At 61.9% G+C, this 56221-nt stretch carries 54 protein-coding genes (2 of these 54 running past the window's edge); 27 read left to right on the forward strand and 27 right to left on the reverse strand.

The window, feature by feature from the left end; genetic code table 11:
- The 4 genes from MLD24_RS02885 to MLD24_RS02900 form a co-directional block, all read right to left on the reverse strand.
- Nucleotides 1-1711, reverse strand: the 5' portion of a protein-coding gene (locus tag MLD24_RS02885) for a TonB-dependent receptor (protein WP_248163703.1). It extends 401 nt beyond the left edge of the window; only the first 1711 of its 2112 coding nucleotides appear in the window; its start codon is at nucleotides 1709-1711; its stop codon lies beyond the left edge, outside the window.
- Nucleotides 1712-1962: 251 nt separating this feature from the next.
- Nucleotides 1963-2364, reverse strand: a complete 402-nt coding sequence (locus MLD24_RS02890; RefSeq protein ID WP_248163708.1) for a hypothetical protein — start codon at nucleotides 2362-2364, stop codon at nucleotides 1963-1965.
- A gap of 182 nt (nucleotides 2365-2546) precedes the next feature.
- On the reverse strand, nucleotides 2547-3572 hold the full coding sequence (locus tag MLD24_RS02895) for a branched-chain amino acid aminotransferase (protein ID WP_248163711.1): 1026 nt from the start codon (nucleotides 3570-3572) through the stop codon (nucleotides 2547-2549).
- 120 nt (nucleotides 3573-3692) lie between these two features.
- A complete protein-coding gene (locus MLD24_RS02900) occupies nucleotides 3693-4175 on the reverse strand; it encodes a winged helix-turn-helix transcriptional regulator (RefSeq protein WP_248163714.1) in 483 nt (160 codons plus the stop codon).
- A gap of 117 nt (nucleotides 4176-4292) precedes the next feature.
- Between MLD24_RS02900 and MLD24_RS02905 the strand changes: the two genes are divergently transcribed.
- A complete protein-coding gene (locus tag MLD24_RS02905; protein ID WP_248163718.1) occupies nucleotides 4293-5072 on the forward strand; it encodes an HD domain-containing protein in 780 nt (259 codons plus the stop codon).
- On the opposite strand, the gene MLD24_RS02910 is transcribed toward MLD24_RS02905, so the two are convergent.
- Both MLD24_RS02910 and tmpA read right to left on the reverse strand, forming a co-directional pair.
- Nucleotides 5069-5638, reverse strand: coding sequence for an HD domain-containing protein (locus tag MLD24_RS02910; protein ID WP_248163722.1), 570 nt, complete (start codon nucleotides 5636-5638; stop codon nucleotides 5069-5071). The two genes, MLD24_RS02905 and MLD24_RS02910, sit on opposite strands and share 4 nt — an antisense overlap.
- A complete protein-coding gene (gene tmpA, locus MLD24_RS02915) occupies nucleotides 5635-6786 on the reverse strand; it encodes a 2-trimethylaminoethylphosphonate dioxygenase (RefSeq protein ID WP_248163904.1) in 1152 nt (383 codons plus the stop codon). The genes MLD24_RS02910 and tmpA overlap by 4 nt, the downstream gene beginning before the upstream one ends.
- Nucleotides 6787-6971: 185 nt before the next feature.
- Between tmpA and MLD24_RS02920 the strand changes: the two genes are divergently transcribed.
- The gene (locus tag MLD24_RS02920; RefSeq protein WP_248163725.1) at nucleotides 6972-7862 is read left to right on the forward strand and encodes a LysR substrate-binding domain-containing protein; all 891 of its coding nucleotides are present in this window, start codon (nucleotides 6972-6974) and stop codon (nucleotides 7860-7862) included.
- Between the two features lie 41 nt (nucleotides 7863-7903).
- On the opposite strand, the gene MLD24_RS02925 is transcribed toward MLD24_RS02920, so the two are convergent.
- The 6 genes from MLD24_RS02925 to MLD24_RS02950 all read right to left on the reverse strand — a co-directional run bounded on the left by MLD24_RS02925 (nucleotide 7904) and on the right by MLD24_RS02950 (nucleotide 12856).
- On the reverse strand, nucleotides 7904-8083 hold the full coding sequence (locus MLD24_RS02925) for a hypothetical protein (RefSeq protein ID WP_227174986.1): 180 nt from the start codon (nucleotides 8081-8083) through the stop codon (nucleotides 7904-7906).
- A gap of 137 nt (nucleotides 8084-8220) precedes the next feature.
- Nucleotides 8221-9138 carry a PEP-CTERM sorting domain-containing protein gene (locus MLD24_RS02930; RefSeq protein ID WP_248163729.1) on the reverse strand — a complete coding sequence of 306 codons (918 nt, stop codon included), beginning with the start codon at nucleotides 9136-9138 and terminating at the stop codon, nucleotides 8221-8223.
- Nucleotides 9139-9296: 158 nt separating this feature from the next.
- The gene (locus MLD24_RS02935) at nucleotides 9297-9485 is read right to left on the reverse strand and encodes a hypothetical protein (protein WP_248163731.1); all 189 of its coding nucleotides are present in this window, start codon (nucleotides 9483-9485) and stop codon (nucleotides 9297-9299) included.
- A gap of 168 nt (nucleotides 9486-9653) precedes the next feature.
- Nucleotides 9654-10124, reverse strand: coding sequence for a DUF4870 domain-containing protein (locus MLD24_RS02940; RefSeq protein WP_248163734.1), 471 nt, complete (start codon nucleotides 10122-10124; stop codon nucleotides 9654-9656).
- A 121-nt stretch (nucleotides 10125-10245) separates the two neighbouring features.
- Nucleotides 10246-11124 carry a diacylglycerol/lipid kinase family protein gene (locus MLD24_RS02945; RefSeq protein WP_227174968.1) on the reverse strand — a complete coding sequence of 293 codons (879 nt, stop codon included), beginning with the start codon at nucleotides 11122-11124 and terminating at the stop codon, nucleotides 10246-10248.
- Nucleotides 11125-11323: 199 nt separating this feature from the next.
- The gene (locus MLD24_RS02950) at nucleotides 11324-12856 is read right to left on the reverse strand and encodes a hypothetical protein (protein ID WP_248163736.1); all 1533 of its coding nucleotides are present in this window, start codon (nucleotides 12854-12856) and stop codon (nucleotides 11324-11326) included.
- Nucleotides 12857-13175: 319 nt separating this feature from the next.
- Between MLD24_RS02950 and MLD24_RS21640 the strand changes: the two genes are divergently transcribed.
- Both MLD24_RS21640 and nfsA read left to right on the forward strand, forming a co-directional pair.
- Nucleotides 13176-13571, forward strand: a complete 396-nt coding sequence (locus MLD24_RS21640; RefSeq protein WP_248163740.1) for a helix-turn-helix transcriptional regulator — start codon at nucleotides 13176-13178, stop codon at nucleotides 13569-13571.
- Nucleotides 13572-13688: 117 nt separating this feature from the next.
- A complete protein-coding gene (gene nfsA, locus MLD24_RS02960; RefSeq protein WP_248163743.1) occupies nucleotides 13689-14426 on the forward strand; it encodes an oxygen-insensitive NADPH nitroreductase in 738 nt (245 codons plus the stop codon).
- 17 nt (nucleotides 14427-14443) lie between these two features.
- Here nfsA and MLD24_RS02965 read toward each other — a convergent pair whose 3' ends face one another.
- Nucleotides 14444-15325 (reverse strand): LysR family transcriptional regulator, encoded by an 882-nt coding sequence (locus MLD24_RS02965; protein ID WP_248163759.1) that lies wholly within the window; start codon nucleotides 15323-15325, stop codon nucleotides 14444-14446.
- Nucleotides 15326-15439: 114 nt separating this feature from the next.
- Between MLD24_RS02965 and MLD24_RS02970 the strand changes: the two genes are divergently transcribed.
- From MLD24_RS02970 to MLD24_RS02980, 3 genes are all read left to right on the forward strand, one after another.
- Nucleotides 15440-16099 (forward strand): DsbA family protein, encoded by a 660-nt coding sequence (locus MLD24_RS02970; RefSeq protein WP_248163762.1) that lies wholly within the window; start codon nucleotides 15440-15442, stop codon nucleotides 16097-16099.
- Nucleotides 16100-16138: 39 nt separating this feature from the next.
- Nucleotides 16139-16996, forward strand: a complete 858-nt coding sequence (locus tag MLD24_RS02975; protein WP_248163765.1) for a Vmh family MBL fold metallo-hydrolase — start codon at nucleotides 16139-16141, stop codon at nucleotides 16994-16996.
- Between the two features lie 203 nt (nucleotides 16997-17199).
- On the forward strand, nucleotides 17200-17676 hold the full coding sequence (locus tag MLD24_RS02980) for a hypothetical protein (protein WP_227174948.1): 477 nt from the start codon (nucleotides 17200-17202) through the stop codon (nucleotides 17674-17676).
- Here the strand turns inward: MLD24_RS02980 and MLD24_RS02985 are convergent.
- Nucleotides 17673-18251, reverse strand: coding sequence for a peroxidase-related enzyme (locus tag MLD24_RS02985; RefSeq protein WP_227174946.1), 579 nt, complete (start codon nucleotides 18249-18251; stop codon nucleotides 17673-17675). The two genes, MLD24_RS02980 and MLD24_RS02985, sit on opposite strands and share 4 nt — an antisense overlap.
- Before the next feature lie 241 nt (nucleotides 18252-18492).
- Between MLD24_RS02985 and MLD24_RS02990 the strand changes: the two genes are divergently transcribed.
- The 3 genes from MLD24_RS02990 to MLD24_RS03000 all read left to right on the forward strand — a co-directional run bounded on the left by MLD24_RS02990 (nucleotide 18493) and on the right by MLD24_RS03000 (nucleotide 21861).
- Nucleotides 18493-19062, forward strand: a complete 570-nt coding sequence (locus MLD24_RS02990) for an outer membrane beta-barrel protein (protein WP_248163779.1) — start codon at nucleotides 18493-18495, stop codon at nucleotides 19060-19062.
- Between the two features lie 296 nt (nucleotides 19063-19358).
- A complete protein-coding gene (locus MLD24_RS02995; RefSeq protein ID WP_248163782.1) occupies nucleotides 19359-20951 on the forward strand; it encodes an ABC-F family ATP-binding cassette domain-containing protein in 1593 nt (530 codons plus the stop codon).
- Between the two features lie 91 nt (nucleotides 20952-21042).
- On the forward strand, nucleotides 21043-21861 hold the full coding sequence (locus MLD24_RS03000; protein ID WP_248163786.1) for an ATP-grasp domain-containing protein: 819 nt from the start codon (nucleotides 21043-21045) through the stop codon (nucleotides 21859-21861).
- 6 nt (nucleotides 21862-21867) lie between these two features.
- On the opposite strand, the gene MLD24_RS03005 is transcribed toward MLD24_RS03000, so the two are convergent.
- Nucleotides 21868-22752: a DMT family transporter gene (locus tag MLD24_RS03005; protein WP_248163790.1), complete on the reverse strand. Its 885-nt coding sequence runs from the start codon at nucleotides 22750-22752 to the stop codon at nucleotides 21868-21870.
- Nucleotides 22753-22925: 173 nt separating this feature from the next.
- Between MLD24_RS03005 and MLD24_RS03010 the strand changes: the two genes are divergently transcribed.
- From MLD24_RS03010 to folM, 5 genes are all read left to right on the forward strand, one after another.
- Entirely contained in the window at nucleotides 22926-23447 is a 522-nt protein-coding gene (locus tag MLD24_RS03010; RefSeq protein ID WP_248163793.1) for an RNA polymerase sigma factor, read from the forward strand.
- Complete coding sequence (locus MLD24_RS03015; RefSeq protein WP_248163796.1) at nucleotides 23444-24418, forward strand: FecR family protein; 975 nt, start codon at nucleotides 23444-23446, stop codon at nucleotides 24416-24418. The genes MLD24_RS03010 and MLD24_RS03015 overlap by 4 nt, the downstream gene beginning before the upstream one ends.
- Nucleotides 24418-26784, forward strand: coding sequence for a TonB-dependent receptor (locus tag MLD24_RS03020; RefSeq protein WP_248163800.1), 2367 nt, complete (start codon nucleotides 24418-24420; stop codon nucleotides 26782-26784). Before MLD24_RS03015 ends, MLD24_RS03020 begins: the two co-directional genes overlap by 1 nt.
- Before the next feature lie 149 nt (nucleotides 26785-26933).
- Nucleotides 26934-28895, forward strand: coding sequence for a TonB-dependent receptor domain-containing protein (locus tag MLD24_RS03025; RefSeq protein ID WP_248163803.1), 1962 nt, complete (start codon nucleotides 26934-26936; stop codon nucleotides 28893-28895).
- A gap of 84 nt (nucleotides 28896-28979) precedes the next feature.
- Nucleotides 28980-29687, forward strand: coding sequence for a dihydromonapterin reductase (gene folM / locus MLD24_RS03030; RefSeq protein WP_248163806.1), 708 nt, complete (start codon nucleotides 28980-28982; stop codon nucleotides 29685-29687).
- Nucleotides 29688-29710: 23 nt separating this feature from the next.
- On the opposite strand, the gene fabG is transcribed toward folM, so the two are convergent.
- Nucleotides 29711-30469, reverse strand: coding sequence for a 3-oxoacyl-ACP reductase FabG (gene fabG, locus MLD24_RS03035; RefSeq protein WP_248163811.1), 759 nt, complete (start codon nucleotides 30467-30469; stop codon nucleotides 29711-29713).
- 271 nt (nucleotides 30470-30740) lie between these two features.
- On the opposite strand from fabG, the gene MLD24_RS03040 reads away from it, so the two are divergent.
- The 3 genes from MLD24_RS03040 to MLD24_RS03050 all read left to right on the forward strand — a co-directional run bounded on the left by MLD24_RS03040 (nucleotide 30741) and on the right by MLD24_RS03050 (nucleotide 33173).
- On the forward strand, nucleotides 30741-31448 hold the full coding sequence (locus MLD24_RS03040) for a spondin domain-containing protein (RefSeq protein WP_248163815.1): 708 nt from the start codon (nucleotides 30741-30743) through the stop codon (nucleotides 31446-31448).
- A 12-nt stretch (nucleotides 31449-31460) separates the two neighbouring features.
- Nucleotides 31461-32231 carry a spondin domain-containing protein gene (locus MLD24_RS03045; RefSeq protein WP_248163819.1) on the forward strand — a complete coding sequence of 257 codons (771 nt, stop codon included), beginning with the start codon at nucleotides 31461-31463 and terminating at the stop codon, nucleotides 32229-32231.
- A 228-nt stretch (nucleotides 32232-32459) separates the two neighbouring features.
- Entirely contained in the window at nucleotides 32460-33173 is a 714-nt protein-coding gene (locus tag MLD24_RS03050) for a lytic transglycosylase domain-containing protein (protein ID WP_425562329.1), read from the forward strand.
- A 12-nt stretch (nucleotides 33174-33185) separates the two neighbouring features.
- On the opposite strand, the gene MLD24_RS03055 is transcribed toward MLD24_RS03050, so the two are convergent.
- Together MLD24_RS03055 and MLD24_RS03060 are read right to left on the reverse strand one after the other, a co-directional pair.
- On the reverse strand, nucleotides 33186-33794 hold the full coding sequence (locus MLD24_RS03055) for a tRNA-uridine aminocarboxypropyltransferase (RefSeq protein ID WP_248163823.1): 609 nt from the start codon (nucleotides 33792-33794) through the stop codon (nucleotides 33186-33188).
- Nucleotides 33795-33815: 21 nt separating this feature from the next.
- The gene (locus tag MLD24_RS03060; protein ID WP_248163826.1) at nucleotides 33816-34580 is read right to left on the reverse strand and encodes a substrate-binding periplasmic protein; all 765 of its coding nucleotides are present in this window, start codon (nucleotides 34578-34580) and stop codon (nucleotides 33816-33818) included.
- Between the two features lie 404 nt (nucleotides 34581-34984).
- Between MLD24_RS03060 and MLD24_RS03065 the strand changes: the two genes are divergently transcribed.
- Nucleotides 34985-36034, forward strand: coding sequence for a cytochrome-c peroxidase (locus MLD24_RS03065; RefSeq protein WP_248163829.1), 1050 nt, complete (start codon nucleotides 34985-34987; stop codon nucleotides 36032-36034).
- 70 nt (nucleotides 36035-36104) lie between these two features.
- On the opposite strand, the gene MLD24_RS03070 is transcribed toward MLD24_RS03065, so the two are convergent.
- Both MLD24_RS03070 and MLD24_RS03075 read right to left on the reverse strand, forming a co-directional pair.
- On the reverse strand, nucleotides 36105-37124 hold the full coding sequence (locus MLD24_RS03070) for a sensor domain-containing diguanylate cyclase (protein ID WP_248163832.1): 1020 nt from the start codon (nucleotides 37122-37124) through the stop codon (nucleotides 36105-36107).
- A gap of 160 nt (nucleotides 37125-37284) precedes the next feature.
- Complete coding sequence (locus MLD24_RS03075) at nucleotides 37285-38148, reverse strand: LysR substrate-binding domain-containing protein (protein ID WP_227174898.1); 864 nt, start codon at nucleotides 38146-38148, stop codon at nucleotides 37285-37287.
- 66 nt (nucleotides 38149-38214) lie between these two features.
- Between MLD24_RS03075 and MLD24_RS03080 the strand changes: the two genes are divergently transcribed.
- The 3 genes from MLD24_RS03080 (at nucleotide 38215) to MLD24_RS03090 (ending at nucleotide 41839) form a co-directional block, all read left to right on the forward strand.
- Complete coding sequence (locus MLD24_RS03080; RefSeq protein WP_248163835.1) at nucleotides 38215-39459, forward strand: YbfB/YjiJ family MFS transporter; 1245 nt, start codon at nucleotides 38215-38217, stop codon at nucleotides 39457-39459.
- 11 nt (nucleotides 39460-39470) lie between these two features.
- Nucleotides 39471-40514 carry an NAD(P)H-dependent flavin oxidoreductase gene (locus tag MLD24_RS03085; protein ID WP_248163837.1) on the forward strand — a complete coding sequence of 348 codons (1044 nt, stop codon included), beginning with the start codon at nucleotides 39471-39473 and terminating at the stop codon, nucleotides 40512-40514.
- Between the two features lie 98 nt (nucleotides 40515-40612).
- Nucleotides 40613-41839 carry a cache domain-containing protein gene (locus MLD24_RS03090; RefSeq protein ID WP_248163842.1) on the forward strand — a complete coding sequence of 409 codons (1227 nt, stop codon included), beginning with the start codon at nucleotides 40613-40615 and terminating at the stop codon, nucleotides 41837-41839.
- Nucleotides 41840-41861: 22 nt separating this feature from the next.
- On the opposite strand, the gene MLD24_RS03095 is transcribed toward MLD24_RS03090, so the two are convergent.
- The 5 genes from MLD24_RS03095 to putA form a co-directional block, all read right to left on the reverse strand.
- A complete protein-coding gene (locus tag MLD24_RS03095; RefSeq protein WP_248163845.1) occupies nucleotides 41862-42335 on the reverse strand; it encodes a VOC family protein in 474 nt (157 codons plus the stop codon).
- A 181-nt stretch (nucleotides 42336-42516) separates the two neighbouring features.
- Nucleotides 42517-42810 carry a hypothetical protein gene (locus tag MLD24_RS03100; RefSeq protein ID WP_248163850.1) on the reverse strand — a complete coding sequence of 98 codons (294 nt, stop codon included), beginning with the start codon at nucleotides 42808-42810 and terminating at the stop codon, nucleotides 42517-42519.
- 142 nt (nucleotides 42811-42952) lie between these two features.
- Nucleotides 42953-45124: a TonB-dependent alcaligin siderophore receptor FauA gene (gene fauA, locus MLD24_RS03105; protein WP_248163853.1), complete on the reverse strand. Its 2172-nt coding sequence runs from the start codon at nucleotides 45122-45124 to the stop codon at nucleotides 42953-42955.
- A 200-nt stretch (nucleotides 45125-45324) separates the two neighbouring features.
- Nucleotides 45325-46248, reverse strand: coding sequence for a helix-turn-helix transcriptional regulator (locus MLD24_RS03110; protein ID WP_248163856.1), 924 nt, complete (start codon nucleotides 46246-46248; stop codon nucleotides 45325-45327).
- 224 nt (nucleotides 46249-46472) lie between these two features.
- A complete protein-coding gene (putA, locus tag MLD24_RS03115; RefSeq protein ID WP_248163861.1) occupies nucleotides 46473-50096 on the reverse strand; it encodes a bifunctional proline dehydrogenase/L-glutamate gamma-semialdehyde dehydrogenase PutA in 3624 nt (1207 codons plus the stop codon).
- 186 nt (nucleotides 50097-50282) lie between these two features.
- On the opposite strand from putA, the gene MLD24_RS03120 reads away from it, so the two are divergent.
- Nucleotides 50283-50735, forward strand: a complete 453-nt coding sequence (locus MLD24_RS03120; protein ID WP_227174869.1) for a winged helix-turn-helix transcriptional regulator — start codon at nucleotides 50283-50285, stop codon at nucleotides 50733-50735.
- A 94-nt stretch (nucleotides 50736-50829) separates the two neighbouring features.
- Here MLD24_RS03120 and efpL read toward each other — a convergent pair whose 3' ends face one another.
- On the reverse strand, nucleotides 50830-51396 hold the full coding sequence (efpL, locus tag MLD24_RS03125) for an elongation factor P-like protein EfpL (RefSeq protein ID WP_227174867.1): 567 nt from the start codon (nucleotides 51394-51396) through the stop codon (nucleotides 50830-50832).
- A gap of 198 nt (nucleotides 51397-51594) precedes the next feature.
- Between efpL and MLD24_RS03130 the strand changes: the two genes are divergently transcribed.
- Both MLD24_RS03130 and MLD24_RS03135 read left to right on the forward strand, forming a co-directional pair.
- Entirely contained in the window at nucleotides 51595-52101 is a 507-nt protein-coding gene (locus MLD24_RS03130) for an endonuclease V (RefSeq protein ID WP_248163864.1), read from the forward strand.
- 640 nt (nucleotides 52102-52741) lie between these two features.
- Nucleotides 52742-52891 carry a hypothetical protein gene (locus MLD24_RS03135; protein ID WP_248163868.1) on the forward strand — a complete coding sequence of 50 codons (150 nt, stop codon included), beginning with the start codon at nucleotides 52742-52744 and terminating at the stop codon, nucleotides 52889-52891.
- 30 nt (nucleotides 52892-52921) lie between these two features.
- On the opposite strand, the gene MLD24_RS03140 is transcribed toward MLD24_RS03135, so the two are convergent.
- Nucleotides 52922-53902, reverse strand: a complete 981-nt coding sequence (locus MLD24_RS03140) for a GlxA family transcriptional regulator (protein WP_248163871.1) — start codon at nucleotides 53900-53902, stop codon at nucleotides 52922-52924.
- Between the two features lie 155 nt (nucleotides 53903-54057).
- Between MLD24_RS03140 and MLD24_RS03145 the strand changes: the two genes are divergently transcribed.
- Both MLD24_RS03145 and MLD24_RS03150 read left to right on the forward strand, forming a co-directional pair.
- Entirely contained in the window at nucleotides 54058-55860 is a 1803-nt protein-coding gene (locus MLD24_RS03145) for an acyl-CoA dehydrogenase (protein ID WP_248163874.1), read from the forward strand.
- On the forward strand, nucleotides 55860-56221 hold the 5' end (the start) of the coding sequence (locus MLD24_RS03150) for a crotonase/enoyl-CoA hydratase family protein (protein WP_227174849.1). 418 nt of this gene lie beyond the right edge of the window; the window shows 362 of its 780 coding nt (coding positions 1-362); the start codon lies at nucleotides 55860-55862; the stop codon falls past the right edge of the window. The genes MLD24_RS03145 and MLD24_RS03150 overlap by 1 nt, the downstream gene beginning before the upstream one ends.

Here is a 56221-nt window from a genome sequence, read left to right on the forward strand (position 1 = left end):
TCAGCTCAATACCCCGGGAACGCTCCTGGCCCCGCTCCGCCCAGCGGAACGGGTCGTTGTCCGGGTCAGGACGGTAACGGATGTTGCGGTGTTCGATCTGGTACAGCGACACCGTGGAAGTGAGTCGTTGATCCAGCCAGTCACTTTTCAGGCCGATCTCGTACTGGCGGTTTTCCTCAGGATCGGTGTTGAAGGTGTCGCTGTCGGCGGTGGCACTGATGCCGAGGTAACCCTGGCCGCCATAGGGCGAGAAACTCTGGCTGTAGGAAGCGTAGGCGGTATGGTCCCGGGCGAGGTCCCAGACCACACCGGCGCTGGGGCTGAATACGGTGTCGTCATAGCGGTTGCTGACATCATCAATGTTGGTGGTCTGGAACTCGTAGTCATCGATGCGGGCGCCCAACATCACCTTCAGCGCCGGAGTCAGCCCGATCAGATCCTGCACGAACAGCGATTGGGTCTCGGTCTCATGGACGTTGTCGAAGCGGATCGGTGCATTGGCCCGGTCCGGGCGCGGCCAACTGGACGGATCACGGGGATCAATGTTCACCAGGCCGCTGACGAAGCCAACCTTGGGCACCCGCTCCTCACGACTGTCCTCCAGGCCCAGGGTAATCTTGTGACTCAACGGACCTGTCGTCACCTCACCGGTCAGGCGCAGGGTGTTGGTCAGCGTCTTGTTGTCGGTTTCCTGCCAGGCGTAGTTGCGGGACAGCAGGCCGTCATCTTCGCTGTAGCGGCCAGCGTAATGGTGATCAAAGTTCTGCTCGGCCTGGCGGTAGCCGATCAGCCAGCTGATTTCCCAGTCATCGGCAAACTGGTAACCGAGGCTGGAACGGACAAAATGCAGGGTATCCTCAACGTAATCCCCGGGGTGGGCGAAGCCGGTGTGGTAGTCGATCCCCATGAGATCGTAGTCCGACTTGCTCGGCCCACGGTCCGGTACTCGCCAGGCGTTGTCATAGGTGTATTGGGCTTCCCACGTCAGGCGACCATCGTCGGAGGCCACCAAAACGCTGGGTGACAGCATCTCATTCTCGCTTTCGATGCCGGAGCGGAAGGCGTTGGCCCGGCCAATCTCACCGGTAAGCCGAACCGCCACGTTGTCGTTCACCACCTCGTTCACATCCAGCGTTGCGCTGCGATCGGCCCAGGAACCGTAGTTGACACCCACGACCCGTGTGGGCGTGAAGTTGGCGGACTTGCTCACCAGGTTGATCACCCCGCCACCGGTGCTGCGCCCGTAGAGTACCGACGCCGGCCCCTTGAGAATCTCGACCCGCTCGATGTTGGCGGTGCTCCGTCGCACCTGGCCACTGGAGCGGATTCCGTCCCGGTAGATGTCGTTGGCGTCTGCCTTGAAGCCCCGCAGAAAGATGTTCTCCCCGCGCATGTCGTAGCTGGCATCCACACCGGCGTTGCCCTCAAGGATCGAGCTGAGGTCATTGGTGCCGTAGTTCTTGTTCTTCTGGATGTTGATGACATCGATGGTCTGGGGTACCTCGCGAATCGTCAGATTGTTGCGGGTGACGTTCGCCTCTTCGTAGCCAACGTACCCCTTGGTCTGACTCAGTTCCGACGTCGCCTCCACCAGCAGCGTCGGCAGAGTGGCGGTGTATCCCGGGCTGTCAGCCACAGCAGAGACCGGCTGGGCCAGCCCGGCAACGAACAGAGATAGAGTAATCGTAGGGTGAGCGGGTTTGACACGCATGGTTGCGGGATACCTCGTTGATCCGGTCATCGAATGGCCATGAGGCAGCCCTGGTCCGACCGCCTCAAATTTCGGGCGGCAAACCTACCACAATTTAATAATAATACAAATGCGAATTGTTGTTATTTGATGATTGAGCAAAGCCTGCTCTGCCATCCTGGCGCTGGCCATGGGAATCCGAGAGTCGGTAACTGACCGACCAGTAAAGGAAAAGCGCCCCGCTGACCTACTGCGTCGTTCTGGGAAGATGGTCAGGCCGCCGGGAATCTGGCCTCTGCCTGAACTTCGTTCATCTTGCGCAGGACCAAAGGCACAAACAGCGCGAAGCGAGCGTTGAACTCCTGCTGGGTCAGCGCCATTTCCAGATTGTTAACCATCGTCACCCAGCAGAACGCCAGGTTGTCTTCCAGATCGTCACCGTTGGCGTCAATCTCGAAATCCAGCGCCTTGAGCAGATTCAGATGATCCCCGCGGGACAGGTAATCGGTGGTGCGCAGAAGTGCCAGTGCCTTCAGGAAGAAGGGCCTGGTTTTCATGAGGTTAGTGGCGAGGTAAGACTCCTCGGGCGCCATGCCCTGAAGGGTCTCGAATACATCGGCCATGCAGTTCTGGATGTCGGCGTCGATGGCTTCAGGCAGGTTTTCAATTTGCATGGATAACATCCCCTGTTACTGCGGATATCCGCTGTTCAGATACCAATACCACCCAGGGAATCGGCGCCGGCATCTTAACACGATCAGCTGTCACGCCTTATACGAAGAAGTGACGATCGTGGCTCAGACACCGGAACCTGAGAGGGTCGCTGATCAGCACGTGACCAGCGCCCCGGAAGCCATCAGGACAACCAGCCGAAGCGGTCTTCCACTCGACCGAACTGCAGGTCGGTCAGGGCCTGGCGAAGCTTCTGGGTGTGCGGACCCATGCTGCCGTCGCCAACCACCAGGCGCTCACCACGGCACAGCAGGTAACCAACACCGGACAACACCGCGGCAGTGCCGGACAGGAACGCCTCACCATCCTTGATCCAGTCCTGGATATCGTCAACGGTAAAGTCCTCTTCGCGAACCTCGTAGCCCAGGTCTTTTGCCACGGTGATCACCGAATCCCGGGTAACACCGTCAAGGAACGAGGGCGCCAGCGGTTTGGTCAGCAGGCAGTTGTCCTTGAGCAGGAAGAAGTTGGATGCGCCGGTTTCCTGAACGTCACCGCCAGGGCAGAACAGCACCTGATCCGCGCCTTCGTTCTCCCGCGCTTCAATCACTTGCCGCAGGGCAGCAGCGTAGTTGCCACCGGTCTTGGTCTGGCCGGTACCGGGTGCGCAGCGCATGGCTTCCTCTTCCACCTTAATGGTCAGCGCCTTGGCGCCACCGGTGAAATAGTCACCCACCGGCGAGCCCAGCACGTACAGCAGGGCATCACGGGACGGTGCGCCGGCGGCACCAATGTTCGCCTCGGTGCCGATTAGCGTTGGCCGCAGATACAGCGCCTTGGGCGGCTCCGGCATTTCGGCGTCACACTCCGCCAGCATCTCACGGACCATGCTTTCCACCACCTGTTCACCGGGGAACGGCAGGTACAGCTGCTTGGCGCTGCGGCCGAAGCGGGCCATGTGACGATCCAGCCGGAACACACGGGTGTGACCATCCGGCGTACGGTAGGCTTTCATACCCTCGAAACAGGTACTGGCGTAATGCAGGACGTGAGCAGCAGGATGCAGGGAAATCGGCGCCACCGGCACAACCCTGGCCGGCTGCCAGACACCGTCAATGCATTCGGCCACCGCCATCTTCGAAATAAACTCTGTTCCAAAGGCCCCGGTCTGCCGTGGTGCCTGTGCCTTGTTGGGGGACGAATCCGCCATTCTCTGCTCCTCCCGATACGCAACCTGATGTCTTGATAAGCCCACCATTATGACCCTTCATGGCCCGGAAAAACAGATACAGAGGCTGTTGGTTAAGGCAGTACACCTTCATCAAACAGATCAACTCTGGCCGTTTTCTGCTCGCAAAAGGTCTGCGGAGGTCAGCTGAAAGAACCGCTCCGGCGGGCGATAACACTCCGGCAACTGATCACTGCCCCACTGCGCCAGGGCCTGCATCACCGGCAGCAGCGCCGCGCCCCGGGAAGTGAAGTGGTACTCGTAGCGACGCGGTCGCTCCTGGTAGAGCACTTTGCGGATTAGACCATGGTCGGAGAGCTTGCGTAGCCGGCTGGCCAGGATGTTGGTGGGAATCGCTTCCGCCACCTCACTGAACTGGCCGTAGCGATGCCGACCCAGCGCCATCTCCCGCAGGATTACCAGACTCCAGCGATCCCCCACCAACTCCAGGCCCCGGGCCAGTGGGCAGTACTGGCCTGCTGACCGGGTGTCATCCGGCACCGATGAGCGATCGACAGGTTCGGCCAGATCGGCGCGTTGAGTGGTCGCAGAGTTCGGGTCAGGAGAGGAGCTGGGAGAGGTCATGGTTGCAGTTTAGAGGCACCAATAGTCACTTGCAATACGCAAGTCATCTAGCGACACTAAAGAAACTTTCAAAATGAAAGTGACCTGTTCCGACAAAGCAAGTACTAGGAGACAACCATGCTCGGCCCTACCCCAGGCTCACACCACTGGAGCGAACGCACCAACGGTGCCATGACCACCCGCGAGAAGGCACACGTTATCTGGCAACTGATCCGCACTCAGGTCGACGAGCAGGCCAGCCGGCTGTGCTATCGCCTCAACCTGTCTCCAGCCCGTCGGCGCAAGGTTTCACTGGAGGCTATCCGACGCCCGGACACCGGATTTTCCCGCGAGTGCGAGGAATTGGCAGCCAGCCGCTATTCCCCCGCGCTGCTGGCGCATTGTTACCGCACCTGGCTGATGGGCGCGGTAGTGGGCCAGGCGCTGGCGATCGAGGCCGACCCGGAACAGCTCTACATCGCCTGTCTGCTGCACGACCTGGGCCTGACCGCCCCCAACCTCGACTGCGCCTGCGACACCGGTTTCCAGATCCTTGGTGCCCGGGAAGCCTGGCGACTGGCCAAGGGACAGCAATGGAGTGATGACGACGCCAGCCGGCTGTACGAGGCCATCAGCTACCACCTCAACCCCTGGCTCAGCGCCCGCCACCACTCAGCCGAGGCACTGCTGCTCAAGTACGGCGCCCACATGGACGTCGCTGGCGCCTACCGGCACCTGGTGCCAGAGCCTCTGCATCAGCAGATCCACCACCGCCACCCCCGCCACGGGTTCCGTGAGGAGATCGTCACGTCCATCGATCAGACTCCGCACCGCCCGGGCAGCCACGCCCACTTCCTACGCCGCTGCGGCTTCAGCAAGCTGGCCGCCAATAACCCCCTGGACCAGCGACTGCGTTAAGACGTCACCAATGATGCCAGCAACGGCCGAAAATGGCTGAACGGCGGATACGCCCGCTCAGGGTCCTTACCCTCATCATCCCAGTGGCGCACCCGCACACAGGCCTCCAGATAGGGATTGGTTCGGAACGCCGCTACTTCGGCCTCGTTCATCGGCCCGCCCTGCAGCTCCAGGGTATACACCGATGCATCCGACAGCCGCTGGAAGTAAGCCGGGTCCACCGCGCACAGGTAGCGTTTGGTGGCAACATGCTGGCGAATGGGCTCAACCACCTCGGGGGGGAAGAAGCGGGCCAGGAAGTTGGCGCCAGCTTCCTCGTGGTAGTTGTTGGTGCCTTCCATCAGAACATCGTCCGGTATCTCATTGGTGTAATGTCCGAGATCGTGCAACAAGGCCGCGGCCACCATCGCGGCCGGCGCACCGTCGCGTTCGGCGCAAGCCGCGGCCTGGAGCATGTGCTGGGCCATCGACACCGCCTCGCCCAGGTACGACTCCGCGCCCCGACGCAAGAAGATGCCTTCAATGAAATCCACAATGGTGTCCCGGGTTGGCAATGGCTGAGTCATATCGCTCTCCCCATGGCGGCTGGCCGGGTTTCCCGTTGCAACACGGCCAGGGTGCTGTAGAGACCATCCAGGTCGGCATAGGCGCCCTGGAGATGGCGCTCGCCGCCGGCCTGATAGCCGGTGCGGGCGTGCATGATTCGGGTATTGTCGAACACCATCAGATCGCCCGGGTTGAGCCGGAACGTCAGTTTCAGCTCTGGCCGCTCGAGAATGCGGGCATAGTGTCGGTAAGCCCGATAGAACGGCTTGATAACCGCCGGGGGCAGCATGATCGTATCGATGGAGCGGTTGTTGTAACGCACCTTGGTGATCCGCCCGCGATCGTCCAGCTCGATCATCGGCACCCGCGAGCGCAGATCCGTCGAGGCATCCTGAAAACGGTAGTTGAGATAGTGACCGGTCAGCAGTTCGAAATCCTCCGGTGCCTCTTCCCTCAGAATGGCGGCGGCGCGAAAGCCATCCACCAGAATCGAGTCGCCGCCTTCGGTGGAACTCGCCAGGCAATGCAGCAACTGCACGGTCGGCACCGGATCACGATAGGGATTATCGGCATGACAGCCCAGCCCCAGGTTGCTGAACGCTAGGTTGTTGGGGTCCACCACCGAGCGCACGTCGAATAACTCGCCGTAGTTGGTCTCACGGACGAAACCGAAACTGCGGATGACGTCCAACACCGCCCCACTCTCACAGGGCACGTTGCCGAGCAGCGCAAAGCCCAGCGTCTGCACCGACTGCAGGCAGTCCCGACGGACTTCCCGTGAATGGCCATACTCGTCATAGTCTGTCTTGGCCACGCCACCGCTGAAGCAGCTGGCCTGCCATAGGGTCTTGGCAGATTCGGACCGGTCATCCCAGGGTTCGTTCAGGGTGTAGCAGTGACGTCGCAACCACTGCGCCTCAAAGATAGAGCGGTGGCCATCCGGCTCAAAGACCACCTCCAACCGATCCTCAGACAGGCGATTGACCTGCCCGATCGACAACGACTCCGAAAAGTCGCTGACATTGACCAGACGCTGACCGTTGGCCGGGTGGCGGCTCGCCGACATCTGGCAATGGTCCCGCAACCACAAAGCATAGAACCCACTTTGCTGGCCGTCCGCCCACTCGATCACCAGCTCGTCCGGCACAAACCGGACTTCTTTCAACATACTCACAGCGTTCTCCTCAACGTGTCTTCCGGGGGCTGCTCAGCTCAAGAAGCTGAAAGCCAACTATCAGGAAAACTTATTCACAGAAGATGTCACTTCTGTGAAATCACCGCAGAGTTGTTGATAAAAGGCTAGCAAACGGATAGACATACCAGACAAGCTGAAACAGTGAGTTAGATTTTCTTATGGAAAGAGGCACCTTGCCCTCACTGAACGCCCTCCGGGCCTTCGAAGCCGCCGCCCGTTATGAGAGCCTCACCCAGGCTGCCCGGGAACTGGGTGTCAGCCAGGCCGCTGTCAGCCAGCAGGTCAGGCTGCTGGAAGACCACCTGGGGCAACCGCTGTTCCTGCGCCACCCCCGCCGTCTTGAGCTTACCGACACCGGCCGGGCCTATCTGCCCATCCTCAGCACAGCGCTTACAACTCTGCGGGAAGGAACCCAGGCGCTGTTCGGTGACGACGCCCAACGCCCACTGACGGTTCGGGTTGCCGGTAGCTTTGCCCGTCAGTGGCTGGTGCCCAGGCTGCCCGAACTCTACCGCAAGCAGCCCAGCCTACGACTGCGCCTGCTGGCCATCACCTGGCCCTCACAACACACCCTGGAAGGCGCTGACCTGGAGATCGCCAATGGCTATGGCGACTGGCAGGGACTGGAGGTGGAACGCCTGACCCGGGAACACTGGTTGGTGGTGGCCGCCCCCGGATTCCCGATCCGGCATGGCGCGGCCGATCTGAAAACACGGCTGCACAGCCTGCCCCGGATTGCGGTGCAGGGCTATCGCGAGACCTGGCAGCAGTGGCAGCAACAGGCGAACATCGCCGGCACCCTGCCCGAACCGATCATGGAAACCGACACCACCAGCCTCGCCATTGAAGCTGCCAAGGCCGGTCTCGGTCTGCTGCTGGTGCGGTCACTGCTGGTGGAGCAGGCCCTGGCGGATGGGTCGCTGGTGCAGGCCAGCCCGGTCACGCTGGCCAGCGATGGCGGTCATTACCTGGTTCGGGAAGCCGGACGCCTCGTCCGCCCCGGAGAAGCGGCATTCTGCCAATGGCTCAGGCAGGAGCTGGGTGGGTAAAAGAACAGACGGGCGCCATTGCAAGGCGAATGGATAGCGAGCTAGGAGCCCAGATAGTGATGCAGCAACTGAATCACCAACAGCAACGCCAGGGCGGGAAAGAAGAATCGACGGTAACGGGCCAACTGCTGACCATTGTCTCTGGGGGCGTAGCGTTCAATCAGGGGTACGATTACGACCAGTACCACAAACAGGACTGCAAGAATCGTCAATAACACCATGGCACCGGGCTTCCTTGTATGGCCGAACTACATTGCCCTGCCAGTGTAAGGGAGGCACAGAAGCCGCGACAACCGCCGGCACCCCTCCCGGCGAAATGCCGGGCAGCCACAAGACTGCCCGGCCGGTGATATTCCAATCAGGCCTGGGTTCTGCGACGACGCAGATACAGACCGGTCAGACCAAGTCCGAACAACGCCAGGGAGCCAGGTTCTGGCACCGGGTCACCCGGATCGTTGGGGTCCTGGTTGGTGATCTCTTCCACCTTGATGTCCACGAAAGACTGGGTGAAGGAGTCGGCGTCCAGGCCACCACTGCGCAGGATATTGAGGTTCCAGGCGGCCCCGCCGGTGGCGGTGGCCAGATCCACGTAGTCCGTTTTGGTGGTGCCAAATCCGCTGCCAATGGTGCCTTGGCCGGCGCATTCGGTGTAGCCACCGCTGCCATCGGCCTCGTAACCATTACTGTCGCTGTCGATACCGATGGCGCCGGTGGTGCTGGGCGAACAGCCGAAGTTGTTGTTGACCACTACGTTCAACAGAGCGCCCAAGCCGCCCATATCAGACAACAACCCGTTAGCGGTGAGGGTATCGCCAAAGGGAGCGTCCCGGTCCTCATCCGTCACCAGCACAAAGTTGACCGCGCTGTCGGAGCGGAAGCTGAGATTGTTGATGGCCCAGTCGATGGCGCTCCAGCCATCTTCAAAACCACCACTGGCTACCAGGGAGCTGGTAGCGGTCGCAAACTGGGCTGCGGAACCCCAGTTCTGGATACCGCCGGTGCCGGCGTCCATGTCATGGGGGTGAGGTGCCTGGCCAGTGCCATGCAATGATGAACCAAAGCCCACCAGGGAATACTGGTTGGCCTGGGAACCACCGACACCTTTAGCCTGCAAGCCACTTTCGAGGCTGGAGATCATGTTGCCGAGCCAGGTATGCTCGCCGGCCATGGAACCGGATTCGTCCACCAGAAAAACCACGTCGGCGCTGATGGGCGCCGCAAGGGAGGATGTACTGGCCAACGCCAGAGCAGCTCCCAGTGCAAGAGTGTGTTTCATTCGTCTATCTCCTTTATGGGTCTTATTACTGCTGCCTGCACTTAAGCTTTAGCAAGAACCCGACCAGAAGCATTTTTCTCAATAATTACTGCTAGATAGACGATTTAAAACACGACACTCTGTTAGCTGCGTAAACAATGCCGACATATCCTTCAGGATCAGCGACGGCGGCGTGATTGCGCCAGACAACGCAACACGATCCGCTCCGCCGCCAGCCGCTCGCAGGCGGCTATGGCCAGATCCCGCTCCAGCCGCAATCGCCGCAACTGGTGATGCACTTGCCCTGGGTGCGCCACGTCCGTTTTCCGCACACCACTCGCCCGCGCTATTGATTCGCCTGTTGCCATAACCCCTGCCCTCCTGATCGCCAGTGATACCAACGCTCGATGCGTCGTAACTGCAAACAGGCTACAGGCGGATTCGGGCCAGCCAGAGGCACAGTGGTGATGAATTGTGGCGAGAATCGGGGGAGAGAGGCAGCCACCGAGCGTTTCGGTGGCTGCGAACAGCAGGGCTTACTTGATCAGGTGGAGAATGTAGGGCATACGGAAAGTTTCGCCCTTGGTGGTGGCAACCAATCCAAGTATGCAAACCACGATGTGCAGAATACCGATGATCGGGAACAGCAAGACACCGATTACGACAAAACTCAGAACAATAGCCACCATGGATGCGATGAATGAGGTAATCGACCAATTCAGCGCTTCCTTGGCATGATCCAGTACATAGGGATCGTCTTTCTTGACGATGTACAGCACCAGGCAGGGAATGAAGCCAAAGAAAAAGGTACCAATCCAGTTCAACAGCGCCAGGTTGCGGGAATCCTGACTGGGTTCCGACAGCCCGGTACCGGCAGCAGACTCCGTCTGGGCCTGGTTTTGTGCTTGGGCTTGAGCCTGAGGCTCTGGCTGTGCAGCGGGGGCGGCCTGCGGCTTGGGCTCCGGCTGCTCAGGGGACGACGGTGATTGCGGCGAGGGGTCAGACATATCTACTCCTTTTGATGGGGACCATATCCTTTGCGGCCATGGCATTACGCCTTTGCCCTGACCAGGCACTGGCCAGGCGAGGCAGGCCCCTACTATACGGCAGACCCGCGGGCTTGAAAATTCAGTTTCGTACGGTGCTGACCACGGTCGACGCAATAACCTTAAGACACCCTGGCCGGCAGGTGACTGTAAGGGGTGTCTTGCCTACCACCTCACCATCCGCGGTCACGGTCTTGGGCTTACGGGTACCAATCCGGCATTGCCGCCCCTTCAGGTGAAGCAGTGTGCTGGTGCGACGCGGCGCCTGCCGGTTCAACCGTACCATCACAAAGGTCAGCAGCAGCTGTAACAGGGGCCGGGGCCTCACCGCAATCACGTCCAGCAAGCCATCGTCGGCGGCCGCCTGGGGGATTTCATTGCCACCGCCATAGAAGGCACCGCTGGCCACCGCGACAGACAGCCAGCGGCCACTCACCTGCCCCCGATCACATTCAATGGTGGCACGGAAGCCCCGCTTTGCACCGAGCTGACGAATCAGCTCCACACCGTAGCTGAATCGCCCGAGCAGTCGCTTGCGGCTGCCGTTTCCGCGCCGCACTGGCAGGGTGCCCAGACCGACATGCGCCACATTGAGAAAAATCTGTTCACCGAAAACCGCCACATCCACAGCCCGGGACTCACCCCTGGCAATGAGTCTGCATAGGGCATCCGGATCATCCGGCAATGCCAGATTGCGGGCAAAATCGTTGGCCGTGCCCGATGGCAGGACCGCCAGGGTCGCCCCGGTGTCCGTGCAGACGCGGGCACCAAGGTTCGCCGAGCCATCACCACCGGCCACCATCACCACATCGCCTGGCCCCGCCTCCTGTTGCCAGGCCGGGTCGTCAAACTCACAGCACCGCGGCTGCTCAATCCCCGCGGCCACCAACGCCGATACCCAGAAGTCACGCCCCCGCCCGCCATCACCGGCTTGGCCGTTGGCCACCAACCAATAGGTCATTGCACGGTCTCCCCCGATATCCTGTCCGACTACAGAGCCTCCCAGCATAGGAGCATTGAAGACCGGCGGCGATTACGGTTGCGCAAGGCGGGAAGGAATCGTGGCGAGCAGATCCGTCAACACGGAACAATCGGGAACGTTCAAGCCTGGGGCTGTCCGATGTCCGGACAGCCCCGGCAATAAGGGGGCGGGCCGTCAGTCAGGGATGAATGCCCAACTGGAAGCTCCCCTGCAGTTGATCGCCCGTGGCGGTGCTCAGGTTGTAGCTGCCACTGACGGTATACAGGCCAACACTCCTGATGGTGACGCTGCCACCGGTGACCACGATGTTCGAGCCGACGCCGAAGGCATCGGATTCGGCGTACGCCACGACGTAGCGGCCATCGGTACCGGGATCAACAGAGTCCAGCACTGAGTAGGTGCCGGCCTGCTTGCTACCGCCGTAGAAGTTGAACATTAGCTCGATATCATCGTTGCCATAGGGCGCAACCACCTCGGTTGACCAGTAGGTCTGGGTGCCGTTGCCATACGGCAGGTCACCGCCACCGGGGAACTGGTCGCCAAAGTCATCGGGGAAACCGGAGGTGGTCACCTCCACATCGGTGATCATCCCGCAGACTTCGCCGGTACTGGCAAGATCCGGAAACTGGGCAGAAGACATCGACAGCTGCCCCTGGTGCCAGGTCGTCTGACTGGAAATCTTGTCAAACTCGGCCGCCCAGAGAATGTTGCCGTCACAGGTCAGGGTCATACCAAGACCACCACTGTCGAGCCGGTAATACTGGAACTGCTCATCCTGGCAGAACGGATTGTCATCGTCCGACGGGTCGAACTCGTCCTCATCCACCGGCTCGGCCACGTCCTCGCCGCAGCTGCGCACCAGCAACTGGCCACCCTCGGACAGGAACATGGTTTCGGTGACGAAAGAGCCGGCGGTCTCGGAGGTAATCTCATTGCCTAGCAACGTGAACGAGGTAGCCGCATCCATCACCACCAGAGTCCGCCAGATTCCCGAGCCAACACTCTGCATATAGGACTCCACCTGCGCCAGGGTCAGGTTCTCACCATCAATGACCCCGGGCTCCAGCCGCCCCTCAAGCTCGAAGCTCGCCAGGGTTTCACGGAAGTGCGCCAACGCCTGTTCCCGGGCAACCATACCGCGGGCGCCCGAGTTGGTTGCAGCGGTCAGTTCATCCAGCGCGGCCGTCACCGCCGCGTCAGCTTCAAAGGCGGCCTCGGACTGGCTGAAATCAATACTGCGGCCCTCCGCCTGGCCACGAACTGACGCGGTAATCTGGATACCATTATCGGGATTGCCATCATCATCGATGGTCTGGATAAAGCGGACCATGTTCACCACCGTCGGGTGGCTGTCATCCACCGCATCGGCGACCAGGTCGATGGGGCTGACGATGTCATCCCCGGTCGCCTGGCCCAACTCAATGCCACCGATGTAGAAACGGACAGTCTGGCCGACCACATACTCGAAGCGGCCCTCGGCGTCAGTCACACCACTGCTGTCGCCGGCGGTGTATTGCAAGCCGGCCACCGGAGCGTCGATGAACACCCCCTGCTGGGTAGTGCCGCCCCCATCACCACCGCCATTGTCGCCGCCGTTGCCGTCGCCACCGCCGTCATTACCGGAACCACCACCGCTGCTGCCACCGCCGCAGGCGGCCAGCATCAGGCTCAGACAAAGGGCCCCCAGAGGCCCACTCATTCGAAGAACCATCGTCTCCCCTCCTTTGAATACCAAACCTCAACCCCGGCAGGCACGCACAAACCCGCAGCCTGCACCGCCCACGGGAGCACCAGAGTGATAACGCTTGAACATTCACCAGGCCCCTTTGAGGTTAGGCCAGTCTGTCGCCGTTGACGCCTACGAATATGCGTAGTGATGAATTGTCATAGGTAGTGATAGTAGTGATGGGTAGTGATGGATAGCCATGGGTCGCCATCCGCGGCTTTTCAGGCCATCCCCAACACCAACGCCTGGCGCGGTGATTGCTTCAGCATTGCACTGAGCCTGGCTTCGAAAGGAAACGACGGACGTGCACTTCGACGAGTTTTTTCGACGCAGCAACGCCGCCTCCAGCGTCGATGAACTGCTGGCCCTGTACCGCCATGCCCTGGTAACACTGGCCAGCGACCCAGCGGGCGGGGACCCGCGGTTACCGGACAGAACCGACCGTCTGACCCGTCAGTTCCAGGCCCGCTACGCCCGTCTGGCGATACCTCATACTGAGAATCAGCCGCTCAGCGTAAAAGAACTCGACGTACTGCGCTGGTGCGCCCAGGGCTTCACCCGCCAGGAAGCCGCCGACCACATGCGCCTGTCCACTCATACCATCGACTTCCACCTGCGTAATGCCATGCGCAAGCTGCAGGCACGAAACTGCACCGCAGCGGTGGTGCGGGCGCTGGAACTGGGTGTGTTGCAGCTTTAGGGCGGCAGAGGCACCAGAACCGGGAACCACCATCCCGGTTTCGTCAGCGCTGCGGACACGGCAGAATAGACACACAGCCGGCTGTCCGGCGCCCCTATCCCGCAACAGAGAGTCCGCATGAACCCGATCATCGACCAGCTCAGTCGTCATCGCTCCATCCGCAAGTTCCAGCCACGGGCCATTCCACGGCAATCCCTGGAGGCGTTCGTCCGCGCCGGACAGTGCGCGGCGACCTCAAGCCATGTCCAGGCCTACAGCATCATCCACGTGGTGAACCCTGAAAACCGCGCCAGGCTGGCAGAGCTCGCCGGTGGTCAGCCCTACATTGCTGAATGCTCGGATTTCCTGGTGTTCTGCGCCGACATGAAACGCCCCACTGAAGCCGCCGAGCGCGCCGGTGCCGACGTGGTCCGGGGCATGACGGAACAGCTGTTGGTGGCCAGCATCGATACCGCCCTGATGGCACAGAACGTCGCCATTGCCGCCGAATCGGAAGGCGTGGGCATCTGCTACATCGGCGGCATCCGCAACAATCCGGCGGAGGTCAGCGAGCTGCTGCGCCTGCCGGAGCATGTCTATCCGGTGTTCGGCATGTGTCTGGGCTACCCGGACCAGGACCCGGAAGTGAAACCGCGGCTGCCACTGCCCGCCATCCTCAAGGAAGACTACTACCAGGATGCCCGGGACGCCGAGCTGGTGGCGGAATTCGACGCCACCATGCACCGCTATTACCAGGTTCGCACCGGTGGCAACAAGGACAGCAACTGGTCCGAACAGCTCAAGCCGCTGTTCACCAGCAAGCTGCGTCCCCACATGCAGTCCTTCCTGCGGGACCGGGGGTTCGGCAAGCAGTAAGGCGCCTCTGGCAGACGTCACCCCGCCGGCAACGCCGCCTTCAGCGACTCAAGAAACAACGACAACGCCAGGGGTTGGTGCCGGCGGCTACGATAAAGCCCGAAGACGCCCAGCGGTTCCGGCTCCAGTTGCTCGAGCACCGGCACCAACTCACCGGCAATCAGACTCTGTCGCACCTCCAGCTCCGGCAGCAGGGCGATCCCCATGCCGGCGCGGGCCGCATTCGTCAGTAGGGACGACTCGTTGGCGCTGAAGTTGCCGGCCACGTCCAGTGCCAGTCTTTCGCCATCAGCCTGCCGAAAATGCCACAGCCCGCGACTGAAATGGCTGTAGTGCAGGCAGTTGTGCAGCGCCAGCTGTTCCGGCGCCGCAGGCCGACCATGCCGGGCGAGGTAGTCCGGACTGGCGCAAAGCACCGACTCGCAGGCGCCCAGTCGGCGGGCAATGACGTTCGGATCAAGGTCATTGGTGATCCGAATCGCCAGATCAATACGCTCCTCCACCAGATTGACCGCCTGGTTACTGACATGCAGATCGACGGCCATCGCCGGGTAGCGGGCCAGAAACGGCGATAGCCAGGGCATCACCATGTGTTCGGCGGTGAAGCGGGCACAGGCCACCCGTAACCGCCCCGCCGGCGTCTCCGCTTCCTGCTGATCGGCAATCCGCTCGGCCACCTCCACCAGCTCCCGGCTCTGCTCCAGCACCCGCTCCCCTGCTGCCGTCAGCGACAGCTTGCGAGTCGAGCGATGCAACAGCCGGGTACCCGCCCAGTGTTCCATCTGTTCCAGATAACGGCTGACCATCGGCCGTGACATATCCAGTACCCGCGCCGCGGCGCTGAGACTGCCCTGTTCACAGATACGATTGAAAACGATCGCGGCCTTGACCCTGTCCATTCACTCACCTGCTCGATTTTTGCAACAAACCATCAACGACAATGGGGATTCTGTTTCCTGATACGAAACCTAGAATAACGCTCCATCAGAGACATCACGACCGGAGCACACCCCATGTCCCACACACCACCACGGTTCCACTGGATACTCGACCCTCTCTGCGGCTGGAGCTATGCCGCCGCGCCGCTGCTGGAGACCGCGCTGGAACGCTTCCCGGGCCAGCATGCGCTGCATTTCGGTGGTCTGTTCCACGGCCCCAGCCGGCGACCGGTGGATGACACCTGGCGTGACCAGGTGCTGGTCCACGACGATCGGATCGCCAGCCTCAGCGGCCAACCCTTTGGCGACGGCTACCGTCACCAGCTGCTGCGCGACCCAACCCTGGTGCTGGACTCCACCCCGGCCATCCGGCGGGTGCTGGCGATCCAGCAGAGCGTCGGGGCAGATACCGCGGCCCGGGCTTTCAATGCGCTCCAGCGGGGCTACTACGGCCATGGCCGCAACATAACCCGCGAAGAGGTCCTGAATGAGCTGCTGGCCGCTGACCAGCTCTGGCCAGAGGCCGCCGAACAGGTCTGGACAAACCAATCCGGGGCGGACCTTCAGCACCACCTGTCCGCCACCCGCCAGCGCCTCGCCGAGCTTGGCGGTCAGGGCTACCCCACCCTGGCCCTGGCACTCGAAGGACAGCCCTGGCACCGCATTCGACTGCCGAACTTCTACGGCGACAAGCCTGGGTGGCAGCGTTTTCTGAACGAACTGCCCAACCTGTAAGCCCCATGATTTGAATAACCAAACACAAAGGTACTTATGATGACCAATACAAAACTCCTACTTGCCACCACCGCCCTGCTCGCCAGCACCAGCACCCTGGCTGCCGACCTGGACCTGACCGTCTACAACCCGGGCGAGGCAGGCATTTTCCCCGTCACCTCCACGCTGATCACCGGACCGACCGAGGCGATGCTGGTGGATGCCCAGTTCAGCACCACCGAGGGCGACGAACTGGTGGACCTGATTCGCGCCAGTGGCAAAACCCTGACCACCATCTACATCAGCGGTGGTGATCCGGACTTCTATTTCGGGCTGGAGCCACTGGTGGCAGCTTTTCCGGACGCCGACGTCATCGCCAGCCCGGCGGTGGTTGCCCACATCAACGCCACCAAGGCCGGCAAGATCGAGTACTGGGGGCCCAAGCTGGGAGAAGGCGCCCCGGAACAGGTGATGGTGCCGAATGTCAGCGAGCGTACCGAGTTTCTGGTGGACGGCGAGCCGGTGGAGGTTCATCACATCAACACCCACCAGGCCCACCTCTGGTTGCCGGGCGAGGAAACCATCCTTGGTGGCGTGGCGGTGTATGCCGGTACCCACGTCTGGACCGCAGACAGCCAGAGTCGTGAAGCCCGTGACCAGTGGCAGGCTGTCCTCAATGAAATGATCGAGCGCCAGCCCCGGCAGGTCATTCCCGGCCACTACCTGGGCCAGCGGCCTGACGGCGCGGACGCGGTGGTGTTCACCCGCGACTACTTGCAGAACTTTGAGCAGGCTCTCACCGATAACGACAGCGGCGATGCCGTCATCAAGGAGCTGAAGGCCCGTTACCCGGACCTGCCGGGAGAGGATTCCCTCACCATCAGCGCCAAGGTCAACACCGGCGAAATGGACTGGTAAACCAGCGCCTGTCGCACACGCACAGCAGGCCGGTCACCAGCCGGTACCGGTGCGGGATGCCATGCAGCCGTGAACCGACGGCTGGATGGGCCGAACAATGTCCAGGATGGACGGGGCGTTGCGCAACCGTAAGCTGCATCCACCCGCCGGATTCCCTAGCATGCCGACCTATTGATTGCTGAAATCGCCGGGAGGTACAGACAATGACGGTTATGGGCATCCGGCTGTCGGTGCGTGAAGTCTTTGCCAGGCTGTTCTCGCTGATGTTCTTTGCGCTGTCCGCAGGCATCGTGATCTCAACCACGGTGACGGTCATCAGCAACCTGGGCAGCGGCCAGGACACCATGCCAATGCTGATACAGGTGATCAACAGCAGCATTATCGCCCTCGCCGTCTACGAACTGGCGATGGTCATTCGCTCCGAATACAGCGGGCCGTCCGGCGCCCACGATGTGGTCACCATGCTGCGACGCACCCTGCCCCGGTTTATCGGCACCGCCTGTGTGGCGATGTCACTGGAGGGACTGATCATGATCATCAAGTACAGTCAGATGGACATGGCGGGCAACCTCTACTATCCGGTGGCGATCATCATCAGCACCGCGTTCCTGCTGGCTGCCCTGGGGGTGTTCCTGAAGATGACGCCGGACCCGGAGGCCCGGCCTGACGGCGCCGGTTAACGACCCATGGCGTAAAACTCGTCGTTGGCACGCATGTTGGCAACGTTTGCCATCCGGTTGGAGAGGCCAAAGAAAGCGGCAATCGCGGCTATGTCCCAGACGTCCTCTTCATCAAAGCCGTGAACCTTGAGCGCCTCGATGTCGGCTTCGGCCACGGCATGGGCCTGCTGGCTGACCTTGAGGGCGAAGTCCAGCATGGCTTTCTGGCGTTCGCTGATGTCGGCCTTGCGGTAGTTCACCGCGACCTGGTCAGCGATCAGCGGGTTCTTTTCGCGAATACGCAGGATGGCACCATGGGCCACCACACAATACTGACACTGGTTGGCATTGCTGGTGGCCACCACGATCATTTCCCGCTCCCCCTGAGTGAGGTTGCCGGGCTTGTCCATCAGGGCATCGTGGTAGGCGAAGAAAGCCCGGAACTCGTCCGGACGGCGGGCCAGCACCAGGAAGACGTTGGGCACGAAGCCGGCTTTTTCCTGTACCGCCAGGATGCGGTCGCGGATGTCCTGCGGCAGGTCTTCCAGGGTAGGCGTGTCGAAACGGCTGATCGGGGGCATGGACGTCTGAACCATACAGATCTCCTTGAATCGTCGGCAATCGGGAATCGTCCGCTGATTGCTGACGCTTTGTTGTTTTTGGGAGATTCACTGTAATGGCAACCGCCGCAGAACACGAGCGTTGAAGCCTCGCTGGCGACTCATGCATTGGTCGTATGCGCACGGGAATCCGGTTGCGAACTGAACGGTTGCAATTTGCACTCAAAAGAATACGGTCACGAATGCACCACAACAATCCTGCAGGGAGATAAAGGACATGACGAAACAAGGTATCACCGGAGTTGTGCTCGCCTCAGTGCTCGCTTCCACCGCGGCCCATGCGGAACTGGGCTACACCTATGCCGAGGGTGGCCTCGCCATGCTCGATACCGACACCGACGACACTCTGTTCGGGGTGGACGGTCGCGGGTCGTATCAGATCAACCGCAACATCTTTGCCTATGGCGGCCTGAGATTTCTGTCCGATGACCTCGACTACACCAACTGGTACCTCGGCGGCGCCTATCGTCACGCCCTGGATGCCCGCACCGATGTCTGGGGCGGCGCCAATCTGGAATACCAGGAAGTGGAGGCGGACAACTGCCGAGGCTTCAGCGGCTGCTCCAAAGACGATGTGGCACCGGCCATCCGTGGCGGTATTCGCCATCAGCTGGACGACCGCATCGAGGTGGGAGCCAGTGCCCGCTATGTCTCCGGCGACCTGGATTACTTCGGTCTCACCGGACAGGGGCGCTACAAGATCCAGCGCAATCTGAGCGCAACCGCCGAACTGGACATCCAGGATGGCGAGCTGGGATTGTTTGGCGGCGTCACGCTGTTCTTCTGATCGCCCCGCCGTTGCAGTTGCCTACCATCCAGGGTGGCCCGGAGCCGATCAGAGCGACTCCGGGCCACCCTTGCGCCAGTTACGCCATCCGCCTTAAACTGGTCACCTCTTTCCTGACTGGAGTATGCACGCCAATGAAGTAAGTCCTGCCATCAACCGATTTCTGAAAATCCAGCCCCATGGCTGGCGGTTTGATAGGACAGGCGGCGTGCCTCTTCGCAACAATTCCCGAGTATCCCGTGCCGGTGTGGCCGCCTGTTCCCGATGGACCTGTTTCCAAAGGAAGAACAACGCCCATGCCCACCTCATCCCCCGTAGTCGACCTGATCGGCCTGTCCCACGGCTTTGCCGATCAACAACTGTTTTCACCCCTCACCTTTACCCTGGCATCCGGCCTGACCGGCCTGGTAGCGGACAACGGCGTCGGTAAATCGGTGCTGCTCAGGCTGCTGGCCGGGGCGCTGACTCCCTCCGAGGGCCAAATCCGCTGGCACCGGGATTGGCACTGGGTAGATCAGCAGGCCGCAGTGGCAGGCCCCAGGGTTGCCGAGGCGCTGGGTGTCGGCCCGCTTTTCGACAGCTGGCAACGGCTGGAACACGGCGAAGGCGATGCCGAGGACCTCACCACCCTCGCAGACCGCTGGCACCTGCCGGCGCAGTGGCAGCAGCAACTGGCCTTCGCTGGCCTGACCTGCCCATTGGACACCCCCGTAGCGACCTTAAGCGGCGGCCAGAGGACCCGTCTCGCCCTGTGCGCCGCCTTCGCCCGGCCACAGGCTTTCCTGCTGCTGGATGAACCCACCAACCATCTCGACCAGGACGGCCGGCTTTGGCTGCTCAAGACGCTGAGGCGCCATCCCGGTGGCGCTCTCATTGCCAGTCACAACCGTGCCCTGCTGCGGCAGGTCGACCAGATTCTGGCGCTGACGCCCCGGGGCCTGCAAGTGTATGGCGGCGGCTACGACGACTACCGGGCAGAGCAGGAGCGTCAGCAACAGGCGCTGAGCCAGCGGCTGGAGCAGCTGTCCCGCGAACGACGGCAACGCCAGCAGCGACAGCAGGCAGCCCTGGAAGCCGCCAGTCGTCGCAGCCGCCAGGGCCGCCGGTTACGACGGGACGGATCGCAAAGCAAACTGCTGCTGGACGCCAGCAAACAGCGGGCCGAGAACAGCATCTCCGGCCTCAAGGACAGCCACCGGCGCCAGCAGTCGGTGCTTACCGAATCGATTCGCGACGCCCGGGCCCAACAGCAGATCAAACCCAACCAGCATCTGGCCCTGAGTTCAGGCCAGGAGCCCGGTGGCCGTCGGCTGTTCCTGCAGGACCTGGTGCTGAGCCATGGCGACACCACCCCCATCACCCTGAGTGTACGGCAAGGTGAACGCTGGCGCGTTCAGGGCGCCAATGGCAGTGGCAAGTCAACCCTGCTGCAAACCATCGCCGGCCGGCTCGAGCCGGCATCCGGTCAATGTCAGCGTAACGGACGCTGCCTGTACCTGGATCAGCAGCTGTCCATCCTCGACGACCAGGCCACCGCCCTCGACAATCTCCGGCGTTACCAGCCGAACCGCGGGGACAGCGATCTGCGCACCCAGCTCGCCGGCATGAACCTCACCGGCGACCTGGCCCTGACACCTACCGGCCGGCTCAGTGGCGGCCAGCGCCTGAAAGTCGCGCTGCTGATGGTGGCCCCGACCGACGACACCCCGGCACTGCTGCTCCTGGACGAGCCCGATAACCACCTGGACCTGCCCTCACAGACCCTGCTGGCCAGTACCCTGACCCACTACCCCGGCGCGCTGCTGCTGGTATCCCACGACGAGGACTTCGTGGCCGCTGTCGGAATCGATCACAGCCTGCTGCTTCAGGACGGCCTCAATAGGCCATGATAATGACACAGCTTTCGCCGATAGCGCTTGCCAAGCCCCGAAAGCTGATTAAACTGTGACCGGTTCAAACTTTGGGGTGCCCCTGAACGTCATGCATCTGATCTCATTCGATATCTTCAGAACCCTCGGCTTTCCTGACACTACGGTGATCAAGCCCGAGCGGTTCCTTGCTCACAAGGAAGAGCTGCGCCAGGCAGACTGGGTGCTGTTTCCGGAATACTGGCAGTTGAACGCCCTGGTGCACGGTCTCAAGTGCCGGGTTTTTCCCAGCGTGGCCAGCTACCGCATTGGCCACGACAAGGTGGAGATGACCCGGGCGTTCGAGACCGTTGCCCCGGCCCACGTACCCTGGACCCTGATCGAAGCCAATGGCCCCCGGGAACGCCAGGAGGTCTGGGACACCATGCCGTCGCCCTTTGTGGCGAAACTGCCACGGGCAAGCATGGGGGAAGGTGTGTGGCTGATTGAAAGTCGCCAGGACTGGCAACGCTACTACGATCGGACCGACGTCCTCTATGCCCAGGAATATCTGCCGATTGACCGCGACATCCGGGTGGTGGTGGTCGGCAACCGGGTGGTGACCGCCTACTGGCGCCAGCAGGCCGACCAGGGCTTCTACAACAACGTTGCCCAGGGCGGTCGCATCGACACCAGCCCGGTTCCCCAGGCCGCCTTGGACCTGGCGTTGCAGCTTGCCCGGGACCTGGAGGTCGACCACGCCGGCTTCGACATCGCCATGGTGGGTGATCACCCGTACGTGTTGGAGTTCAACCGCCTGTTTGGCAACCAGGGCCTGGCCGGCAACGATCGTCTGCGGGATGCCATCCTGAGCTATCTGGAGAGCCGTACCACACCACGGGACCCGGACTCGCCGATCGATCCCGAGCCGCCGCTGCCGGTGGCGGTTTAGTCTACTTCAGCGCCGGCCACTCACCACCAGTGCCACTCCGGTGACAGAGAGTACACCGCCGGCCATGGCCAGCAGTCCCAGGCGTTCGTCGAAGGCCCAGTACGCCTGTAAGGCCGTCACCGGGGGCACCAGATAGAACAGGCTGGCCACCTGATTGGCCGCCCCCTGGCGGATCAGCCACATCAGCAGCAGAATGGCGCCGATGGATACTCCGAACACCAGCCACGCCATCGACAGCTGCAATTGCAGATGCCACTCCACCTCGCGGCTCTCGAAGCCGAAGGCTCCAACGGCAAAAAAGGTAGCGGCAGCGGCATACTGGATCAGCGTCCCCGGAACCAGCTCTGCCTGGGCGCCGTAGCGTTTCTGGTACACCGTGCCCAGCGAGATCCCCACCAGCGACAACAGGACCCATCCCAGGGTCCACACCGGAAAGGTCTCCATGGCCGCTGCTGCAGGCCCCATTTTTTCCAGGATCACCAAGGCGACACCGGCCAGCCCCAGCCCGAGACCGGCCCACTGCCGCATCGCAATACCTTCCCCCAGCAGGAACACGGCAGCCACGCCCGTCACCAGCGGCTGCAGACCGACGATCAGCGACACCAGACCAGAGGGCATACCTCCCTGAATGGCGTAGTACACCCCGCCCAGATAGAACCCATGTACCAGCAGCCCGGTCACCGCCAGATGCCCGGCAACCTGCCAACCAGGCCAGCGCACCCGCAGCCAGGCGGCCAGAGCAAGCAGCAGCGCCATGGTCAACAACATGCGAATCAGCAACAGGGTAAACGGTTCGGCGTAAGGCAGGCCGTACTTGGCGCCAATGAAGCCGGTGCTCCAGAGCCATACAAACAGGGTCGGGATCAGGTAGGTGTAGAACAGCGACCGCATGGCACGACATCTCCTTGATCGAAACCGCCCACCTTACCCCGGTTGGGCGAGTCGCAACAGCCGCGAATGGTCGCAAGCAACGCAAATCAATTCCGACAATAGATCTCATTTGATAACGATTATTGATACCTATATGATCCAGCTCCTGACTGACTCCAGCGGCCGGATTAGGCATGAAAGCAACCTCCACCCTCAACCTTGTCGACCTGTTCCAACGACATCGCCGGGAACTTCACATCTTTCTGACCCGCAAACTCCGGGACCGGGAAACCGCGGCGGATCTGACCCAGGAAACCTTTGTGCGGATGACCGAACAGCTACAGCAGCGTCCCGAACGTCCGATCACCCACAGCCGCTCCTACCTCTATCGGACAGCCAGCAACCTGGCGGTGGATCATGTGCGCCGGCAACAGCGCAACCCCAATGACGTCTGCGACCCGAATGACCTGCCCGAAATCCCCGACGACCTCCAGGTGCCGGAACGGATGATCGGTGGCCGCCAGCAACTCGACAGAGTGGCCGAGGCCATGACCAGACTGCCACCGATGACCCGTGAGGTGTTTCATCTGACCCGGGTCCAGGGGCTCAAGTACCGAGAGGCCGCCAGGCAGTTGGGGGTATCGGAAAGCACCGTGCAGAAACACCTGACTGCGGCCCTGGGTACGGTCATGCACCACTTGGGGGAAGAGCGATGAATCACCCGTCTGCTACCGCCGACACCGTGCAGCAGGCAGCCATCGACTGGGCGGTGATCTGCGCCGATGGCAACCTCTCAGCCACCCAGGCGGCCGATTTCAAGTCCTGGCTGGCTCAGCACCCGTCGCACCCCGGGGCTTACGACGACGCCTGTCGGGTGCTGCAGTTGATGACAACGGCGGCCAAGCAAGCCGCGCCCCCACCGGCAACGGTCACCAACCGCCACACGGTGGTCAAGCCCCGCATCAGCTCGCCGGCACTGGCCTTGGCGGCGTGTCTGATGCTGGCCATGCTGCTTGGGGTTGGCCTGATGCCAGAGCGCTATCAGGCACTGACGGCCGATTACCACACCGAACGGGGGGAAACTCTGCCCCTGACCCTGGCCGATGGCAGCGAGGTGGTGCTCGGCCCGGACTCGGCCATGGATGTGATGCTATCGGCTCAGCAGCGGCGGGTTGAACTCCTCCATGGCGTGGCCTGGTTCCATCCGGCCCCGGCCAAGGATGGGCAGAGACCGCCGTTCGAGGTGGTGGCTGACGACACCGTCACCCGCGCTCTGGGCACCCGATTCGAAGTGGAACGGCTACCGGCCCAACTGCTGGTCACCGTTACCGAGCATCAGGTCGCCATCGCCAGTCATGGAAAACAGGCGCCGCTGGTACTGAATGCCGGGCAGGCGGTGCGTATTCATCCGGATGGGCTCCGGACACCGGTGCCGGCGGCGCAGGCAACCCTTGCCGACTGGCGCCAGGGTACCCTGCGATTCCAGCAGGAACCGCTGAGCCATGTGCTGGCCCGGCTGCAACGGTATTATCCAGGCCAACTGATACTGCTGGGAGACGCCAAGGGGCAACGCCCGATCAGCGGCGTCTTCGACCTGGCACAGCCAGAACAGGCGCTGGCAACCATCACCGACAGCCTCGGTCTGACACAGCAGTCGCTGACGCCCTGGCTGACCCTGGTGTACTGATGCGCCGGCAGGGTCGCGGCTGGCTGCTCCCAGTCTGCCTGATCGCGGCGTTGGCTGGCGTTGGTCAGGCCGGAGCGGTTACCGACCACAGTCCAGGCAACCACACGCAGGAACTGAACATCCCCACCCAGCCGTTACCCGCGGCGCTGCTGGAACTGGCAGAACAGGCTCGACTGCAACTGGTCTATGACGCCAACCTGGTCCCCAACCAGCCGGCACCGTCACTGATCGGGGCCTATACCCTGGCCCGGGCCTTTGAAATCCTGCTGGCGGACACCGGCCTGCACACACGTTTCCAGAGTCATCGGCGGGTGCAACTGGCGCCCGATCCTGCTCCAGTGCAACCGCTGCCCACCCTGGTGGTCAGTGCAAGCGGCTACGAGCAGTCGCTGCAGCAGGCTCCCGCCGCCATCACCGTGATTGACCGCGAACAGCTGATGACCCAACCCTTCCGCTCGCTGCAGGATGCCCTGACCGGCATCCCCGGCGTCAGCATCGCCGGCGGTCGCCATCAGGAAGGAAGCGGCGTATCCATTCGCGGGATGGAGTCGGATCAGACACTGATCCTGGTGGACGGACGCCGGATCAGTTCGGCAGAAGCCAATCCCCGCGGCGGCGGCAATGACCTGGAGAGTCACTGGGTCCCTCCGGTGGCCGCCATCGAGCGGATTGAGGTCATCCGGGGGCCGATGTCGTCACTGTATGGTGCCGACGCGGTTGGCGGCGTGATCAACGTAATCACCCGTGCCGTGGCCAGCAACTGGTCGACCAGTCTGGTTCTTGGCCACACCGCCGCCCTGGTGGGCCAGCAGGGCAATGCCCATCAGGGCAGCGCCTACGTATCCGGCCCGCTGCTGCCTGGCCGGCTGGGGCTGCAACTCTGGGGCAGCCAACAACAGCGCCAGGAAGATGCCTTTGAGAACGGCGCCCAGCAGGGCCGCCAGCAGCAACTCACCGGCCGGCTGTGGCTGGAAACCTCCGACAATCAGCGCTGGATGCTGGAACTGGGGCAGGCCCGGCAACACTACGACCGTCATGCCAATGCCAGCGGAGCGGGCCAGGACCGCCGTCGCCACTACCGTCGACGCAGCTGGGCACTTGCCCACCAGGGCCAGTGGCAGACGCTGGATACCCGCCTCCAGCTCTACCGCGAACACACCTCACGGCAGGCCCCGCTGTTCCAGCGCTACCTGCCAACCAGCGTCACCCATACCATCGCGGATGGCCAGCTCACCGCCTATTTCAGATCGCATACCACCACCCTTGGATACCAGTGGCAGGACACCACCTCCAGCAAAGCCGATTTTCGCAACCTGCAGGTGCCGGACAGCCTCTGGGGCACCCGCTCCGTCAACCAACAGGCCGGGTTTGTGGAAGACGAGTGGCGCTTCGCTCCCCGGTTCACTCTCACCACCGGCGTGCGACTCAGTGACCACCAGATCTACGGCCTGCACTGGAGCCCTCGCAGTTACCTCAACTGGCGCCCCGCGCCCCACTGGACGCTAAAAGGTGGCATCGGCACCGGGTTCAAGGCGCCACAGCTGCGGGAAATGGATGCCTCCAGCGGAGCCCCCCAGGCTCGGGGCGCCATCCTTGCGCTGGGCAATCCGGAGCTTTCACCGGAGCAAAGTGTCAACACTGAGCTCGGCGTCTACTACCAGCGGCCGGGGCTCAACGTCAGTGCGACCGCATTCCACAGCGATTTTCGCAACAAAATCATTAACACCGCCTCCCACCGGTTCCGTGACAGCGACGGCCACCCCATCGCCGTACCGGCACTGACCTGCCAGCCCGGTGACCCGGCCACCCGGGATTGCCCGGCCTGGGGCACCTGGCTCAACCTCCCCGGCGCCCGGGTCCAGGGTCTGGAGCTGCAGGGCCACTGGTCCCCCGATCAGCGGCTGACCGCCAGCCTCAGCTACACCTACACCGACTCCCGTCTGCGCAGTGGTCGCCTGCACGTCACAACCCCCGCTGGCGAGCGCCTGCCGTTCCAGCCAGCCAACGTACTGGCACTGGCCGGTGAGCCCCTGGCCGCTGTTCCTGCCCACCAGGCCTGGCTGAAACTGGCCGGCCAGCTCAGCGAACATCATCCGTTACGGGGCCACCTCCAAGCGAGCTACCACAGCAACCTGACAGCGGTCAGCTTTGGTCAGGGCAACCAGGTCCGGGTTCAGCCGGCGTCACTGACCACTGTGGACCTCGGCCTGTCCTGGTCACCGTCCAGCGCCGTGACCGTCAACGCCGGCCTGGATAACCTGTTTGACCAACGCCGGTTCCGGCTGGACCGGGTCGACGATCCTCGCCGGTACCAATACCCCGACCCGGGCCGCCGGCTGTGGCTCGAGCTGACGGCGGAGTTTTAGCGAGCCGCTAATTAACTCCGGAACACCTCTGGCCTGCAGATCAGCATTTTTTATTACGCGCATTAAAACCCAATACGTCTCACTTACAGATGCGAATAGCACTCGACACAGATTGCTTCAACCTGTCTGACCATCAAGGAGACGCCTGCATGACCCCAGCCCGCGCTATCAGACCGCTTCCCGGCCGCCTGGCCACCGCCATCGCCCTCACCAGCCTCAGTGCAGCCGCACAGGCCAATACCACCAGCCTGCCAACCCTGGTGGTTACGGCCAGTGGCTACGAACAGGAAGTCGCCGAAGCCCCTGCGTCGATCTCGGTCATCAGCCGGGAAGAGCTGGAGTCCCGGGCCTATCGCGACGTCACCGATGCCCTGCAGGATATTCCAGGCGTCAGCATTGAAGGCGGCCCGGGCGGCAAGGCCACGACCGCTGAGGTTTCGATTCGCGGCATGGATTCCCAGTACACCCTGATCATGGTGGATGGCCGCGCCCAGGGCTCGGGCCAGGGCTACTACAACGGCGAAGGCGGAGGCGCCGAGTTTGGCTGGCTGCCTCCGCTGTCTGCGATTGAGCGAATTGAGGTCATCCGGGGCCCCATGTCGTCACTGCACGGCTCGGACGCCCTCGGCGGTGTCATCAACATCATCACCCGCAAGGTGCCAGGGCAATGGCGCGGCAGTCTCACGCTCGACACGGTGATTCAGGGCAATTCGGCATCTGGCGATCGCCGCGAACTGCGCTACTACCTGGGCGGACCGCTGGTCGCGGACACCCTGGCGCTGACGGTGTATGGTTCCCGGTTCCAGCGGGATGAAGACGAGATTGCCAACGGTTACCGTGAGCGTGACAAGGAGGACACCACCGGCAAACTGACCTGGACACCATCGGCAGACCAGGCGGTCACGCTGGAGGCCGGCTATGGCAAGCAGCAGTCCGAAGGCACCGAGGCCGGTGTTGGCCGGGCTTCTGACAAGGTGCTCTACCGGCACCACCAGTCCTTCAGCCACGAGCTGCACTGGGGCAGCAATGAGACCCAGAGCTATGTGCAACGGGAAACCCTCGACAACCAGACCCAGAATGCCGTGTACGAACGGGTAACGGTGGACACCCGCACCAATTTGCCGTTCAACAACCATCAACTGACGGTGGGGGCCCAGTACCGTACCCAGGAAACCGAGAACCCGAGCCGTGCCAAACTCAAGGCCAATCTGCAACGTTGGGACGCCGCGCTGTTTGCCGAAGACGAGTGGTTCCTCAGCGACGACTTTTCCCTCACCGGGGGCGCACGCTGGGTCAAGGACGAAAACTACGGTAACGAACTCACGCCGAGGCTGTACGGTGTTTACCGGTTGGCACCGGAGTGGACCGTCAAGGGCGGAATCAGCACAGGTTATCGCACACCCGATCTCAAGGAAGGGGATTCCCGGTGGGTGGAAGGTGGCGGAGGTCCACGGGTCGACGGCGCCGATGTCGGCAACTCCGACCTCAAGCCGGAAACCAGCCTCAACTACGAGGCAGGCGTGGCCTGGGACCTGACCAATGGATTCTCCGGCAGCCTGACAACCTATTTCACCCAGTTCGACGACAAGATCGAAAAGCCGTTGATCTGTGAGGAAAGCGCCCCCCAGGCCTACGACTGCAGCTATCTGGGCATCGACTACCAGAAGGTCTACCAGTACCAGAACGTAGAGGAAGCCGAACTCAAGGGTGTGGAACTGACACTGGGGTATCGCCTCGGTGCCGTGCAGGCCAGTGCCAACTACACCTTTGCCGACAGCGAGCAGAAGACCGGCGCCAATGCCGGCATTGCCCTGAACAACCAGCCACGGCACCGGGCCAACCTGGGTCTGGACTGGCAGGCCACAGCGGCGCTGAACGTTTGGGGTAAGGTAAAGTACAAGGGCGAAACCCTGGAGACCGTCGGCCGTCGCGGCGTTAACCAGTACCCCTCCTACACCTTCGTCGACACCGGGCTGAACTTCCAGTGGGGCCGCCACGCTCAGCTCTACGCCGGGGTCTACAATCTGTTCGACAAGGAAATCCGCTACGATGAATACAGCAAGGTGCTGGACGGTCGCCGCTACAACGCCGGGGTGGTATTCAGTTTCTGACACTCGCTGACCAACCACTCAGGAGAGCCGTTTCAGAGTCGGTACCGTATGCTGGGGGCATATGTTCATAGTCAGGAGACCGTTATGTCTGCCCCCATTCTCATCACCGGTGCCGGCCAACGCATAGGGCTGGCCTTTGCGCACCACTGTCTGGCCCAGGGTCAGCCAGTGGTAGTCAGTTACCGCAGCTACCGTCCGGCGGTGGATGCCCTGCAGAAAGCCGGCGCCGAGTGCCTGGCGGCGGATTTCTGCAGCGACGCTGGCATTGACGATTTTATCGATCAGGTAAAAGCCCGCAGCAACGGCTTACGGGCCATCATTCACAACGCCTCGGACTGGATGCCCGAGACTCCTGAGCGCTCCGCGACCGAGACCATGCAGGCGATGATGCAGGTTCACGCCATGGCGCCCTATCGCATCAACCTGGCGCTGCAGAACCTGCTGACCTCCGGCGATGGCCCCAGGGACATCATCCACATGACGGATTATGTGGTGGAGAAAGGCAGCGCCAAACACATCGCCTACGCCGCCAGCAAGGCGGCCCTGGCCAATCTGACGCTGTCTTTTGCCCGCCTGTTGGCGCCCCGGGTCAAGGTCAACAGCGTGGCGCCGTCACTGATCTGCTTCAATGCCGGCGATGATGCTGCCTATCGCCAAAAAGCACTAGGCAAGTCATTGCTGCAGATGGAGCCCGGTGAGGCGGTGGCAGTGCAAACGCTGCAGTTCATCCTAGACAACCCCTATCTCACCGGCCGCACCCTGGCCCTGGATGGCGGTCGCCACCTGGCCTGAGCACGGGGCAGAGAAGCCGCCAATCACGCCAGAATGGCGTCCGGCGATTCTGGCAGGATCTGGCCACCGTCCACCACAATCTGCTGACCGGTGATGTAGCGGGCTTCCGACGACGCCAGGAAGCAGGCCGCGTGACCGATGTCCTCCGGGGTACCCAGCTGGTGGGTGGGCACCGCTGCGCGCATCTGCGCCAGGTAGCTTTCACCCTGGGCCTGCAGACCCTCGGTCAGCACATTGCCCGGCATTACGGCATTTATGGTGATGCCGTCCTTTGCCACTTCTAGGGCGGCGCTGCGCATGAAGCCCAGCTGACCGGCCTTGCTGGCGCCGTAGTGACTCCAGCCCGGAAAGCCGGTGATCGGCCCGGTGATGGAGGAGGTTATCACCACCCGACCGTAGCGCTGCTGGCGCATCGGCACCAGGGCGGCCTGGACGATCTGGAACATGCCCTTGAGGTTGACCGACTGGACCTGGTCCCAGTCGTCGCCGGTCATCTCAGCCAACGACGCCTGGGGGAAAATGCCGGTGTTGGAGCACAGAATGTCCAGCCGTCCAAGGCGCTCCGTCACCGCCGCTACCGCCTGCTGGCAGTTGGCCGCGTCGGTGACATCCAGGCAGACAAACTGCCCGCCGAGCTCCCGCGCCACCTGCTCACCAGCCTCCCGGTCGATATCGCCGATCACCACCATCGCACCCGCTTCATGCAGTACGCTGGCAATGCCGCGGCCAATGCCGTGAGCACCACCAGTGACCAGAGCCACCTGTCCATCCAGCCTGAACATACCCTTACCTCCTGATTCTGTTTCTGTGAGCCGTTACAGCTATCATCCGCATCGCCGTTGTCGGGCGACACGTCCTGTGTGCCTGCGTATATGGGAGTCAGGGTATCAGTCCGGAAAGGCGGCTGATTGACCCCGGTCAACGCCCGCGCCCGAAGCAGGCGTTTTGTGATACTTCACCAAGCCATCGTGACGCACTTGTGACCTTTGCGTGAGGAACCGCTCCTGCCACCGGCGACACACTGGCAGGCGAGCAAATAAGGAGGGTCTCACCATGAAGCTCACACGCGCAGTCACCACCGGCCTGGCCATCCTGGGCCTAACGCCAGCCCTGGTCCAGGCAGCCGACCTGACGGTCACGATCGAAAACCTCACCCGGGGCGTTTACTTCACACCATTGGCGGTCGCGGCCCATCCCGAGGGCAGTCAACTGTTTCAGACCGGCCAGCCGGCCTCCACACAGATCCAGGCGATGGCCGAGGGTGGGGACATCAGCGGCCTCGCGGGCCAGCTAAGCAGCCTTGGTGCCACCCAGGCCAACAACCCCGCCGGCGGTTTGCTGGCCCCGGGTGCCAGCGCCACGGCGAGCCTGAATACTGACGGCACCGCCAACACTCAACTGTCAGTCACTGCCATGCTGTTGCCCACCAATGATGGCTTTGTCGCCCTCAATGCCATCGACATTCCCACCACACCGGGCACGTACAGCTTCTATGCCAACGCTTACGACGCCGGTACCGAAGGCAACGATGAAGTTCGTGGCAGCGGTTCTCCGGGTGAGGCCGGTTTCCCGGTGCCCCCGCCGCTGGAGCCGGTGGTGGGTACTGGTGCCACCGGCATCACCGCGGCGGCGGAAGGCTTTGTCCACATCCACCGCGGTGTACTGGGGGACAGCGACAATGGTGCCGGCCCGTCCGACATCGACAGCGGGCTGCATCGCTGGTTGAACCCAGTGGCGCGGATTACCGTGACCGTCAATTGAGGGAGGTGCATCATGAACCGCAAAGCCAACCTCACGGGTACGTCGGGGGTGTACCGATGGAGCGCCATCCTCGGCATCACGGCCCTGACGACTCTGCTCGCAGGCTGCCCATTTGACGGCGATAACGATAACGTTAACGATAACAACAGCGACACCGATACCTTTGAAGTCACCATCACCAACCTGACCGCCGGGCAGCCCTTTTCCCCGGCTGCCGTGATCTTCCACGGTCAACACTGGCGCGCGTTCACCACCGGCGAGCCGGCGTCCGTAGCACTGGAAACCCTGGCCGAAGGCGGCAACAACGCCAGCCTGCTGGCCGAGGCTGCCGATGCCAGCCAGGTGTATGGCCACGCCAGCGGTCACGGCCCCATCGCGCCCGGAGCCAGCGAAACTGTCACCATCACACTGCCAGAGGCCCACAATCGCGATGGTCTGTCGGTGTCGGTACTGACCATGCTGGTGAACAGCAACGATGGCCTCGCCGCGCTCAACGGAGTGTCGCTGCCGGCGCTGGAGGAACGCCAGAGCCTCCACTTCACCGCCTTGAGCTATGACAGCGGTACCGAAGCCAACACCGAGACGGTCGACACCATTCCCGGCCCGGCCGCCAGCGGTGGGGCGCAGGAAGGCTTCAATCCGGTGCGGGACGATGTCCGGGATGCGGTGGCTCTGCATGGCGGCGTTGTCACGCAGGATGACGGCATGACCGGTTCGGTACTGCGCGCTCAGCATCGCTGGGATCACCCGGCCATGCGAGTCACCGTCGTTCGCACTGACTGACGTGGTAAGCACTGAGTCGAGTGGTTCGTTCTGGGTCGACGGATCACCACAACAGACCCGGTGTTCACCGCCCGATGCATGACAAAAACTGGAATCCAGATCGCTTACTCTGACTGGCCGACACGGTATACTGTCGGCCAGTCACGGCGGGTGGTGGAGGACCAGGACTGATCTTCCACACCGGTATTGATCCGCCAGTCAAACGTAAAGGACGTCCAGCGCATTACCATGACCAGCAACCACGGCCTGCTGGCCCAACTCCCGGCTACCCTGATGCTGGTGGTCTCGATGATGATGACCACCACCACCCTGGCAGACAGCGTCCGCCGCATCGTCCATCCGGACGGTTCGGTAGAATTCACCAACGTCCGCGGCAGCCAGGAGCGCAAAGCTTCAACCCGCAGTGAGGTGGTCTACCGCTATCAGGACCAGAACGGCGTGGTGTCGTTCAGTGGCGAACGCCCCGAAGCGGCCAGCTACGACGTTATCCGCTTTCACTGCTTCGCCTGCAACCCGTCCTCGACGGTGAATTGGCTGACCACGCCGCTGTATCGCTCCCCCTACCAGCAGGAAATCCGGGCCGCCGCCCGGGAGCACGACGTTGATCCCGCCCTGGTGCGGGCAGTCATTCACGCCGAGTCCGCCTTCAATCCCAAAGCCCTGTCCCCCAAAGGCGCCCAGGGGCTGATGCAGCTGATGCCGGGCACCGCCCGGGATCTGGAGGTTGGCAACGCGATGGACGCGGCCGAAAACATCCGTGGCGGTGTGCAATACCTGGCGTGGATGCTGAAGCGGTTTGATGACGACGTTACCCTGGCAACGGCCGCCTACAACGCCGGCCCAGGCGCGGTGGAGCGTTACGGCGGCATTCCGCCCTATGCCGAAACCCAGGCTTATGTCGAGCGGGTCGGTATCCTCCATCGCCGCTACGGTGGGTTCTAGAGAACCACCTCCCTACCCTCCTTCCCGCGAACCATAACGGTGACGCAACGACGCTGGCACCTGGGCCAGCAGCCGCTGTACCAGAACCTTCATGGCATAATCGATTGGCGTGGTATCCAGACCCGGCTCCATCGTCGCCAACAGATGCGCCACCGCTTCCGCCGTGGCCAGGTAACCCGGGCCAGGCGCCTTGCGGATGATATAACGGGATGGCGGCGGGGCGACGAGATGGTAGCTTGGCAGGGCCTGTAACACCGGATTCAGGTGCACCAGTTTCGCAGCCTTGCGCCAGGTGCCGTCGAGCACGATCCAGTGGTTGATATCACTCGGTGGCGCGCTTTCCAGGGGACGGCTATCAGGGCCAGGAAACAACAGCCCGACGCCAGAACCAAGGCTGTCGGTATCAACCCCGCCCCGGGCCAGCTCCACGGGTGATTCGCCAATACAGATGCGGCAGGACTGCAGACACTGCGCCAGCACCCTTACCGTGCCCTTGGCACGACCGACCTCTGAGGGATGCTGCAGAATGGTGATGGCCGTCTCATTGGCGACCGGCCGGCAGGCGTCGCAAACGCACAAGCGGGTATGCAGGCCGCAGAGGTCACACAGGGTTCGCGACATGGTGCCGGGCCGTCAGGAGTCTCAAGGCTTGGTGCCGTTGTTGATGTAACGCTGGGTAAAATCGGCAATGTACTCCTGCACCCGACCCTCACCCCGCATTCGAACCAGCGCATCGGCAAACGCCTCCCGCAATTCCGGGGTGTTGCAGCGGGAACGCTTGGAAAAGGCGATGTAGAGATTCTCGACGCTGACAAACAGACCGGACGACTGGAAATCCTCCAGCTCCCCCTTGCTCGCCAGTTTTACCCTACCCTGCAACGCCTCGTAGAGCACGTAATCGACCCGGCCCATGAGAGCCATCTTGAAAGCCTGCTCAATCGAGCGGACCCCTTCTATTCGCAGGTTCGCTTCCGCGTAGGCATCGAAGGCCTGGCCAAAACTGTTGCCAAACAGCGTGGCACCGGTGCGTCCCTTGAGGTCGGACCACTGGCGATAATCGAACGCCTCGTCACGGGGCATCCACACCACCGTGGGAATCGGGGCCAGCGAGGGCACAACATAGTCCAGGTATTGCTGACGTTCATCGGTCAGAAAGGCGCCCGCCACCAGATCAATGCGACCGGTGCGGGCAGACTCCAGAGTGCGGGACCAGGGGCCGACGTGACGCACCTGAATACGAATGCCCAGCTCGGCAAACAGCTCTTCCAGAACCGCCGGCACCGCCCCGATGACCCGGTCCGGCTCGGCAGGATCGCGCCACAGGAACGGCGGATACTCCGAGTTACCCGCCACCAGCAGTTCATCACAGGCCGGTGCTTCCTCGGCCTTGGCCGGCAAAGCTGACACCAAGCACCACACCACCATCCAGAGGAACGCAAATCGTCTCTTCAACCAACGGTCAAGAAGCATCGTTATCTCTGATGGCATGGTCTATCCAGTTCAAGCGGCGGAGTGTCAGGGTATCAAGCGGGCAGGTGCGTCCGGCTTACCACAACCCTGTCGGGCCTGTTTGGCGAGGCAATTGTCCCAAACTATAGCAACTTACAGCAATTGTGAAATATCGATATGTACAACCCGTCCGCACGGAAGCAAAAACATCCATACTCTCTCGTCACTCCTGACTTTAGAAGCTTGGCATTTCACTTCCAACAGCATTTCTGACAGATATCAATTCTGCTTCCGGTTCCAAGATGCATAGAAACCTACTCTGGTAGCGTGGCTGTGGATGAGAGAACTAAGGAGAATGAACGATGAAAGGAATACGGCTGTCTCAACTTGGGCTGGCACTCGGCATTGGCCTGGCCGCCTCAGCCCAGGGGGCGGACCTGATGACACGGGCGCAGCAGACGTTCGATCCAGTACCGCAGTATCCTGCCAGTCTCGATGGCAATGAACTGACCGAAGCCAAGGTGGCGCTGGGGAAAATGCTGTTCTTCGAACCGCGGCTGTCTGCCAGCCACCTGATCAGCTGTAACACCTGTCATAACGTGGGCATGGGCGGACACGACTACCTGCCCACGTCCATTGGCCACGGCTGGCAGAAAGGTCCCCGCAATTCGCCCACCGTGTTCAATGCGGTGTTCAATGCCGCCCAGTTCTGGGATGGCCGGGCCGCCGATCTGGCGGAGCAGGCCAAAGGCCCGGTTCAGGCTGGGGTGGAAATGAGCAGCACCCCGGAGCGGGTGGTTGCAACTCTCAACAGTATGCCGGAGTACCAGCAGCGCTTCGAAGACGCGTTTCCGGGTGACCAGGCGCCGGTGACCTTTGACAACATGGCCACGGCCATTGAGGCGTTCGAGGCCACCCTCACCACCCCCAACGCCCGCTTTGACCAATACCTCAGGGGCGATCAGAGCGCGCTCAATGAACAGGAACAAGAGGGCCTGGCGCTGTTCATGGACCGGGGCTGCGCAGCCTGCCACGACGGTGTCAACCTCGGCGGCCAGTCCTACTTCCCGTTTGGTCTGGTCACCAAACCCGGCGGCGATATCCTGCCCCAGGGCGACAAGGGGCGCTTTGCGGTGACCGAGACCGCCTCGGACGAATACGTGTTCCGTGCGGCTCCGTTAAGAAACATTGCCCTGACCGCGCCCTACTTCCATTCCGGAGCCGTTTGGGATCTGGAAGAAGCCGTCAGCGTGATGGGGACCGCCCAACTGGGCACGAAACTGGAACCAAACGAAGTTGAGGCCATTGTCGCCTTTCTGGGAACCCTGACCGGGGATGTACCGAAGATCGAGTACCCGGTGTTACCCGTCAGCACTGGCACCACCCCGAAACCCGATCCGATGGTGCCCTGATCGGCAACACAGAGGACCGCCTGAGCTCTGTTACTGCCCGGAATAACACGCCGGCCTTTCGGACCCCGTGCTATTCCGGCTCGCCCTCCTTTGGCGTCACCCGGGTGGCGCGTTTTCGTTGACGTTTCTGGCCATACATGCGCCGGTCTGCAACATCCAGCAATACATCAATCTCACGACCATCTTCCGGATAGACCGCACCACCGATACTGGCCCTTATCGGCAGAGTCAGGCCTCGGAAATGGCTGGGCTGGCACAGGGCATCCCGGAGGCGGTCAATCACCGGTTCCAGGTTGCAGTCCGCCGCCAGCGGGGATAAGACGGCAGCAAACTCGTCACCGCCGATACGGGCAATGGTATCGGTATCCCTCGCGGCCTGATGACAACGCTCAGCAAATGTACGGATCAGGGCATCGCCCACCTGGTGGCCATGACGGTCATTAACTACTTTAAGATCATCCAGGTCGATCACTAATACCCCCAGCGGTTCTTCCGACCGTAGACACTGGATCAGCTTGTTACGAAGACGGTCCATGAACAGGGAGCGGTTGGCAAGGCCCGTCAAGTCGTCATGAGTGGCCCGATAAAAAAGTTCGTCGCGGTCGTACTTGCCAGCAAAATACATCGCCGAGGCCACCAGATCCGACAGCAGCACCAGCAGTTGGATGTCGGCGGCCGCAAACTGGTTGGGTTCGGAAGACAGGGCCTTGAGCACACCGATCACATCGCCGTCATGTTTCAGCGGGACCAGCACCATTGACCGCAAGCCAACCTTGCGGCAGGCGGCGCGGTCCACCCGTTCGTCGGTTTCCGAATCATTGCTCAGGAGGGCCCGGCCGGTGCGGGCGCACAAACCAGAGATGCTGGCGTCCTGTTGAAGCCGAAGGCCCAAGTAAGGTTTCGCCGCACCTGAGGCGGCGCGATACACCATTTCACCGTTCTCGAGCAGTTCAATAACGGCGCCATCGGCCTCAACCAGCTCCAGAGTGCGGTCGACCACCAGACTCATGACTTCACCGAGATTAGGTCCCAGTCGGACCACATCGGTCTGCAGTTGGATTACGTCATTCAACTGGTCTGGCGTTGGCATGTCGCACCTCGCGGCAATGGACGGCTCAAGGCGACAACCTACCAACCTCCCTGTCGCCGGGCATCCTGCACCAGACCCGGTGTGCCGAAACGAGCGAAGCGTTACCTTCAGCCTAATCCGCAAGACAAGATTTGTAAAAAACTACAGAGTCTCACCCTATTTACTCCGCAGAAAGCTGGCGAACAAAAGCCTCCAGTGCCCTACTTGGCTCGTCCCGCCACACCAGGTGGGTCCGATTGCGGGCCAGCGCCGGCGGCAGGCGGTGGCGCTGCACCTGCGCTCCCAGGGATGCCTGATCCAGCACCGATTCAGGCACAAAGGCTGCGCCAGCACCAGCCGCAACGCAGGCGACAATGGCGTGGTAGGACCCAAGATCCAGAAACCGCCTCGGCGACACTCCACCTGCTGCCAGCCAGTCCACCAGACAACGACGGTAGGAACAGCCATGGGGAAAGGCCACCACCGCCGCAGCCCCCAGATCCTCTGGTCGCGCTACCGGCGGATGGTCGCGGGCGGTGATCAATACCAGGTTTTCGGTGAACACCGGGTGGACGGTCAACCCGGTGCTGTCGAAAGGCTCAGACACAAACGCCGCTTCAATCTCACGATGCCGCAGCCATTCCAGCAAGGTACCGGTGCTGCCGGTGCGCAACTCCACAGCGATATCGCCATGTTCACGATGGAAGGTCGACAGCCGCGACGGCAATCGCACCGCCGCGGCGCTTTCCAGGGAGCCCAGCCGAAGCTGCCCACTGACCGCCCCGCCCAACATCGAGCGCTCGGCCTCCTCGGCCAGCTTCAACAGGTGGTCAGCATGACCCAGCAGCTTGTGACCGGACTCAGTCAGCACCAGACCACGGCCCTGGCGCCGGAACAGCTTCTGGCCCAACCGCTCCTCGAAGCGGCGTACGCGGGTGGTGATGTTGGATGGTACCCGGTTCAGGGTTTCCGCCGCCCGCACCACACCGCCACCACGGGCGACTGTCTGGACAATGAGCAGGTCTTCCAGGGTTATAATTCTCATTTTGAGAACGCTCACAACAATTAATTCAATTTTATAGTATCGATAATTGACGTCTAATGGCGAGCCATGAATACCTTTAACCTGTCAGCTCCCCGTTCGCGTCCGGCCGCGCCCCTCTTTGTTGGCCTTGTCGCCCTGGCCGTCGCCATGGGCATTGGCCGATTTGCCTTCACGCCCCTGCTCCCCCTGATGCTCCGGGACAACCTGCTGGACCCAACGCTAGGCAGTCAGTGGGCCACTGCCAACTATCTGGGCTATCTGGTGGGCGCGCTGACAGCCGCACGCTGGCGCCATCGCGTGGCCCTGGGCCTGGCGATCGGGCTGACCGGCATCGCCGGTCTCACCCTGATGACGGCGTGGCCTACGCTTACCCGTCTGCCGATTACCGGCCTTCTGCTGCGGTTCAGCTGTGGTGTGCTCAGTGCCTGGGTACTGGTATGTGCCTGCAGCTGGTGCCTGAAGCAACTGACAGCACGGGGCAGCGCAGCCAAGGCGGGCATGATCTACAGCGGGGTTGGCGCGGGCATCGCGGTGACCGGCACCATTTCCTGGCTTGGCGGCACCCTGGCGGCATCCACCCTTTGGCTGGTGCTGGGAGCGATTGCGATGCTGGGCGCCCTGCTGGTCATGGGGCGATTGGGAACAACCGGCAACACTCACATCCAGAGTGACCAAACTGGCCGCGCCCATGATCAGCCTGATCCAGGTCGTCATTGGGGCCTGATCGTCTGTTACAGCCTGGCGGGCTTTGGGTACATCCTGCCAGCAACCTATTTACCGGCCATGGGCCAGACTCTGACGGACAATGCCCTGCTGTTCGGCCTCAGTTGGCCGTTGTTTGGGGTCGCGGCGATGATATCGGTGGTGATCGTCACCCGTTGGCTGTCGGCTTGGTCTGACCGCAAGCGCTGGGCCCTGGCCCAGACTGTACTTGCAGCCGGTGCCGTGGTCCCCGTGCTGTGGCCGTCACTGTCGGCTCTTGCGGTCTCCGCGTTGCTGGTTGGCGGCACCTTTATGGTCATCACCATGGCGGGGCTGCAGCTGGTCCGGTCGCTGGCACCCATCAACCCGACCGCCTTGCTGGCGCGAATGACCGCCGGCTTTGCCTTTGGCCAGATCGCCGGCCCCGTGCTGGTCACGCTGCTGGCCTCTGTTTCGCCACTGCCCATGCCTCTACCGTTGACGCCAATCGAACAGGCCAACGTTCTGGCAGGCGGCCTGTTGGTCGTCAGTGCCGGTTGGCTGTGGTGGGGCAACCCGACACCGGGCCGGGTACACTGCCCGACCGGCCATTCTTCCCAACGCACGTGAAAGGTATTTGCATGACGGCTCTGACCCAACGATTACCGCTGCGGTTCCCCATTATCCAGGCGCCTATGGCAGGCGTTCAGGGCTGGGAGCTGGCGGCGGCAGTATCAGACACCGGCGCGCTGGGCTCCCTGCCCTGCGCCATGTTGACCCCGGAAGCGATCCGCAAGGCGGTGTCACAGATCCGCGCGAGAACCACCGGCCCCATCAACCTGAACTTCTTCGCACATCAACAGCCAACCCCTGACCCGGCGGCCCAGGAGGCCTGGCTGTCGCAATTCAGACCGTTCTATCAAGAACTGGACGTTCCCCTGCCGGCGGGGCCGAGTGGTGCCAGTCGACAACCGTTCAACGAGATCCTCGCCGATCTGGTGTGTGAGCTTAAGCCAGAGGTGGTGAGTTTCCACTTCGGTCTGCCGGCCCCGGCTCTGATGACCAAGGTCAGGGACAGTGGCGCCCTGGTACTGTCGACTGCCACCACCGTCGCCGAGGCCCGCTGGCTGGCCGATCACGGAGCGGATGCCATTATCGCCCAGGGCTGGGAAGCCGGCGGCCACCGCGGCCTGTTTCTGGATCAGGACATCAGCAACCAACTGGGAACGTTCGCATTGCTGCCCCAGGTGGTAGCCGCGGTTGATGTGCCGGTTATTGCGGCGGGTGGCATCGCCGATGCACGGGGTGTGCGGGCGGCCATGGCGTTGGGGGCCAGTGGTGTCCAGGTTGGTACGGTCTACCTGCTCTGCCCTGAGGCCACCACGTCTGCGGTACACCGGGCCGCTCTGCAGAGCGACGCCGGCCTCACAACCGCCGTTACCAACGTGTTCAGTGGTCGACCGGCGCGGGGGATCGTCAACCGCATGATTCGGGCACTGGGCCCCATGAGTGATCAAGCGCCGGCATTCCCGCTGGCAACCGCAGCGTCAGCACCTTTGAGGGCAAAGGCGGAAAGCCTGGGCAGCGGCGATTTCAGCCCGCTCTGGGCCGGCCAGAACATCAGCGGTTGCCAGCCACTGCCAGCCCGGGCGTTGACCCAGGGGCTGGCCGAGGGGCTGACGTAGCCAACACGGAACAGGACCTACTCAGACTCCCAGGCTGTGCTAGCTTTAACTGGGGCCAGCCTGAAGCGGCGGGCCATACCGGTCAAGGGAGTGAGTCTGTGTCCATCTATCAACGCGTGATTGCCGCCTGTACGGGCTTGGTGCTGCTTGCCATCGTCTCCATGACGTACCTGTCTTACCAGAAAGGCAGTGACGTGGTCAGTGACTCGGTCAGGGAGCGCCTTAACGCCATTGCCACCCATCAGCAGGGCAAGATAGCGGAAGTGATCCTGGCCTGGCAGGACCGGGTGGCACTGATTGCCAGTCGTACCCAGCTGCGCATCAGCCTGCAGCGCTACGGCATCATCGCGCAGCAATCCGACCAGGACAAAATGGCGGCCATACTGGCCGACGCCCAGCAGTCGGTGCGGGCCGTTCGCAGCATCCAGGTCTCGACCCTGGACGGCAGGGTTGTCGCATCCGCGGGCGAGCCGATTCAAACCATCGCCAGAATGATCGAGTTCTCCTCCCGAGAGAACAGTCCGGGCCTGATCAACCTGGCCTCGGACCAGACCGGTCACCTGTTTGCCACGCTCAGCCAAGCCATGGTTATTGACGACGTGGTGGTCGGCAAGGTTCAGGTCACGCTGTCCGCTGATGAGCTGCTGCGGACCACCGCCGACACCACCGGATTGGGCCAGACCGGCGAAACCCTGCTCACTGCCCGAAACAGACAGGGTGAAGCCTATCTGCTGACACCACTGCGACATCGTCCCGAGTTCTACCTGCAGCCGCTCCGGGAGCTGTCCAGCCCCTTTGCGGCGAGCCTGAACGGAAAGTCCAACGCCACGCTGGAGGCCGCCTCCGACTACCGGGACACGGTTACCATGGTGGCCCTGCGCCCTTTGCCCACGCTCGACTGGCAACTGGCCGTAAAAATGGATCACGCCGAAATACTGGCGCCGGTGTCCGACTTTCGCACCACCGTCGCCATGGCCGCAATCTCGCTGCTGATCGCGGCCCTGTTACTGGGCGTGCTCATCGCCCGGGCAATTGCCGGCCCGGTCACGCGGCTGGCCGAGGAGAGCCGGCGCATTCTTGGCGGCGAGTACGATCTGAGAACCACCGAAAACCCACAGGCCGGCCGGGAAATTCTGGATCTTTCCAGAGCCATCAATGAACTCACTGACATGCTGATCCATACCAACGCCTCGCTGGAACGGCGGGTGGCCGCTCGCACACAGGAGCTGGAGCAGCTCAATGAAACCCTGGAACGGCGAATTCTGGAACAGGTGGAGGCCCGGCAACTGATCGACCCGCACAGGGGGCAGGCCGATCAGAGTTGATCCGGAGGTAACCCGAATCGCCTCAGGCCATCGACAGGTCAGACATTGCGGCCTTCATCTCATCCTCGGTGACGTCACGGATGTGGGTCGCCAACGACCAGCGGTGCCCGAACGGGTCAACCACAATGCCATAGCGATCGCCCCAGAACATGTCTTCCGCCGGCATCACCAGGGTCGCACCGGCGGACTGCGCCGTTGCAAGGGCGTTGTCACAGTCCGCGACATAGCGGTGAACAGTCACCGGCGTCCCGCCCAGGGCCTGCGGGGAGCTGGGCTTGCCATCGGCACAGAACTCCGGAAAGTCGTCGCTCATGAACAGCACCTGCGATCCAAGGCGCATGGCCGCATGGAGAATCTTGCCGGTCTCCGGGTGAACCGAACGACTCAGCTCTTCGGCGCCAAAGGCTCTGGCGTAGAACTCAATGGCCTGATCGCAGGGATCACAGACAAGGTGGGGAATCAGGCCGGTCATGCCGTCTGGAATGGGGTTGGTCATGGGATGCTCCTTGGCCCCGCTAAGGGCAAGTGGGTGTGGAATGGGGTCCTTCTCGACAGAGTCGAACGGCGACTCGGAAAATCGACAGCTCCTTGAGCATAGGCCGGCTTTTTTTGCTCAGGACCGAGCTTTAAGGAGCCTCTGATCGCGCAGAGACGATTCGGAGTTCATCAGGCGCTCCTTAAAAGTCGATATCCACACCTTTACCACTCACCAATCGCCCCAGCCCACGGATCAGCCAGATCAGGCACTCAACCGGCAATTCCAGCACCACTTCCAGCACATCCAGCAATGGATGCTCCTGATCACGCTGCCCCCGTTTCCGGCTTGGCCAGATCAGGTAGGCCAGACCGAAACAGAGGGCCGCAAGCACCAATAAAGCCCAGCCCGTGGGCGTCGACACCAGACCATCCCAGATCAGAAAACAGGCCCCGAGAAAAACGCCGGTGGCAACAACGATTCGCACAATTTCCATGGCTACACGCGATTCCCTGAAAGATTGAGAAGCCTATCCTAGCGTCCGGACAATGCCGAATAGAAGATGCAGACAAAAAAGCCAGGGCAAGTGCCCTGGCCAAGGAGTGACTCAATCGGAAGTCGGGGCGTCTAACTGCACGTCAGAAGTCGTAGTTCAGCGCCAGCTGCAGGTTTCGGGGTTCGCCCCACCAGCCCTGACTGTAGAAGCCGACCTGTTCCAGGTACTCCCGGTCGAACAGGTTGTTGACGTTAAGCTGGGCACTGAGCTGGTCGCTGAAGGTGTATCGAGCCATCAGGTCCGCCACCACGTAGCTGCCCTGGCCGACACGCACCTTACCGTTGGGGTTGTTGGCACGGGTGAACACCTCACTCTGCCAGCGGGCACCACCGCCCACCCGAAGCGCTCGCCAATCGCCCTGGAGCTGGTAGGCAGTGAACAGCTTGAACTGCTGACGGGGATGCAGGGTGTTGACCCGCTCATCATCGGCATCCCGGGCGGTGGCCAGGGTGTAGCTGGCACTCAGACTCCAGCCCGGCGCCAGACGACCCACCAGTTCCGCTTCCACCCCTTCCACCGTGCCGCCATCAACCGGACGGTAGGCCTGGGTATCCGGACGGCCCTGCACCGGCACATCAGGGATGGCCTCGGCGAGGTTGTCCTGCTCGCTGCGGAACAGGGCCAGGTTGCCGTCCAGCTGCTCCGCCAGTGTCGCCTTCACACCCAGTTCGTAGTTGCGACCGGTTACCGGGTCCAGCAAATCGCCGTCCGGATCGCGCTTGTTCTGGGTCTGGAAGATTTCGGTGTAACTGACGTAGGTGCTGATGCGATCGTTGATGTCGTACACCACACCGGCGTAGGGGGTAAGCTCATTGCTGTAGGAATAATCCCGCTCTTCGCCGTAGTAGACCTGTTCGAGATCCCAGTTGCTCAAACGCATGCCAAGCACCAGGTGAAGAGGATCAGCCACCGACAGACGGGTGACCGCGTAGGCACCACTCTGCACCAGCTTGCTGTCATCGTTACTGTTGAACTGGCCCCAGGCCGGCTCGTCCACTACATCTCCGCGGCCGTTCAGATAGCGGCCAATTTCCGGCCCACCGTCGGCTGGCAGGGCGACGGTCATGTCCAGATCGTCTTCCATCCGCATCCAACCCACCGCCAGCTCGTGCTCCCGGCCAAACAGTTCAAACGGACCTTCGGCGGTGAAGTGCAGGTCCTGGCGGCTGCGGTGGCCACGGTAGTTGGCGAAATACTTGGTCATTCCCTCACCCGTCTGCTGATCGGGGTAACCGCCACGGAACAGGTAGTTCAGGCCATAGTTGCCGTCGTCATAGCTGTAGGCCGCTCGCAGCCGCCAGCCATTGTCGAGAAAGTGGTAGATGTCGACAAAGCCGCGGGTGGTCTCATTGAAGAAGCCGGACCAATCAGTGTTGTTGGCGGCCGAGCGGTCAAAATCGGTGCGGCTGCCATCGGCGTGAAACAACGGGAAGCCGGCGCCTGAGCCGTCCGTCTGGTTGTGCTGGTACTCAACCCCGAGGGAAATCTCCGTGCCGGTCGCCAGTTGAGTATTGATGATGCCGTAGTAGGTTTCCCGCTCATCCCGCAGGTTATGAACGTAGCTGTCACCGGTATCGCGGACCGCGATCACCCGGGCGGCGGTACGACCATCCTCACTCAACGGTGTGGAAACATCCGCGGTAATACGCTGCTTGTCCCACCGGCCCACGCCGACTGACGCATTGGCCGCAAACTCCGGCAGTGGCTTCTTGCGGATGAAGTTGACGCTGGCAGACGGGTCGCCGGCACCGGTCAGCAGACCGGTCGCGCCCCGCACCACCTCGATGCGGTCGTAGATCGCACTGTCCCACTCGGTATCACCAAAGTTCCAGAAGCCCTGAATCGGCGTCAGCAGGCCATCGAACTGGTAGGTTTTGATGGCGTAGCCGCGGGCGGAAAAGCTCACCCGGTTGCTGTCCCGGCGGGTCATCGACACACCCGGCGCCTGCTGGAGAATGTCGCCACTGGTACCCAGCGCCTGATCCTCAATCTGCTGGTGGGTCACCACACTCACAGCCTGAGGCGTCTCCTTGATCGACAGTGGCAGACTGGTGGCGGTGGTGCTGGCACCCGGCGCATAGCTCGAGCGCTGCTCGGAATCGGCAGCCAGCTCGCGACTGGTGATCTCCACCGTCCCCAGCTGAATCACCTCATCCCCGGCCAGCGCCTGCGGACTCGACAGCAAGGGAACAACCACCAGGCCAAGACAGCCGGCGTGGCGAACGGACGACAGATAACGATACTTCGAGGGCATCCAGTGACATCTCCTTTCCATGGCAGTATCGGCAAAGGCTTGGCAGCCAACGCCCGCAACCACTGCCAAAAGCCAGTGAATCAAGGGACACATCGCCCCTTAATGCAAATCATTATTATTCAGTAATTATTGCCACAGAAGCTATGGGAAACGACAGGATGTCAATTTGAGGCGACAACGCAGTCAGCTGCCAAGCGAAGCTACCGCCGAACCAACTGACTCGGCGGCAGGCCATAGCGGCGACGGAACGCCGCCGTCAGGTTGGTGGCATGACGATAACCGGTGAAGTGAGCGGCCTGTTGCACGCTGTAACCCTGCTCCAGGTAACCTCGTGCCAGCTCCAGCCGACGCGCCTTGAGGAACTCAAACACGGTCTGGCCGTACACCGCCTTGAACTTGCTGCGCAGGCTGCTCGGACTCATGGCCGCCAGCCCGGCCAGCGCGGTCATGGTGTAGTTGTGTTGCGGTTCCGCGGCCAGTCGATCGCGGAGATCCGCCAGGCGGCGCCGATCCCGCGGGCTCACGGGCGACCCCGCTGTGGTCTCTTCAGCCCCCTGCAGGCCCAGGGACAGCAGTTGCAGGCTGAGCCCCTCCAGCCATAGCGGTGAGGACTGAGGCGCTGTCAATGCCTGGGCGAGGTAATCCGGCAGTTGCCACACCTGTCCGCGGGTCTGGTGGCCGGCGGCCACTTCCAGCGCCGTCAGCGAGGCGGCATCCACGCTCAGGGTCAGCACCTTGAGACGCTGTCCGCGGCGCTGCCGGGCATCGAGCCGCGCCTCCTGCTCCATATGGAGCGTGGCCACCGTTCGGTCCGACAGTTCCATGGTCTGGGACCCCAGTGAGAGCCCCACCAGCCCTTCCAGAACCACCACCAGGCACAGCGGCGCAGGATTGAGCGAACGGGATTCGTAGGTTTCCAGCACCTCCACGTCCGATAGCACCAGCTGCATACCGGGCCGGAAGCTGAATTCCTCGACCTGGCCGGAAAGTATGTCCGTCGGTGAGGCGTTGTCCGGGTAGCGATAGTCCAGGGCGAATCGTTCACCAAACTGGCTCAGATCACGATGACTAAAGGTGCGGGAAGCGGAATTGGGGGCGACGTGGGGTATGGCGGTTTCGATCATGACGGGGCATCAGAGACTCTGAAATGGTTTTCCAAGTGGCCACGGCTGGTAAAGCTCGGCCAAATCCATCCCAGAATACCGCACACCATTATCAAACGCTATATAGACTCATTTTCACTTAAGTAGACTCTGATTGAGTCTTAAGAACATAAACAACAGACAAAAAAACCGCCTGAACGCAGAGCATTCAGGCGGTTCCGTAATCACCGCGCTATGTAACGGCTTTACTCGGAAGCAGCAATCAGACTTGCGTTGCCACCCGCCGCGGTGGTGTCCACACACAGGTGACGCTCGATAACGAAGCGCTGGTCCAGGGTCGGCTCGGTGATCAGCGGCAGCAGGGCGCCGTCGCGACGGGCCAGTGCCTGACGGTAGGCCTTGAGCAGATCCTGCTCGGCCACACTCACCACCGCCTCAAAGCCAGCTGCAGACACCAGGGCTTCCGGTGCCAGCAGGCCTTCAGCGCCCACTACCGGCAAGCCGGCATTCGCGGCCTGGCTCACCACGTCGGCAACCCCCGGCGCAATCATCACCACCTTGTTGCCCTGGGACAGCGCCGTTGCGGCCTGCGCCATGGCGGACTCACGGTCCGGTCCCAGGCACAGGATCACACCACGGGCATGGCAGGACAGACGGTTGAGTTCCCCGGTCGGTCCCGGCATTTCTTCATAGCCGGTGTCCAGCGGTGCCGGTACCTTGCCGAAGATCGGCCGCAGGGCCTCAATCCGCGCTTCCGGTGCCAGCGCCTGCTGGCCTTCCAGCTTGTGGATCAGGCCACGCAGCTGCTTGGCATCAACCGCCTTGGCAGAGCTGTCCGCCGCCCGGGACTCGGTCCCGGCTTTCATGAACCGGCGCACATACTGCGGGCCACCGGCCTTGGGACCAGTGCCGGACAGCCCCTCACCACCGAACGGCTGGGAGCCCACGATGGCACCGATCTGGTTTCGGTTGACGTAGGTGTTACCCACCTTGATACGGCGGGCAATGCGATCCACCCGGTGATCCACCCGGCTGTGGATACCGAACGTCAGGCCATACCCCTTGGCATTAACGGCATCGACCACCTGGTCGATGTCACGGGCCTCAAACGTGGCCACGTGCAGAACCGGCCCGAAGATCTCTTCCTCCAGCTCCTCAATGCCGTTCACCCGAATCACGGTGGGCGCCACAAACAGGCCCTTCTCCGGTACCGGCAGGCGTTTGAGTACCCGGCCCTGCTTGGCGAAGCGATTGCAGTGGGCTTCGATGCGGTCCTTGGAGGCCTGGTCAATCACCGGGCCCACGTCAGTGGACAACAGCCACGGGTTACCAATTCCCAGCTCTTCCATGGCACCGAACAGCATTTCCAGCAGGTGGTCGGCAATGTCTTTCTGGACATACAGCATCCGCAGGGCGGAACAGCGCTGGCCGGCACTCTGGAACGAGGACGCCAGCACGTCGCGCACCACCTGTTCCGGCAGCGCTGTGGAATCGACAATCATGGCATTGAGGCCGCCGGTCTCAGCAACCAGCGGCGCGTCCGGCGCCATCTTCTCAGCCATCACACCGCTGATGCGCTGGGCCGTCGCGGTGGAACCGGTGAAGCACACTCCGGCCAGACGCGGGTCGGAGGTCAGCGCCGCCCCCACAGTGGCACCGGTGCCCGGCAGCAGCTGGATGGCGGCCTTGGGAATGCCGGCCTCATGCATCAGCTCAACCGCCCGTACGGCGATCAGCGAGGTCTGCTCCGCCGGCTTGGCCAGCACCACGTTGCCGGCAGACAGGCAGGCCAGGACCTGACCGGCGAAGATCGCCAGCGGGAAGTTCCACGGTGAGATACAGCACATGATGCCGTGAGCCTCACCACTGCCCTGGTAACGGATACCTTCGTCAGCGTAGAACTGGGCAAAATCCACCGCCTCGCGAATCTCGGCAATGGCGTCCAGCAGGGACTTACCGGCCTCACGGGTAGTCAGTGCGAACAGTTCATCGGCGTGGGCCTCGAACAGGTCGCCAACCTTTCGAATGCAGGCGCCGCGCTGCTCGGCGGACATCACGGACCACTCCTGGAAACCACCCTGGGCAGCGGTAATGGCGGCGTCAATATCCGCCTCGGAAGCCTGGGTCACATGCCCGACCAGGTCGTCCGGATCGGCCGGGTTACGCACCATCTGTACTTCGGTGCCCACCGCGTCCACGGCCATAACCGGACCACCGGTCCAGCGGTGACTGCGGTATTCGCCACGGCCACGCTCAATCTCGGCGACGGTGACAGGATCGGTGATGTCCCAGCCCTTGGAGTTACGACGCTCACTACCGAACAGCGCTTCCGGGCGCACGATAGCCTTACTGGCGATGTTGTCGCCCATGGCGACCACCACGTCGATCGGGTCCTGGGCAATCTGCTCAGGGGTGATGCTGGTATCGACGATCTGGTTGACGAACGAGCTGTTGGCACCGTTCTCCAGCAGCCGGCGCACTAGGTACGCCAGCAGGTCACTGTGCGCACCCACCGGCGCGTAGATCCGACAGGGCACGCCGCTTTCGCGGATGACCTGGTCGTGCAGGGATTCCCCCATGCCGTGCAGACGCTGGAATTCGTAGCAGTCACGGCCCTGGGCCAACTCCAGAATTGCCGATACCGAGTGGGCGTTATGAGTGGCGAACTGCGGGTAAATGCGGTCCGTCATGCCCATCAGTTTCTTGGCACAGGCGAGGTAGGACACATCGCTGCAGGCCTTGCGGGTGAACACCGGGAAGCCTTCCAGCCCCATCACCTGGGCTCGCTTGATCTCGGCATCCCAGTAGGCGCCTTTCACCAGTCGCACCATGATGCGACGGTCGAGCTTTTCAGACAGCGCGTAGAGCCAGTCCAGGGTAAAGGAGGCGCGCTTGCCAAAGGCCTGTACCACCACACCAAAGCCGTCCCATCCGGCCAGCTCCGGGTCCACCAGGATTGCTTCGATCACATCCAGGGAGAGGTCGAGACGGTCCGCTTCCTCGGCATCAATGTTGAAGCCCATGTTGGCATCACGAGCCATCTTGGCCAGTTCCAGTGCCCGGGGCACCAGTTCTTCCATCACCCGCTCCTTGTGACCGAACTCGTAACGGGCGTGCAGGGCGGACAGTTTGACCGAAATCCCCGGGTTCTTGCGGACATCGCCGGTGCAGGCCGGGCGGATACGGTTGATGGCGTCGGCGTAGGCGCGGTGATAGCGCAGCGCATCGGCGTCGGTGCGGGCGGCTTCGCCGAGCATGTCGTAGGAATAGGTGTAACCCTTTTCCATATAGGTCTTGGCGCGATCCTGGGCTTCGTCGATGTCACGACCCAGAACGAACTGACGGCCCATCTCTTTCATTGCCTGACCGGCAACGGTGCGAACCACCGGCTCGCCCAGGCGCTTGATCATCTTGCGCAGGGTGTCACCCACGCTCTGGCGCTCAGAGTCTTTCAGCAGGTTGCTGGTCATCAGCAGCGCCAGGGTGGTGGAGTTGATCAAAGACGAAGACGCCTTGCCGACGTGGGCGCCCCAGTTACCAGAGGTGATCTTGTCTTCAATCAGTGCGTGAATGGTCATGTTGTCCGGCACCCGCAGCAGTGCCTCGGCCAGACACATCAGGGCAACGCCCTCTTTTGTGGTCAGGCCGTATTCGGACAGGAATTTTTCCATGATGGTGGGCTTGGCATTGGCCCGCACGGCTCGCACCAGATCCGCAGCGCGGACAGACATCGCCTCGCGTTCCGCCTGGGTGAGCTGGGCTTCCGCAATCAGCCCATGAATCACCTGGTGTTCGTTGGCCAGGTAGTGGTCACGGATGTTTTGACGGCACTCGATCAGATCGGGAGTCACTGACTGCTGCGGGTTCATTGTCATCACCTCATCATTGTTGGTCTCACCGCAGCATTCTACCGATGCACAGAAAGTCGATTTCCCTTTTAGCCCGCCAACGACCAGCCACTTGGACTTTATTAATGCCAAAATATCCGGATATGGATTAAAATACTGTGAATTTTAGGCAACCAGACCTTCACCCAAGCACAGGTGCAATCCCTTATGGCCGACCTGGACCGAATCGACCACTCCATCCTGCGGGAACTCCAGAAGAACGGACGCATCACCGTCACCGACCTGGCGTCCCGCGTCGGGCTGTCCAAAACGCCCTGCCAGGTCCGCATGCGACGGCTGGAGGAACAGGGCTATATCACCGGCTACACCGCCCTGGTAGACCAGGCCAAGCTGGGACTGAATCACATCGCCTTTGCCCAAGTCACCCTGAACGACACCAGCAGCAAAGCCCTTACCGCCTTCAATAATGCGGTACGGGACATCGCGGCGGTGGAGCAGTGCCATATGATCGCCAGTAACTTCGATTTTCTGCTGAAGGTCCGTACCCGCAACATGACCGAATATCGCACGGTGCTGGGGGAGCAGATCTCTGCCCTGCCCCACGTGGTGCAGACCAGCACCTTCGTGGTGATGGAGAACGTCAAAGACCGGGGGATGTAGGTCTGCCAAGAAAGCAGAGGAGAAATTGAAAAGGGAAACAGGAAAGGAAGGTTCAGGCAGCGGGAGCGCCGGCAGCGCCCCGCTGGGATGAGCCTCAGGCCCGGCTGAGGAACTTGCGGTCTTCCACGTTGACCTTGATGCGGTCGCCGGTGGAGATGTGCTCCGGAACCTGCACCACCAGCCCGGTGGACAGGGTTGCCGGCTTGGTCCGGGCCGTAGCGGAGCCACCCTTGATGGACGGGTCGGTCTCGGTGATTTCCAGCTCCACCGTGGTCGGCAGATCGAGAGCCACCGGTGCGTCGCTCACCAGAATGACCATCAGCCCCTGCATGTCTTCAGTAATGAACAGCAGCTCGTCTTCAATGGACTCCTTATTGAGGCTGTACTGGCTGAAGTCCTCACTGTCCATGAACACATACTCTTCGCCATCCGAATAGGAGAAGGTCGCCGGCCGACGGACCAGGTCCGCCAGATTCAGCATGTCCGAATCCTTGAAGGTCTGGTCAAGCTTGTTGTTGGTCACCACGTCGTACATACGCATGCGGTAGAGGCTACCGCCAGCCCGGCCCTGGGGCACGGACCGTTCAATGTCCTTCACAAAGTAGACCCGGCCGTCGTATTCCACCGCCGAGTTCTTCTTGATCTCACTTGCTCTTGGCATTGTCTCTCACTCCTAACCAATCTCGGGGACCATGCATGGCCCTGCGTTGCCGCTTAACGGCGATCTCGGGTAGCTGATATACCACGAAGCCGCGCCACAATCGACTGCCCGGCCCCGATTGCCCTGATTCCGCAGCCTCGTTAAAGTGTTTAAGGAGCCTCGGATTAACACCGACACCGGCACACGGAACGAACCGGCATGATACTAGCAATCGATGTAGACTACAGAGGCACGACCGCCAGCGTCGCGGGTATTGCCTTTCAGCACTGGCAGGACAGCGAAGCCACAGGCATTTACCAGTCACAGGTCGACAACATCGCCGACTATGTGCCTGGCAGCTTCTACAAACGGGAACTCCCGTGCATCCTCACATTGCTGCGGGAACACGACCTCAAGCCGGACGTGATCGTGATTGATGGATACGTGTATCTGGATGGCAAACACCAGCCCGGCCTTGGGAAACACCTCTACGACGCCCTGGACGGCAGTACCATCATCATCGGCGTCGCCAAGAAACCGTTCCGGGACATTGGCGACGACTTCGCCCTTTACCGCGGCAACAGCAACACCCCGCTCTACGTAACCGCCGAAGGCATCAGGCAGAACGACGCCTACCAGGCCGTGCAGCAAATGCACGGCAAATACCGCAACCCGACACTGCTCAAGCAAGCCGATCGGGTTTGCCGGCGCATCAACCTGTCCTGACACCATCAACACATCAGCCACTAAAAACCGATATGCATTCAGTCATCGCTTCACTATGTCTTCTATTGATTGCTGCGGGAGTCGTTGTTTCGATTTTTGGGCTGCCATTCCTCGTGTCTAAATTGACAAGACTAGAAAACAAGGAAAGGCATTGGTGGAATCTGACTTGGAGTTATATAGCCCAAGAAGGCGCCTATCTGAGGTACTATCTGCTACCTGTACTCGGAGCACCAACTTTCCTTATTTTTCTATTTTCCACCAACCCCTCGGCCGATACGACTCCTTTTGTCGTCGCCATGCTGCTTTGCAGTGTCGCTGTTCTCGCATTCAACAAAAACGTCAGAAAAGCGCATCAGGTGGATGCAAAGCTCAGAATGTGGACCTGCCTCTACCTCGTCGTACTGGTCTGCAGCTTGGCTATTCTTCTCACAGGGCCTTTTGGCCAAACGTTATTGCTTCTATGTTGGCCCATATTGTCACTACTATGGGGGTTCAGGGTTCTGGTCAGTCATGTATCCGCAACCGACTCGCCCCTATCAAAAAAGCTGCCACAACATAACGAGAACAACCAACCGAGCATTAAACACAGGGAGCTATGCGAAGAAAACGCCCCAGAAAACCATCCCGACTCGGACGGTTCTTGACCCGGGAAGTGGATGTGGAGTTCAAGAGCCGCAAGGACCAGTCGCTCTATGACTTCGTGAAGGAAAACGGCCAGGACTGGAAATTCATGGTGTTGTTGATCGGCGTCTGTGTTGTGCTTACGCAGTTTGGCTTTTTTGACAAATAGTGCCTGAAAAGAACCTCAGGGAGCCTCTGATTAACTGAATCGTGCCCGATAGGCGCCCGGGGACAGTCCGGTGTGTTTCCGGAACAGTCGACTGAATGAACTGACATCCTCATACCCGACAGCGCGGGTAATGGTCTCGAGACTGTCGCGGCTGGATTCCAGGCGTCGCCGGGCCGCTTCCACCCGCAGCAGCTGCAGGTAATTGGTGGGGGTATCGCCGGTCGCGAGGCGGAAGCGACGCAACAGGGAGCGCTCGGTCAAGCCGGCCTGCAACGCCAGGGCCGCCAGTGGCAGGGATTCGTGAAACCGCTGTTCCAGCCAGTCCTGCAACGCCAGGATGGTGTCATCCGAGTGGTAGCGACGGGTTTGCAGGACACTGTAGGGCGCCTGGCTGGTACGCCCGGCATCGATGACGAAAGCCTTGGCCAATTCGCGGGCCACCTGGGCCCCGGCCAGCCGTTCCACCAGATAGACGACCAGGTCCCACCAGGCCATGCCACCTCCGGCACAGGCCACTGGGCCATCCACCGTTACCAGGCTGTCCGGTTGCAGCTGCACCCCGGGGTAGCGCTGGCGAAACTGGCGGCTGAAGCCCCAGTGGGTGGTTGCCCGCCGCCCGTCCAGCAGGCCGGCTTCAGCCAGCAGGAAGGCGCCGGTGCAGTTGCTGGCCACTCTCACGCCACCACATTCACCCACCGCCAACCCGGCCAGCCAGGTCACCAGCGCGCTGTTCTCCGCCAGCACCGCCTCAATCGGCCCGCCAATGGTGGGGATCACCACCAGATCGGCCTCTGCCGCTTCAGCCCATGCCCCGTCTGCCAGCAGACCAATGCCATTGATACAACGGCAGGGAGCTCCATCCCGGGTCAGCAGTCGGGTCTCAAAGTGACGTTGGGGAGCCTCACCGTGAATCCGCGCCCAGGTAACGCCGGCAAGCCGGAACAGGTCGATCACGCCGGTGATGGCGCTGGCCAGGGCGCCGTCAAAACCAATCACGGTGATGGTCTGCATGGTGTCTCCGTAGAATCCGATCATGTGGCGGGATTGGCCAATATTATGTCAGAAATGCCGGTTCCGTGAGAGCAGACAGTGTGAGAGGCTTGGTGCCATGCTCAGTAGCCTCCGGTTCCCGGGGGCTCGCCAAGGACCACACCCGGGACACAACTATGACCGACACCCTGATTGATCGCCGCGACCTGGCGTTCCAGCTATACGATGTGATGGACACGGAAGCCCTGCTGCAGCGGGAGCGATTCCGGGATCACAGCAAGGACACCTTCGACGCCGTCATCGAAACCGCCGACCGGATGGCGCGGGAGACCTTTGCCAATCACAACAGCGCTGCCGACAAGGACGAACCCCGCTTCGTCGATGGTGAGGTGCAGATGCTGCCCGAGGTCAAGCAGGCGTTCGACGCCTACGCCGAAGCCGGCTTCCTTGCCGGCCGTTACGACGAGGCGCTGGGCGGTATGCAACTGCCGGAATCCATCATGGCGGCCTGCAATGGCTTCTTCACCGCCGCCAACCCGGGCACTGCCGGCTATCCATTTCTGACCACGGCCGCGGCAAACCTGATCCGCGTTTTCGGCAACGAGCAGCAGCGCAGCACTTTTCTGCCACCGATGCTGTCTGGCCGGTTCGCTGGTACCATGGCCCTCACCGAACCCCACGCCGGCTCCAGTCTGGCGGATATCCGCACCTCCGCCTCTCCCACCGACCAAGGCCATTACCTGATCAAGGGCGCCAAGATCTACATTTCCGGCGGTGAGCAGTCACTGACGGACAACATCGTTCACATGGTACTGGCGAAGATCAAAGGTGCGCCGGCCGGCGTCAAAGGGATCTCCCTGTTCATCGTGCCCAAGTTCCGGGTCGATGCCGACGGCAACCCCGGAGAACGCAACGGCGTCAGCCTGGCCGGGCTGATCCACAAGCTGGGCTATCGCGGCACCACCTCCACCGCGCTCAGCTTCGGTGACGACGCGCCCTGTCACGGCTACCTGGTGGGCGAGCCCCATCAGGGCCTGAAGTACATGTTCCAGATGATGAACGAGGCACGCCTCGGCGTGGGCTTTGGCGCGGCGGTGATAGGCTACCGTGGCTACATGCACAGCCTGGCGTACGCCAAGGACCGCCTGCAGGGCCGCAAGCCCTCGGAGAAAAACCCGGAAAGCCCCCAGGTTCCGATCATCGAACACGCGGATGTGCGCCGCATGCTGCTGGCCCAGAAGGCCTACAGCGAAGGCGGCCTGGCCTTGTGCCTGTTTGGCGCCCGGCTGATGGACGACCAGCACACCCACCCCGATCCGCAAAAGCGGGAGGAGGCCGGCAAACTGCTGGATCTGCTGACGCCGGTGATCAAGGCCTGGCCATCCGAGTACGGCCCCAAAGCCAACGACCTGGCGATCCAAGTGTACGGCGGCGCCGGCTATACCCGGGAATACCCGGTCGAGCAGTGCTGGCGCGACAACCGGCTGAATCCGATCCACGAGGGTACCAACGGCATCCAGGCCCTGGACCTGCTGGGCCGCAAGCTGTGGCAGGACCAGAGCCATGGCCTGCAGATCCTGCTGCAGGAGATGCAGGTGGATCTCAAGGCAGCCACCAGCGAACGCTGCCAGCCCTGGGCGCTGTCCCTGAGCGAAACCCTGCAGCAGGCGGTCAAGGTGACGCAAACCCTCGGTAAGTCACTGATGGGAGGCGATCCCGATCCAGCCCTGGCGAATGCCTCCTGCTATCTGCACCTGTTCGGCAACATCATCGTGGCGTGGATGTGGCTGCGCCAGGCCAACGCTGCCATCGACGGCCTCGCCTCCGCCAGCTCCGACGCCGACCGCCATTTCTACAACGGCAAACTGCAGGCCGCCCAGTACTTCTTCCACTGGGAGCTGCCCACCGTCGCCCAGGACCTGGTGCTGCTGCGCAATCAGGACAACACCTGCCTCAACATGCAAACGGAGTGGTTCTGATGTCACTGGTCAAGGTAGAAAGGCAGGGGCATATCCTGCTGATCGGGCTCAACCGCCCTGACAAAATGAACGCCATGAACCGGGCGATGTACCACCAGATCGCCAGCGCCTATCACCAATTGCAGCATGACCCGGACCTGCGGGTGGGGCTGGTGTACGCCGAGGGGGATCACTTCACCAGCGGTCTGCAACTGGACGACTGGGCCGGGGTATTCGCCAACGGTTCCGGCATTGCGCCCGGCGAAGGTGAGCTGGACCCGTTCCACATCACCGGTGAGGGCCTCACCAAACCGGTGGTGTTCGCCGCCCAGGGCATCTGTTACACCTGTGGCGTGGAAATGATGCTCAACACCGACATTCG

Origin of the sequence: Marinobacter xestospongiae (genome assembly GCF_023156385.1) — a bacterium.
Taxonomy (GTDB): Bacteria; Pseudomonadota; Gammaproteobacteria; order Pseudomonadales; family Oleiphilaceae; genus Marinobacter; species Marinobacter xestospongiae.

What these genes read in the sequence shown, in the direction of transcription:
- MLD24_RS03085 (WP_248163837.1), top strand. Translation starts at nt 39,471, where the DNA reads ATGACGGCTCTGACCCAACGATTACCGCTGCGGTTCCCCATTATCCAG.
- MLD24_RS02990 (WP_248163779.1), top strand. Translation starts at nt 18,493, where the DNA reads ATGACGAAACAAGGTATCACCGGAGTTGTGCTCGCCTCAGTGCTCGCT.
- MLD24_RS03040 (WP_248163815.1), top strand. Translation starts at nt 30,741, where the DNA reads ATGAAGCTCACACGCGCAGTCACCACCGGCCTGGCCATCCTGGGCCTA.
- folM (WP_248163806.1), top strand. Translation starts at nt 28,980, where the DNA reads ATGTCTGCCCCCATTCTCATCACCGGTGCCGGCCAACGCATAGGGCTG.
- MLD24_RS03095 (WP_248163845.1), bottom strand. Translation starts at nt 42,335, where the DNA reads ATGACCAACCCCATTCCAGACGGCATGACCGGCCTGATTCCCCACCTT.
- MLD24_RS03130 (WP_248163864.1), top strand. Translation starts at nt 51,595, where the DNA reads ATGATACTAGCAATCGATGTAGACTACAGAGGCACGACCGCCAGCGTC.
- MLD24_RS02930 (WP_248163729.1), bottom strand. Translation starts at nt 9,138, where the DNA reads ATGAAACACACTCTTGCACTGGGAGCTGCTCTGGCGTTGGCCAGTACA.
- MLD24_RS02970 (WP_248163762.1), top strand. Translation starts at nt 15,440, where the DNA reads ATGTCCCACACACCACCACGGTTCCACTGGATACTCGACCCTCTCTGC.
- MLD24_RS02980 (WP_227174948.1), top strand. Translation starts at nt 17,200, where the DNA reads ATGACGGTTATGGGCATCCGGCTGTCGGTGCGTGAAGTCTTTGCCAGG.
- MLD24_RS03010 (WP_248163793.1), top strand. Translation starts at nt 22,926, where the DNA reads ATGAAAGCAACCTCCACCCTCAACCTTGTCGACCTGTTCCAACGACAT.
- MLD24_RS02935 (WP_248163731.1), bottom strand. Translation starts at nt 9,485, where the DNA reads ATGGCAACAGGCGAATCAATAGCGCGGGCGAGTGGTGTGCGGAAAACG.
- MLD24_RS02895 (WP_248163711.1), bottom strand. Translation starts at nt 3,572, where the DNA reads ATGGCGGATTCGTCCCCCAACAAGGCACAGGCACCACGGCAGACCGGG.
- fauA (WP_248163853.1), bottom strand. Translation starts at nt 45,124, where the DNA reads ATGCCCTCGAAGTATCGTTATCTGTCGTCCGTTCGCCACGCCGGCTGT.
- MLD24_RS02905 (WP_248163718.1), top strand. Translation starts at nt 4,293, where the DNA reads ATGCTCGGCCCTACCCCAGGCTCACACCACTGGAGCGAACGCACCAAC.
- MLD24_RS03100 (WP_248163850.1), bottom strand. Translation starts at nt 42,810, where the DNA reads ATGGAAATTGTGCGAATCGTTGTTGCCACCGGCGTTTTTCTCGGGGCC.
- putA (WP_248163861.1), bottom strand. Translation starts at nt 50,096, where the DNA reads ATGAACCCGCAGCAGTCAGTGACTCCCGATCTGATCGAGTGCCGTCAA.
- tmpA (WP_248163904.1), bottom strand. Translation starts at nt 6,786, where the DNA reads ATGTTGAAAGAAGTCCGGTTTGTGCCGGACGAGCTGGTGATCGAGTGG.
- MLD24_RS02995 (WP_248163782.1), top strand. Translation starts at nt 19,359, where the DNA reads ATGCCCACCTCATCCCCCGTAGTCGACCTGATCGGCCTGTCCCACGGC.
- MLD24_RS03015 (WP_248163796.1), top strand. Translation starts at nt 23,444, where the DNA reads ATGAATCACCCGTCTGCTACCGCCGACACCGTGCAGCAGGCAGCCATC.
- MLD24_RS03120 (WP_227174869.1), top strand. Translation starts at nt 50,283, where the DNA reads ATGGCCGACCTGGACCGAATCGACCACTCCATCCTGCGGGAACTCCAG.
- MLD24_RS02945 (WP_227174968.1), bottom strand. Translation starts at nt 11,124, where the DNA reads ATGACCTATTGGTTGGTGGCCAACGGCCAAGCCGGTGATGGCGGGCGG.
- MLD24_RS02890 (WP_248163708.1), bottom strand. Translation starts at nt 2,364, where the DNA reads ATGCAAATTGAAAACCTGCCTGAAGCCATCGACGCCGACATCCAGAAC.
- fabG (WP_248163811.1), bottom strand. Translation starts at nt 30,469, where the DNA reads ATGTTCAGGCTGGATGGACAGGTGGCTCTGGTCACTGGTGGTGCTCAC.
- MLD24_RS03065 (WP_248163829.1), top strand. Translation starts at nt 34,985, where the DNA reads ATGAAAGGAATACGGCTGTCTCAACTTGGGCTGGCACTCGGCATTGGC.
- MLD24_RS02925 (WP_227174986.1), bottom strand. Translation starts at nt 8,083, where the DNA reads ATGGTGTTATTGACGATTCTTGCAGTCCTGTTTGTGGTACTGGTCGTA.
- MLD24_RS03055 (WP_248163823.1), bottom strand. Translation starts at nt 33,794, where the DNA reads ATGTCGCGAACCCTGTGTGACCTCTGCGGCCTGCATACCCGCTTGTGC.
- efpL (WP_227174867.1), bottom strand. Translation starts at nt 51,396, where the DNA reads ATGCCAAGAGCAAGTGAGATCAAGAAGAACTCGGCGGTGGAATACGAC.
- MLD24_RS02940 (WP_248163734.1), bottom strand. Translation starts at nt 10,124, where the DNA reads ATGTCTGACCCCTCGCCGCAATCACCGTCGTCCCCTGAGCAGCCGGAG.
- MLD24_RS03075 (WP_227174898.1), bottom strand. Translation starts at nt 38,148, where the DNA reads ATGAGAATTATAACCCTGGAAGACCTGCTCATTGTCCAGACAGTCGCC.
- nfsA (WP_248163743.1), top strand. Translation starts at nt 13,689, where the DNA reads ATGAACCCGATCATCGACCAGCTCAGTCGTCATCGCTCCATCCGCAAG.
- MLD24_RS03140 (WP_248163871.1), bottom strand. Translation starts at nt 53,902, where the DNA reads ATGCAGACCATCACCGTGATTGGTTTTGACGGCGCCCTGGCCAGCGCC.
- MLD24_RS02920 (WP_248163725.1), top strand. Translation starts at nt 6,972, where the DNA reads ATGGAAAGAGGCACCTTGCCCTCACTGAACGCCCTCCGGGCCTTCGAA.
- MLD24_RS03080 (WP_248163835.1), top strand. Translation starts at nt 38,215, where the DNA reads ATGAATACCTTTAACCTGTCAGCTCCCCGTTCGCGTCCGGCCGCGCCC.
- MLD24_RS03070 (WP_248163832.1), bottom strand. Translation starts at nt 37,124, where the DNA reads ATGCCAACGCCAGACCAGTTGAATGACGTAATCCAACTGCAGACCGAT.
- MLD24_RS03005 (WP_248163790.1), bottom strand. Translation starts at nt 22,752, where the DNA reads ATGCGGTCGCTGTTCTACACCTACCTGATCCCGACCCTGTTTGTATGG.
- MLD24_RS02900 (WP_248163714.1), bottom strand. Translation starts at nt 4,175, where the DNA reads ATGACCTCTCCCAGCTCCTCTCCTGACCCGAACTCTGCGACCACTCAA.
- MLD24_RS02950 (WP_248163736.1), bottom strand. Translation starts at nt 12,856, where the DNA reads ATGGTTCTTCGAATGAGTGGGCCTCTGGGGGCCCTTTGTCTGAGCCTG.
- MLD24_RS03145 (WP_248163874.1), top strand. Translation starts at nt 54,058, where the DNA reads ATGACCGACACCCTGATTGATCGCCGCGACCTGGCGTTCCAGCTATAC.
- MLD24_RS03025 (WP_248163803.1), top strand. Translation starts at nt 26,934, where the DNA reads ATGACCCCAGCCCGCGCTATCAGACCGCTTCCCGGCCGCCTGGCCACC.
- MLD24_RS03045 (WP_248163819.1), top strand. Translation starts at nt 31,461, where the DNA reads ATGAACCGCAAAGCCAACCTCACGGGTACGTCGGGGGTGTACCGATGG.
- MLD24_RS02975 (WP_248163765.1), top strand. Translation starts at nt 16,139, where the DNA reads ATGACCAATACAAAACTCCTACTTGCCACCACCGCCCTGCTCGCCAGC.
- MLD24_RS03110 (WP_248163856.1), bottom strand. Translation starts at nt 46,248, where the DNA reads ATGATCGAAACCGCCATACCCCACGTCGCCCCCAATTCCGCTTCCCGC.
- MLD24_RS03020 (WP_248163800.1), top strand. Translation starts at nt 24,418, where the DNA reads ATGCGCCGGCAGGGTCGCGGCTGGCTGCTCCCAGTCTGCCTGATCGCG.
- MLD24_RS02965 (WP_248163759.1), bottom strand. Translation starts at nt 15,325, where the DNA reads ATGGACAGGGTCAAGGCCGCGATCGTTTTCAATCGTATCTGTGAACAG.
- MLD24_RS02985 (WP_227174946.1), bottom strand. Translation starts at nt 18,251, where the DNA reads ATGGTTCAGACGTCCATGCCCCCGATCAGCCGTTTCGACACGCCTACC.
- MLD24_RS03000 (WP_248163786.1), top strand. Translation starts at nt 21,043, where the DNA reads ATGCATCTGATCTCATTCGATATCTTCAGAACCCTCGGCTTTCCTGAC.
- MLD24_RS02910 (WP_248163722.1), bottom strand. Translation starts at nt 5,638, where the DNA reads ATGACTCAGCCATTGCCAACCCGGGACACCATTGTGGATTTCATTGAA.
- MLD24_RS03050 (WP_425562329.1), top strand. Translation starts at nt 32,460, where the DNA reads ATGACCAGCAACCACGGCCTGCTGGCCCAACTCCCGGCTACCCTGATG.